Raw genomic sequence first — 56,288 nt, 5'->3', positions numbered from 1 at the left:
CTGACGCAGCAGTTGTCCGGCCAGCCCCAGGGCAGCGTGCGCATCGGCCTGAGCTTCCGCGATCGCGATGGTCATTACTGCCGCACCTTCGCATTGACGCGCGCCAGCGCCGGCCTGGCCTGCCAGCGCGATGGCGCATGGCGGGTGGAATTGCTGGTGCCCGCCGGCGAAAACAACGACGGCAGCGGCATGCGCATGGCGGCCAGCCCGATGCCGGCCGCGGTGCTGCAGGCGGTGGATGCGCGCATCGCCGGCGAAGCGCTGGATGCCGACGGCGAACAGCAAGCACGCGCGCAGGGCTGGCGCTAGCAACAGCCCGACGCCGTGCCTGCTCGGCGGGACAACGCGCCTTGGCACCTCTGGATCATGCCGGGACGCGTCCCGCAGGAGCGGCTTCAGCCGCGACGCGCGTTTCCGATAAGTCCGTCGCGGCTGAAGCCGCTCCTACGGCGCACATCGCATCCCGCTCGATTGCCGCGGACGCAATGTCTCCGAGGTGCCCTCAGGGCAGCGCCGCCGGCGTCTTCGCGCCGGCCGCAGCGTCGAGGCCATCGATGCCGGCCAGCATCTTCTTCAGCAGCGTCTCCAACTGCTGCTGCTCGCCCGCATCCAGTGCCGCGGTTTCCGTATCGAGGAACATGCACACGTCCGGCAGCAGCCGCTCGATCAGGGCGATGCCGGCCGGCTGCAGGGTCAGCGTGACCTTGCGCCGGTCTTCCGGACTGGCCGTGCGCGACAGCAGCCCCTTGCTGCACAGGCTGTCGGTGAGGCGGGTGATGTTGGCCGGCTTCTCGCTGGCGGCCTCGGCCACCTCGGTGGGGGTGATGCACTGCTCGGGCGTGCCGTACAGCATCATCAGGATCTCGTACTCCGGCGGGCTGATACCGTACGCCTTGAGCATGCCGCTGGCGTTGGCATGCACGCGCTTGTACAGATGCTTGACCAGGCGGACCAGGACGGCGGGTTCGCGCGGGAACGCGGGATAGCGCGCGCAGGTGTGCGCGACACGCCGCTCGGTCTGATCGAAACTGCCCATGAGGAAATCGCGTGCAAGTGGGGTAGCCGCCAATGCTACCCATTGCGCATCGCCCCGACGAGGGCATGCGTTGCGTTACCGCACGCTGTCGACACGATGCACCGCACGCCGTTGCCGACGCGCGCGAGCGTGCCGGCGATCGATCAGGTGGCGAACAGCGGCGCGTACTCCGGCGCCACCAGTTCGCGCAGCACGCTGGCCGGCACGTCCACGGTCTGCGTGCCATCGGCATACGGCCCCACCTGGTACGGCGGGAACACGAAGCGCAGCGCGGTGATCTTGCCCGCCGCATCGACCAGCGGCTGGAACTGGCTGAAGTTGCTGGGCTGCGGCTCGGTACCTTCGGCGATCATCTTGCTGGCGCTGCGCACCTGCTCGTCCTGGTCCTCCGGCGGCACCTGCTCGGCATCGACCCGCGTCTGCACCGCCTGGCGCAGTTGCGCGGCGACATAGCCGGCCACCGGCTTCCAGTGCGACGCATCCGGGATCAGCGTCTCAGCGGTGAGCATGCGCTGCTGCTGCGGCAGCCACACCCAGCGCGCCACCAGCGGTTCGCCGTGCGCCCCGCCGGTGTAGCGGCTGCCGTCGGCGCTCAGCGCGACCAGATCCGGGCGCTCCAGCAGCATCTCGAACTGCAGCGACAGTTCGTAGGGCGCGCGTGGACGATCGTTGCCGAGCCCGTCGACCGCTTCCATCAGTTCGCTGCGCGCGCTCTGCGCGTAGCGGTTGGCCGCGTCGGCCAGGCCCGGGTAGCGGTTGATCGACGGCGGGAAGGTGATCCCGACCACATAGCTTGGGCTGTGTTCGACGATGTCCTTCAATTCCGGCGGCGCGGTCTGCGCCTGCTCCGGCGCCGCCGGCGCGGCAGCCTCGGGCTGCGCCGGTGCTGCCGCGGGCGCCGGTGCGGCAGCCGGTTCCTCGCGCTTGCAGCCGGCCACTGCCAGCGCCGCCGCGACCGCCAGTGCCGTCCATGCCATCCGCCCGTTGCCCATCGTCTCTGCCCTGCTCACGTCGACTGCCCCTGTTCCTGCAATGCCTATGGAAGTGGCGCGCATTATCGCGCCGTTGCGATGCCGCCGGCTCAACCGAGCAGCGCGGCGTACTGCGGATGCCGCTGGATGAACACCGCCGCGTACGAACACGCCGGCACCACCTTCCAGCCTTGCGCCTGCGCGTGGTCCAGCGCGGCGGTCACCAGTTGCGCCGCCAGGCCGCGCCCGCCGATCGGGCCAGGCACCCCCGTATGGGTGATGACCATGCGCTCCTGTTCCAGCACGTAGTCGAGCTCGGCGCGGTGGCCGTCGACTTCCAAGGTGAAGCGCCGCTGTTGCGGGTCGTGCGCGATCGGGACGTTGGCTGCGGACATGAGGAACTTGGCGTGGCGCGGTGCACGCAGTGTCCGCTGCCGCTTGCCGCGGCCATGTGAAGCACCTGCCCCAACGCGTCACGCCGCCGACGCGGCGCGTCAGCCATCCGCCGCTCAAGTCGTGCCGCTCAAGTCGCGCCGCGCGCCGCCGATAACCCCGAGACAGGCCGAAAACCTGGCATGGGAGTTGCACCTCCCATCACGCAGCAATCCAACAGCGAGCCACGCGCATGAGCGAGAACGAGAGCAAATACGACCCGGGCGACCACAACGCCTCCCTGCTGGAAGGGCTGTTCCAACTGTCGGTCAGCGGCGATCACCAGGGCGGCGAGTTCCAGCAGCTCGACGACGAGGTCTACCAGCGCCTCAAGCACACCTACGAGAATGCCGCCATCGGCAGTGCGAAGGTGCAGTTGCGCGGGCAGCAGACCCGCTGAACCCAAAGGGCGGCCCAACGGACCGCCACCTGCCAAAGCGCGATGCGTGCCCACGACCGCATCGACGCCACGGCGCCCAGCCCGCGCAGCGAACCAGGCACGCACCGATCCGGCGCCGCACTCCCGTGCAGGCGCCGCGGCGCCACGAATCAGCCGCGGCCGAAGCGCGGGTTGGCCAGCTCGTCGAGGAAGTGCTGCAGCACCGACGGCTCCATGATCAGCAGGAACATCACGCCGAACGCCGCGCCGGCCAGGTGAGCGCTGTGGTTGACGTTGTCGCCACCGCGGCGGTCCATCCAGATGCTGTAGCCGACATAGAACACGGCGTACAGGATGGCCGGGATCGGAATCGGGATGAAGAAGAAGAAGATCCCGGTCCACGGCGCCATCAGGATGAAGGCGAACAGCACCGCCGACACCGCACCGGAGGCGCCCAGGCTCATGTAGTTGGGATTCTTCTGGTTCTTCAGGTAGCTGGGCAGGATCGAGACCACCAGCGCCGACAGGTAGAACAGCGGATACACCAGCATGTTGCCGGTGTGCCGCTCCATCAGCACCTCGATCGGGCCGCCGAAGAAGTACAGCGTGACCATGTTGAACAACAGGTGCGGGAAATCGGCGTGGATGAAGCCGTAGGTCACCAGCCGGTCGTACTGCTTGTGGCGGTCGATCGCCGGTGGCCACAGGATCAGCCGGTCGAGCAGCCGGCGGTTGTTGAACGCCGCCCACGACACCAGCACGGTGAGGACGATCAGGATCAGGTTGACGGGGGTGGCGGAGGGCATGCGGGGTCTCAGGCGGGGCGGTAGTGGTCGACCATGCGGTAGCGGCGCGCGTACAGCCCGAACAGCAGTGCGGCGATGCAGGCGAAGGCGGCGAAGAAGAACATCAGGAAGGCGGTTTCGCTGAGCCCGGTGCTGCCGATGTGCGCAGTGACGCGATCATTGCGCACCGCGGCGTTGGACAGCAGCACCCACAGGTTGCCGACGGTGGTGGTGAGGTTCCAGAAACTCATCACCACGCCCTTCATCGACTGCGGCGCCTGGCTGTAGGCGAACTCCAGGCCGGTCGCCGAGACCAGCACTTCGCCGAAGGTCAGCAGCGCGTACGGCAGGATCTGCCAGGCGATGGACAGCGCGTCGCCGCCGTCCATCATCACCTGCAGCGTCCCGACCACGATCCAGGCCAGGCCGCTGAAGGCGATGCCGGCGGTCATCCGCCGCAATGCGGTCGGCTCGTAGCCGCGGCGGCGCAGCAGCGGGTACAGCACCAGGTTGTTGAACGGGATCAGCAGCATCACCAGCGCCGGGTTCAGCGCCTGCATCTGCGAGGCGCTGAACCAGTCCGGCATCTGCATCTGCTGGCCCTGCAGCACCCAGGTCGAGGCCTTCTGGTCGAACAGCGAGAAGAACGGGGTGACCAGCGCGAACACCACCAGCACCCGCAGCACCGCGCGCACGCCGTCCACCGCCGCATCCGGATGCACCGCGCGGGCGCGGTCCAGTTGCCACCAAGTGCCGCCGCCGATGCCGGCCAGCAGCAGCACCAGCGCCAGGCACAGGCAGATCACCAGGCCCAGCGCCGGCACCAGCGCGAAGGTGGCCAGCGCCAGCAGCACCGCCACGCCGGCCAGGGCCAGCCCGGGGCGGCCCTGCCCCGGCGCCTGCCGCAGCAATGCGGTGCGCACCACCTGGGCGAAGCCGTGCGGATCCTTGGGCGGCAGCGGCACGCGCACGTAACGGTGGCGGCCGGCCCAGAACACCAGGGTGGCCACCAGCATCAGGATGCCGGGGATGCCGAACGCCCACGCCGGGCCCAGGTTCTTCAGCGCCAGCGGGATCAGCAGCGAGGCGAACAGCGAGCCGAAGTTGATGATCCAGTAGAAGGCGTCGAACACCACCTTGGCCAGGTGCTTGTTGCCCTGGTCGAACTGGTCGCCCATGAACGAGGCCACCAGCGGCTTGATCCCGCCCGCGCCCAGCGCGATCAGGCCCAGGCCGAGGAAGAAACCGGTGCGATGGCCTTCGAACAGCGCCAGGCACAGGTGCCCGGCGCAATAGACCAGGCTGAACCAGAGGATGGTGCTGTACTTGCCGAAGAAGCGGTCGGCCAGCCAGCCGCCGAGCAGCGGGAAGAAATACACGCCGATCATGAAGCTGTGCATGATGTGCTTGGCCTCGGCCTCGCGGCCGGGCGCGGTCACTTCCTGCAGCAGCAGCGAGGTGATCAGGAACTGCACCAGGATGTTGCGCATCCCGTAGAAGCTGAAGCGCTCGCAGGCCTCGTTGCCGATGATGTACGGAATCTGCCGCGGCATCCGCGCGGCTGTGCGCCGTTGCGCCGCGCTCATGCGGCGTGTCTCGTGGTGGCTTGGCTGCTCACGGGCCCTCGTCCAGGCAAAATTTTCAGAAGGTTACCCGATCGTTCCGGCGAATCGAACCGCTAGGGCACGCCCTAGGTGCTTTCGCAATCGGCGCGCTGCCCGCATCATGGTGGCCTGTCCCGAGACGGTGCCGAGATGATCCGACCCTGGCTGGCCACCCTGCTGTTGCCGATGCTGCTGTGCAGCATGTCGTCGCTGGCCAGCGAGACGGGCCTGTCCACCGAAGCCGAGCGCAGCGGGTTTGCACGCACCGGCCGCTACGCCGAAACCATCGCCCTGTGCGATGCGTTCGCGCAGCGCTATCCGCAGGCGGTGCGCTGCTTCGACTTCGGCACCACGCCGGAAGGCCGGCCGATGAAGGCGCTGGCGGTGTCCACCTCGGGCGCGCTGGATCCGGCGGCCGCGCAGGCGCGCAAGCTGCCGGTGGTGCTGATCCAGGGTGGCATCCACGCCGGCGAGATCGACGGCAAGGACGCCGGTTTCCTGGCGCTGCGCCAGTTGCTCGACGGCCAGGCCGCGCGCGGCGCGCTGGACAGGCAGGTGTGGCTGTTCGTGCCGGTGTTCAACGTCGATGGGCACGAGCGCTTCGGCGCCTGGAACCGGCCCAACCAGCGCGGCCCGGAGCAGATGGGCTGGCGCACCACCGCGCAGAACCTCAACCTCAACCGCGACTACGTCAAGGCCGACGCGCCGGAGATGCAGGCGATGCTGCGCCTGGTCGAGCAGTGGGATCCGCTGCTGTACGTGGACCTGCACGTCACCGATGGCGCGCAGTTCGAGCACGACGTGTCGATCCAGGTGGAACCGCTGCACGCCGGCGACACCGCGCTGCGCGGCGACGGCCTGCGCCTGCGCGACGCCGTGCTGGCCGACCTGAAGCGGCAGGGCTCGCTGCCGCTGCCCTACTACCCCTCGTTCGTGGTCAACGACGACCCGGCCTCCGGCTTCGAGGACGGCGTGCCGACGCCGCGCTTCTCGCACGGCTATTTCCAGCTGCGCAACCGCTTCGGCATGCTGGTGGAAACGCACTCGTGGAAGCGCTACCCAGAGCGCGTGCGCATCACCCGCAACACCATCGTCTCGGTGCTGCAGCAGGTAGCGCGCCATGGTGCGCAGTGGCGCGCCGACGCGCTGGCCGCCGACGCCCGCGCGCAAGCGCTGGGCGGCAAGACCGTGGCGCTGGACTACCGCACCACCGACGCCTCGCACCTGGTGGATTTCCGCGGCTATGCCTACACCCGCACGCCCTCGCCGGTGTCCGGCGCGCTGATGACCCGCTACGACGAGCGCACCCCGCAACTCTGGCGGGTGCCGCTGCGCGACCAGGTCGTGCCCAGCGTGGAAGTCGCCGCGCCGCGCGCCGGCTACCTGGTGCCGGCGGCGCAGGCCGCCCTGGTCGGTGCCAAGCTGCGCCAGCACGGCATCGTCTTCCGCATTCTGGACCACGACGCCACCCTGCCGGTGCAAACCTTCCGCGCCGACACCGCCAGCTTCGCCGCCCGCTCGTCCGAAGGCCACCAGCGGCTCAGCGTCACCGGCGCCTGGAAGGCGGAGACCCGCGCGGTCGGCGCCGGCGCGCTGTTCGTGCCCATCGCCCAGCCCAAGGCACGCCTGCTGATGACGCTGCTGGAACCGCAGGCGCCGGACTCGCTGCTGCAATGGGGCGAGTTCAACAGCGCGTTCGAGCGCGCCGAGTACATGGAAGACTACGTCGCCGAGGACGTGGCGCGGCAGATGCTGGCCAGCGACCCGGCGCTCAAGGCCGAGTTCGAGGACAAGCTCGAACACGACGCGGACTTCGCCAAGGATCCGCAGGCGCGGCTGGAGTTCTTCTACCGCCGCCACAGTTCCTGGGACGAGCGCTACCGCCTGTACCCGGTCATGCGCAGCGACGAAGCCCCGTCCTGACGCGCGGCTCCGCCCTCCCCCCGACTCCCCCCGATGCGCCTTCCCTTTATCTGCTGAAGAGGCTGTACGCCCCGATATGAAAACGTTTACAGGATCCCTTTGCCTGACCCTGACCCTGGCGCTGGCCGCGCCCGCCACCGCCGCACCGCCGGCGACGGCCGGGAGCGCAGCCTCCGTGCCGAATGCCAGCGCCGCCGCGCAGCGCCCGTGGAACGACCGCAGCCTGTCGCCGGACCGGCGCGCCGCGCTGCTGGTACAGGCGATGACCCCGGACGAGAAGTTCCAGATGCTGCACAGCTACTTCGGCCTGGGCAAGGACGGCGGCCCGCGGCCGGCTGGCGCGCTCGGCTCGGCCGGCTACGTGCCGGCGATCGAACGCCTGGGCATCCCGTCGCAGCAACTGGCCGATGCCGGCCTCGGCGTGACCAACCCCGGCAACATCCGCCCCGGCGACCACGCCACCGCGATGCCCTCCGGCCCGGCCACCGCCGCCACCTGGAACCGCGCACTGGCCTTCGCCGGCGGCGCGACCATGGGCCGCGAGTCCTGGCAGCAGGGCTTCAACGTGCTGCTGGCCGGCAGCGTCAACCTGCAGCGCGACCCGCGCAACGGCCGCAACTTCGAGTACGCCGGCGAGGATCCGCTGCTGGCCGGCACGATGGTCGGCGAATCGATCCGCGGCGTGCAGAGCCAGCACGTGGTCTCGACCATGAAGCACTTCGCGATGAACGACCTGGAGACCGGGCGCAACACCCACAGCGCCGACATCGGCGAGCAGGCCATGCACGAGTCGGACCTGCTGGCCTTCGAGCTGGCGCTGAAGATCGGCCAGCCCGGCTCGGTGATGTGCTCCTACAACCGCATCAACGGCGTGTACGGCTGCGAGAACGACTACCTGCTCAACCAGGTGCTGAAGCAGGAATGGAAATTCCCCGGCTACGTGATGTCCGACTGGGGCGGCGTGCACAGCGGCTCCAAGGCCGCGCTGGCCGGCCTGGACCAGCAGTCGGCCGGCGAAGTGTTCGACAAGGCGGTGTACTTCGACCAGCCGCTGCGCATGGCGGTGGCCGCCGGCACCGTGCCGCAGGCGCGCCTGGACGACATGGTCAAGCGCATCCTGCGCGCGTTCTTCGCCACCGGCAGCTTCGACAACCCGCCGCAGCACCAGCCGATCGACGACGCGGCCGGCGGCCTGGCCGCGCAGCGCGTGGTCGAGGAAGGCACGGTGCTGTTGCGCAACGAGGGCAAGCTGCTGCCGCTGTCGCGCACCGTGCGCCGCATCGCGGTGATCGGCGGCCATGCCGACAAGGGCGTGATCGGCGGCGGCGGTTCGTCGATGGTCGGCATCACCGTCAACGGCGGCAACGCCGTGCCCGGCATTGCCCCGACCACCTGGCCCGGCCCGGTGATGTTCCATCCGTCCTCGCCGCTGCAGGCGCTGCGCAAGGCCCTGCCCGACGCGCAGATCGACTACGCCAGCGGCGACGACCCGGCGGCGGCGGCCAAGCTCGCGCGCGAGGCCGACGTGGCCATCGTGTTCGCCACGCAGTGGTCGGCCGAGTCGGTGGACCTGCCGGACATCGCCTTGCCCGACAGGCAGGACGCGCTGATCGCCGGCGTGGCCAAGGCCAATCCGAAGACGGTGGTGGTGCTGGAGACCAACGGTCCGGTCGCGATGCCGTGGCTGCAGCAGGTGCCGGCGGTGCTGGAAGCCTGGTACCCGGGCATCCGCGGTGGCGAAGGCCTGGCGCGGCTGCTGCTGGGCGAGGTCAATCCGTCCGGCCGCCTGCCGGTGACCTGGCTGCGCGACGTGTCGCAACTGCCGCGGCCGTCGATTCCCGGCCTGGGCTTCAAGCCGGCGCAACCGGCCGGCAGCAACGTCGACTACAGCATCGAAGGCGCCAACGTCGGCTATCGCTGGTTCGCCGCGCGCGGCCTGGAGCCGGTGTATCCGTTCGGCTACGGCCTGTCCTACACCACGTTCGCCTACAGCAACTTCAAGGTGCAGGCCGATGGTCACCGTGTCGTCGCCAGCTTCGACGTGCGCAACACCGGCGACCGCGAAGGCGCCGACGTGCCGCAGCTGTACCTGCGCCTGCCGCAGGGCCACCACACCCCGATCCGCCTGGTCGGCTGGGACAAGGTGATGCTCAAGCCGGGCGAGAGCCGCCACGTCAGCATCGTCGCCGAGCCCAAGACCCTGGCCGATTACGATCCGAAGAAGCGCCACTGGCACATCGCCGCCGGCGACTACGAGCTGCTGCTGGGCCGTTCGGCGACGCAGGTGGAGGCGCGCGCGCCGCTGCACCTGAAGGACGGCGTGCTGCAGCCCTGAGCGAGGGCCGCGGCGTGCGCGCCGCGGCCCGGCCCCGCCTCCGCGCCCGTATGCGTTGGAGGCGGGGCGATGGTCGCCGTTGTCACTTGCGTAACATCGATTGTGTGGCGGACGCCGCAGCGCCGCCGACTGTATACGCCCCTCTGAGGCCCCGCGCCGTAGCATCGTCCGCATGAACCTGCGCGTCTTCCGATGGCATCGCACCGGCTGGCTGTTGCTGGCCGTCGTGACGTTGGCGCACGCGCAGGCGATGACCGACGCAGTGCCGACGATCGCAGCGCCCGCGGACAGCCCGCTCACCGTGGTCACCCTCACGCTGGCCGGCGATCCGCACGCGTCGCAGGACGGCGACGACTGGAGCGCGCGCCGCGAGCATATCGTCGTGGCCCTGCAACGCCTGCATCCCGACGCCATCGCGCTGCAGGAGGTGCTGCAGACGCCGGAGATCCCGAACCAGGCGCAATGGCTGGCCGCGCGCCTGGGCTACCACTGCCATTTCATCAGCCCCGATCCGCCGAGCCGGCCGCAACGCCGCGGCAACGCGCTGCTGACCCGCCTGCCGGTGCTGGAGGAAGCCGAGACCCTGCTGCATCCGCTGGAGGACTACAGCGTGGCCGGCCTGGTGCGGGTGGATCTGCACGGGCAGCCGGTGAACCTGTACTTCACCCGCCTGCACGCCGCGCGCGACGGTGGCGCCAGCCGCCGCGAACAGGCCGAGGACCTGATGGCGTGGATCGATGCCACCGCCGAGGGCGCGCCGTCGCTGCTGGCGGGGGGCTTCTTCGCCGCGGCGCGCGCACCCGAGCTGGCGCCGCTGGCGGTCCGCTTCGAGGACGGCAGCGTGCGCGGCGACGCGGCGCGCAACCGCATCGACGTGCGTGCACCCAGCACTGCGGCGGCCGCCGACCACGTGTTCTTCGAACGCGGCCACTTCCGCCCGCTGCGCGGCGCACGCCTGTTCGCGCCGGCACCGGACCGACCGGCGGCCGGCACGCGCGGCCTGCTGATGGCACTGCAGCCGCTCGACCCGCTGCCGACATCGCTGCCACCGGTGCCGTAGCGGGCCGCAGGCTCGGCGCGTTTGCGCGCGGTGCGATCGCTGCCGTGCGATGCAGCGCATGGGGATGGCATCGGCATGCTAGCGGCCGGGAACTATCGGCAAGCTCCAGTCGCCTACGCTCGTCGCGCACCCCGTCCTCTGCAGGAGTGGTTTCGGCCGCGACGGCCTTCCACGGAACGCCTGGTCGCGGCTGCAGCCGCTCTTGCGCGTGGCACCCCCAGGTCATGAGGTGCCCTGGCGACGCAGCGGCGCAATCGGCGCCCCACCGGGCGCAGACCGCCATCGCCGCCAGGCAAGTTGCGCACGCGCGATCGCAACGTGCCGCCTTTCCCTCCTCGCCTCACCTCGCAGCCACGCCGCGCCTGCACCTCCAGCGCTTCGGTGCGGCACGCGCACAAAAAGGCCGGGCGAACCCGGCCTTTTGCTGTGGCAGCGCTGGCGCGCGCGCGATCAGCCGATCGCGGCGTGGTAGCGGCGCTCCACTTCCTTCCAGTCGACCACGTTGAAGAACGCGCCGATGTAGTCCGGACGGCGGTTCTGGTACTTCAGGTAGTAGGCGTGTTCCCACACGTCCAGACCCAGGATCGGGGTGTTGCCCTCGAACAGCGGGCTGTCCTGGTTGGCGGTGCTCTCGACCACCAGCTTCTTGTCCGGGGTGACGCTCAGCCAGGCCCAGCCGCTGCCGAAACGGGTCAGCGCAGCCTTGGTGAAGGCGTCCTTGAACTTGTCGAAGCCGCCCAGTTCGGCGTCGATCGCCTTGCCGACGTCGCCACCGGGGGTGCCGCCGGCATTGGGCGCCATCACCGTCCAGAACAGCGAGTGGTTGGCATGGCCACCACCGTTGTTGCGCACCGGACCCTGCAGGTTCTCCGGCAGCGACTTCAGCTTGGACACCAGCGCCTCGATCGGCAGGTCGGCGTACTCGGTGCCTTCCAGCGCGGCGTTGACGTTGTTGATGTAGGTCTGGTGATGCTTGGTGTGATGGATCTCCATCGTCTGCGCATCGATGTGCGGTTCCAGCGCGTCGTAGGCGTAGGGCAACTTGGGGAGGGTGTAGGCCATGCGGTTCTCCTGGACTTTCGCCGTCGAAAGGACGAGCGTTGCGTGAGCAATGGTAGGGACGGTCGGCGACCTTACCAAGGGCGCGGCTGGGGAAACATCGTCCCATCCCGCGGCGGCGGTGCCGGCCGGCCTGCGAATAGGCGCCTACCATGCCCCACGCCCCGGTTAGTCGCGTGTGAATCGCCTGGGTCACCGGCGTGACCGGCGGCGTTTAGAGCGGGAACAGGCAGGCCGGCCCATACTGTGCGCGAGGGCGCCTCGCTGCGCGCCGCCGCCGTTCCTGCAGGAGAGCCCATGCGCAAGCCCGTGCTATTGATCGCCGCCATCGTGTTGCTGGTGGGCGGGCTGTGGGGCATCCGCGGGCTGCAGCATCCGCCGCACCAGCAGTTCGCGCCCTCGCTCGACGCGGCCGCACAGGCGCCTTACACAGCGCCCGGCAAGGCAACGCCCGCCGCCGACGCGGCAACGCCGGACCTTCCCGCGTTCCTGCCGCCCGAAGCGCGCGCCACGGTGGCGCTGATCCTGCGCGGCGGCCCGTTCCCGCACCGCCAGGACGGCAGCGTGTTCGGCAACCGCGAGAACCGGCTGCCGGCACAGCCGCGCGGCTACTACCGCGAATACACCGTCGATACCCCAGGCCTGTCGCATCGCGGCGCGCGCCGCATCATCACCGGCGGCACCCCGCCGCAGGTCTGGTACTACAGCGACGACCACTACGCCAGCTTCCGCAGCTTCCAGGTCGGCAGCGCGAGGCCGACGCCATGAGCGGCTTCCCGTTCGCGCTGAATCTGGCCGAGCCGGCCGCCTCCGGCGTCTACCGCGTCGCCAACCGCGACCTGGACAGTGTCGCCGCCCTGGCCCGCGACGCCGGCCTGCGGCTGTGCCGGATCGACCTGCACGGCTGCACCGGCAAGGCCATGCTGCTGATGCGCCTGGCCGCGCAACTGGACTTCCCGCCCGGCTTCGGCCGCAACTGGGACGCGCTCACCGACGGCCTGCGCGACCTGTCCTGGCTGCCCTCGCCGCGCGGCTACGCGCTGCTGCTGGAGGACGCCGGGCAGTTGCAGATGGTGGCGCAGCCGGCCTTCGACGTGCTGCTGGAAATCCTCGACGACGTCGCCCGCGAGTGGGCGCAGGAGGGCCTCAGCTTCGTCGCGTTCGTGGGCGGCAGCGAGGAAGCGGAAGCGCCTGCCGAGCAGGATTGACCTGACCGCGCTGCGTCGAACCGCTCGCACAACAGCGCCGCCGCACGCGCCCCTGTGGGAGGGGCTTCAGCCCCGACGCGATACCCGCCAACGTCCACGCATCAGGTCTTTGATCTCGGCAAAGCGGCCGCCGTGGTCGTTGCCGCTGCAGGCCCAGGGTGTTTGTCCGAGCCCCGGCTCTTCAGCCGTCCAGCTCGCTCCACCGCGCATACGCCGCATCCAGGTCCGCCTGCGCCTGGCTCAGCGCCTGCGTGTGCGCGTTCACCGCGGCCGCGTCGCGCTGATAGAAGGCCGCGTCGGTCATCGCCTCGGTCAGCGCCGCGACCTGCTGTTCCAGCGTTTCGATCCGCGCCGGTAACTGTTCCAGTTCGCGCGCGTCCTTGTAGCTGAGCTTGCGCTTGGCCGGCGCCGGCGCGGAGGCCGCTGCAGTCGCCGTCACCGGCGTGGTCGCCGCGGCGGTGGCCGAGGCCTTGGCCACCGCCATCGCGCTGGCCGGCGCCACCGGACGCTGCCGCACCCAGTCGCTGTAGCCGCCGACGTATTCGCCGATGCGGCCGTCGCCTTCCATGACCATGGTCGAGGTCACCACGTTGTCGATGAAGTCGCGGTCGTGGCTGACCAGCAACAAGGTGCCGCTGTAGTCGCCGAGCAATTCTTCCAGCAGCTCCAGGGTTTCCACGTCCAGGTCGTTGGTCGGTTCGTCCATCACCAGCAGGTTGGACGGCTGCGCGAACAGCCGCGCCAGCAGCAGGCGGTTGCGCTCGCCGCCGGACAGGCGGGTGATCGGCGCGCGGGCGCGCTCCGGGGTGAACAGGAAATCCTGCAGGTAGGCATGCACGTGCTTGCGCTTGCCGTTGACCTCGATGAAGTCGCGGCCCTCGGCCACGTTCTCGATCGCGCTCCAGTCCTCGCGCAGGGTGGCGCGGTACTGGTCGAAATACGCCACCTGCAGATTGGTGCCGGCGCGCACTTCGCCGTGGTCCGGGGTCAGTTCGCCCAGCAGCAGCTTCAGCAGCGTGGTCTTGCCGCTGCCGTTGGGGCCGATCAGGCCGATCCGGTCGCCGCGCAGGATGGTGGTGGAGAAATCGCGCACCATGCTGCGCGTGCCGAAGGCGAAGCTCAGGTCCTTGGCCTCGATCACCTTCTTGCCGGAGGACTCGCCTTGCGCGGCCTCCATGCGCACGTTGCCGCCGAGTTCGCGGCGCTGGGTGCGCTCGCGGCGCATCGCTTCCAGCCGCCGCACCCGGCCCTCGTCGCGGGTGCGCCGGGCCTTGATACCCTGGCGGATCCACACTTCTTCCTGCGCCAGCAGCTTGTCGAAGCGCGCGTTCTCCTGCGCCTGCGCATTGAGCCGCTCCTCGCGGCGGCGCTCGTAGTTGGCCCAGTCGCCCGGCCAACTGCTGACCTGGCCGCGGTCGATCTCGACGATGCGCGTGGCCAGGGCACGCAGGAAACGCCGGTCGTGGGTCACGAACACTACGCTGCCGTTCCAGCCCTTGAGGAAGCCTTCCAGCCAGTCGATGGCCTCGATGTCGAGGTGGTTGGTCGGTTCGTCCAGCAACAACAGGTCCGGCGCCGAGACCAGCGCGCGCGCCAGCAACACGCGGCGCTTCATGCCGCCGGACAGCCGCGCGAACTCGGCGTCGCCGTCCAGCTCCAGGCGGGTCAGGGTCTCGTTGACCCGCTGGTCCAGCGCCCAGCCATTGGCGCCATCGATCTTGGACTGCACCGCGCCCAGCGCATCGCCGTCGAACTCGGCGGCATGGCTGAGCCGATGGAACTCGGCCAGCCAATGGCCGAGCTCGCCCAGGCCGTCGGCGACCACGTCGAACACGCTGCCGGCGGCGCCGTGCGGCACCTCCTGTTCCAGCCGGGCGATGCGCACGCCCTGCTGCACGCGGACCTCGCCGTCGTCGGGCTTGAGCTCGCCGGCGATCAGTTTCATCAGGGTGGATTTGCCGGCGCCGTTGCGGCCGATCAGGGCGATCCGCTCGCCCGGCTCGATCGACAGGTCGGTCTTTTCCAGCAACAAGGGTCCGCCGACGCTGTAGTCGAGGTTCTGCAGAGTGATAAGAGGCATCGCGCTATTGTACGTGGATGCGCCCTGCGCCGACGCCGACTGCCGCGCCCACCCCACACCTGGATCTTGCCGTTTGTTCGCGATGCCCTCATGCCCTGGCCGCCGCGCTGCGGCCGCCTGCCCACGCCCGACGCTGCGATGACGGCACTCGTCATCCTGCCGGGCCTGGACGGCACCAGCGAACTGCTCGGCGAATTCGTCGCCGAAGCCCGGCGGCGCTTCGCGCAGGTGACGGTGGTGACCTATCCGCGCGACCGACTGGCCTCGTACGCGGAACTGGAGCACCTGGCACGGCAATCGCTGCCGCAGCAGCGCTTCGTCCTGCTCGGCGAATCGTTCTCCGGCCCCGTCGCCGTGTCGCTCGCGGCGCAACGCCCCGCTGGGCTGGCTGGCCTGGTCCTGTCCACCACCTTTGCCCGTCACCCGGTCCCGGCACTGGCACCGTTCGCGACGCTGACGCGCTTCGCACCGGCACATCGCCTGCCCACCGCCGCATTGCGCTGGTCGCTGCTCGGCCGCTGGTCCACGCCGGTGCTGGAGACGCAACTGGCACGCACGCTGCGCGGCATCGCCCCTGCGGTGCTGCGCGACCGCGCGGCCAGCGCCCTGCGCGTGGATGTCAGCCCCCGTCTGGCCGACATCGCCGTGCCGACGCTGTACCTGCGCGCCAGCCACGACCGGCTGATGCATCGCACGGCCGGTGCCACGATCCTCGCCGGCATTGCGGGCGCCCGCTGCATCGAGTTGCCCGGCCCGCACCTGCTGCTGCAGACCGACCCTGCTGCGAGCGCGCACGCCATTGCCGATTGGCTGACCACGGTGGGCTGAGCGGACACCCGCCTGTCGAACCGATGCAGAGGCCGTTTCCCTGGGTTTGCAACTCGACCTACCCTCCGAGTTTCGGAGGTAAACCCGTCGCGGCTGACGCCGTCCCTACGACGCCAACGGGCATCGCGAGACGCCCAGCGCTCGCCGGACCACCCAATCCCGAATCCCCAATCCCGAATCCCGGCCTCTCACCGGCTAAAATGCCGCATGACCGATTTCGCCACCCTTTCCCTCTCCCCGGCGCTCGCGCCCGGCATCGACGCGCTCGGCTACACCCGCATGACCCCGGTGCAGGCGCAAAGCCTGCCGCCGATCCTGGCCGGCCAGGACGTCATCGTGCAGGCGCCCACCGGCAGCGGCAAGACCGCGGCGTTCGGCCTGGGCCTGCTGCACAAGCTGGATCCGGCGCTGAGCCGCGCGCAGGCGCTGGTGCTGTGCCCGACCCGCGAACTGGCCGACCAGGTCGGCAAGCAGTTGCGCAAGCTGGCCACCGGCATTCCCAACATGAAACTGGTGGTGCTGACCGGCGGCATGCCGCTGGCGCCGCAACTGGCCTCGCTGGAGGCACACGACCCGCAGGTGGTGGTCGGCACGCCCGGCCGCATCCAGGAACTGGCGCGCAAGCGCGCGCTGCACCTTGGCGGCGTGCGCACGCTGGTGCTGGACGAGGCCGACCGCATGCTCGACATGGGCTTCGAGGAGCCGATCCGCGAGATCGCCAGCCGCTGCGACAAGCATCGGCAGAGCCTGCTGTTCTCGGCCACCTTCCCCGAGGAAATCCGCGCATTGGCGCGCGACCTGCTCAAGGAACCGGCGGAGATCACCGTCGAGGGCGCCGACAGCGCGCCGGAGATCGACCAGCAGTTCTTCGAGGTCGACCCCACGTATCGGCAGAAGGCGGTGGCCGGCCTGCTGCTGCGCTTCACCCCCGAGTCCAGCGTGGTGTTCTGCAATACGCGCAAGGAGGTCGACGAGGTCGCCGGGTCGTTGCAGCAGTTCGGCTTCTCCGCGCTGGCGCTGCATGGCGACATGGAACAGCGCGACCGCGACGAGGTGCTGGTGCGCTTCGTCAACCGCAGTTGCAACGTGCTGGTCGCCAGCGACGTGGCCGCGCGCGGGCTGGACGTGGAAGACCTGGCGGCGGTGATCAACTACGAACTGCCGACCGACACCGAGACCTACCGCCACCGCATCGGCCGCACCGCGCGCGCCGGCAAGCATGGCCTGGCCCTGAGCCTGGTGGCGCCGCGCGAGACCGCGCGCGCGCAGGCGCTGGAAACCGAACAGGGCCAGCCGCTGCGCTGGTCGCGCGCACCACTGGCCACCGCGCGGCCGGCGCAGTTGCCGCAGGCGGCGATGGTCACCCTGCGCATCGACGGCGGCAAGACCGACAAGCTGCGTCCCGGCGACATCCTCGGCGCGCTGACCGGCGATGCCGGGCTGTCCGGCGCGGCGATCGGCAAGATCGCCATCTACCCCACCCGCTCCTACGTCGCCATCGCCCGCGTCCACGCCGGCAAGGCGCTGGCGCAGCTGCAGGCCGGCAAGATCAAGGGCCGCCGCTTCCGGGTCGCCAAGCTGTGAGTGCGGCGCAGCAGGTCCTGGCGTCGCTGCAGCCGGACGAGGACGGCAACCTGTGGAGCGAGGCGGTGCCGGTCCCGTGGATGCGCGGCAGCTGCTGCTTCGTGCTGGTGGGCTGCGAGGCTGGCGACGTTCCGGTCGACGCAGCGCCCGCCATCGAGACCTTCCTGCAACTCGATGCCGCGGTCTTCGCCGCGGCAGCGCCGCACGTGTTCGCCTACTACCGGCACACGCAGGCGCTGTGCGCCAAATACGGATGGCCTTCGCCGGACATCGCCGGCCCCGCCGAGGTGTGGGCGCATGTGCAGTTCGGCAGCGAGGCGTATCTACGCCGCTACCGCGATGGCCGCCTGCGCATCAGCCTGGAATGCAACTGCGACTGGGAAACGGAACACGGACTGCAACTGGTGTTCGCCGACGATGGACGGATCTGCAAGGTCGGTCCGTTCGATGGCCAGCTGAGCCACGCCGCCGCGCATGCCGACCCGGCGCTGGAGGCCGTGGTCTACCCGCATTGAACCGCCCGTCGCGAGCGCGACCGATCCCGGCCGCGCCCACCCATGCGCGGCGTCGGCGTCAGTAACGCAGCGGCGCGGTGAGCGGAATCTCCGCCGGCCAGCGCGCCCGCGCACCGAGTCCGGCCAGTTCCACCAGCACCGTCGCCGCGACCACCTCGGCGCCCATCCGCTGCGCCAGCGCCAGCGCCGCCAGCAGGGTGCCGCCGGTGGCCAGCACGTCGTCGACCAGCAGCACGCGCATGCCCGGCTGCAGCGCATCGGCATGGATCTCGATGCGGTCGCGTCCGTACTCCAGTCCGTAATCCTGGGCCAGGGTCTGCGCAGGCAGCTTGCCGGGCTTGCGCACCGGCACGAACCCGGTCCGCAGTTCGTGCGCCAGCGGCGCGCCGAGGATGAAGCCGCGCGCCTCGATGCCCAGCACCGCGTCCAGCGGGGTGCCGCGCCAGGGCTGGGCCAGCGCATCCACGGCAGAGGCGAAATCCGGCCCGTCGGCCAGCAGCGGGGTGATGTCCTTGAACACGATGCCCGGCTTCGGGAAATCGGCGATGTCGCGGATGCGGCCGGACCAGTGGGCCGGTGCGTCGCTGGGCGCGCCGCAACAGGAGGAATCGTTCATCGCTCGGTCGTATGGCGTGGGGAACCGCAAAGTCTAGTCGCAAGGCGGCACCGCGTCGCGGGGCCGCCTCGTCGGTCTACGGCTTACGCCGCCGCAGCGCTCGCGTCCTGCCGCGCCGGACCGTGAAACAGACGGCGCACCAATACGAAGAACAGCGGCACCAGCAGCACCGCCAGCGCGGTGCCGGTGACCATGCCGCCGATCACGCACACGCCGATCTCGCGGCGGCTGGACGCACCGGCGCCGGTCGACAGCGCCAGCGGCAGCACGCCGGCCACGAACGCCAGCGAGGTCATCACGATCGGCCGCAGGCGCAGCCGCGCACCTTCCAGCGTCGCCTCCAGCAAGGGCATGCCCGCGCGCTGCCGCGCCTCGGCGAACTCGACGATCAGGATCGCGTTCTTCGCCGACAGGCCGATCGTGGTCAGCAGGCCGACCTGGAAATAGATGTCGTTGACGAACCCGGCCAGCGTGGTCGCCAGCACCGTGCCGACCACGCCCAGCGGGATCACCAGCAGCACCGCCACCGGGATCGACCAGCTCTCGTACAGCGCCGCCAGGCACAGGAAAATGAACAGGATCGAGGCGGTGTACAGCCACAGCGTCTGGTTGCTGGACAACTGCTCCTGGTAGGACAGCCCACTCCACTGCAGGTCGAAGCCCTCCTGCTTGGCCACGATCGCCTGCATCCGCTGCATCGCCTCGCCGGAACTGCTGCCGGCCGCCGCGCCGCCCTGGATCTGCGATGCCGGCAGGCCGTTGAAACGCTGCTGCAGCTGCGGGCCGCGGGTCCAGTGGGTGCTGGCGAAACTGGCGAACGGCGCCATCTGCCCGCCGCTGCCGCGCACGTACCACTGCGCGATGTCCTCCGGCAGCGCGCGGTACGGCGCATCGCCCTGCACGTACACGCGCTTGACCCGGCCGCGGTCGATGAAGTCGTTGACGTAGCTGCCGCCCCAGGCGGTGGCGAGGGTCGCGTTGATGTCGCTCTGCGCCAGCCCCAGCGCGCTGGCCTGGGCGTGGTCGATGTCCACCTGCAACTGCGCCTTGTCGCCCAGGCCGTTGAGCCGCACCGCAGTGAGTTGCGGATCGTCGCCGGCCTCCTTGAGCACCTGCTGCTGCGCCTTCAGCAGCGCCGCGCGGCCGGCGCCGTCGCTGTCGCGAATCCACAGCTCGAAGCCGCTGGACTGGCCCAGGCCGCGCACCGCCGGCGGCGACAGCACGCTGATCTTGGCGTCGCTGACCCCGCGGAAATGCGCGTTGGCGCGGTCGATGATGGCCTGTGCGGTGTTGTCGCGGTTGCGCTCGCCCCACGGCGTGAGCGCCACGAAGGCCTGGCCGGCGTTCTGCCCGGTGCCGGCGTTGTTGCGGCCCACCACCATGAAGATCGCGGTGAGATTGGCCTTCTCGTGGGTCATGAAGTAGTCGCTGATGCGCTCGCCAAGGGCCTGGGTCTTGGCCAGCGGCGTGCCTTCCGGCGTGGTGAACTGGATCTGCACCTGGCCCTGGTCCTCCACCGGCAGGAAGCCGGTGGGCATGCGCATGTACAGCACCACCATCGCCAGCGCCACCAGCGCATACAGCGCCAGCCAGCGCCGCGGCCGCTGCAGCACGCCGCCGAGGCGACGCTGGTAGGCCTGCTGGCCGCGCTCGACGCTGCGGTTGAACCACTGGAAGAAGCGGCCGAGCTTGCGTTCCTGTTCCACCGGCTTGAGCAGGGTCGCGCACAGCGCCGGGGTCAGGGTCAGCGCGACCAGCGCCGACAGCGCCATCGCCGAGGCGATGGTGATCGAGAACTGCCGGTAGATGATGCCGGTGGAGCCGCCGAAGAACGCCATCGGCAGGAACACCGCGCCCAGCACCACGGTGATGCCGATCAGCGCGCCGGTGATCTCGCCCATCGAGCGCTCGGTGGCCTCGCGCGGCGGCAGGTGTTCCTCGTGCATGATCCGCTCGACGTTCTCCACCACCACGATGGCGTCGTCGACCAGCAGGCCGATCGCCAGCACCATCGCGAACAGGGTCAGCGTGTTGATGGTGAAACCGGCCGCGGCGAGGATGCCGAAGGTGCCCAGCAGCACCACCGGCACGGTGATCGCAGGGATCAGCGTGGCGCGCCAGTTCTGCAGGAACAGGAACATCACCACCACCACCAGGACGATCGCCTCGGCCAGGGTGTGCACCACGTTCTCGATCGAGATCCGCACGAACGGCGTGCTGTCGCGCGGATAGGCCACGTCCAGGCCCGGCGGGAAGGTCGGCTTGAGCCGTTCGATGGTGGCGTGGATCGCATCGGAGGTGGCGATCGCATTGGCGCCGGCCGACAGCGTCACCGAGAAGCCCGACGCCGGGTGGCCGTTGAGGGTGGCGTTGTTCTGGTAGTTCTCCGCGCCGATCTCCACCCGCGCCACGTCGCCCAGGCGCACGCTGGAACCGTCCGCGCGCGTGGCCAGGATGATCTGCCGGAACTGCTCTGGCGTCTGCAGGCGCGACTGCGCGGTGACCGTGGCGTTCAGTTCCTGCTCGGCGCCGGTGGGCAGCGCGCCGAGCTCGCCGGCGGTGACCTGGGTGTTCTGCGCCAGGATCGCGCTGCGCACGTCGCCCGGCATCAGTTGGTAGGCATTGAGCTTGTGCGGGTCCAGCCACACCCGCATCGCGTACTGCGCGCCGAACACGTTGATCTCGCCGACGCCGTTGATGCGGCTGATCGGATCCTGCAGGGTGCTGACCAGGTAGTCGGAGATGTCGACGTTGTCCATGCGGTCGGTGCGGTCGTAGATCGCCACCGCCATCAGGCTGTCGCCCTGCGACTTGGCCACGGTCACGCCCTGCTGCTGCACTTCCTGCGGCAGGCGATTGAGCGCCTGGTTGACCGCGTTCTGCACCTGCACCTGGGCGATGTCCGGATTGGCCGCCTGGTCGAAGGTGATGCTGATCCGCGCCTGCCCGGACGAGGAACTGGTCGAGGAGAAGTACAGCAGGTGGTCGATGCCCTTGATCTGCTGTTCGATCACCTGGGTGACGCTGTCCTCCACGGTCTGCGCCGAGGCGCCGTTGTAGGTGGCGGTGACGTTGACCGACGGCGGCGCGATGTCCGGGTACTGCTCGATCGGCAGGGTGAACACGGCGATGGCGCCGGCGGCCATGATGCAGATCGCCAGGACCCAGGCGAAGATCGGGCGGTGGATGAAGAAACGCGGCAGCATGCCGGCTCAGCCCTGGCCGGCGGCAGGCGCGGCGGCGGTGGCGGCGGTCTTCACCGTCACCTTGGCGCCGTCGCTGAGGCCTTGCCGGCCCGCCACCACCACCCGCTCGCCGGGCTTGAGGCCATCGCCGACCAGCCAGCGGTCGCCGACCGCGCGCAGCGTGGTGAACTCGCGCTGGCGCACCACGTTGTCGGCGCCCACCACCCAGGCCACCGCTTCGCCGCGCGGGGTGCGGTCCACCGCCGACTGCGGCACCAGCAGGGCCTGCTGGCGCACGCCCTGCCCGACCAGCGCGCGCACGTACATGCCGGGCAGCAGTTGCGCATCGGGATTGGGGAAGCGCGCGCGCAGGGTCACCGCACCGGTGGTCTCCTCCACGTCGATGTCGGCGAACTCCAGGGTGCCCGGCAGCGGGTACTCGGTGCCGTCGGACAGGGTCAGCCGCACCTGTGTGCTGGCCGGCTGTACGCCACCGGTGGCGATCGCCCGGCGCAGCGCCAGGAACTGATTGCCCGACTGGGTGATGTCCACGTTCATCGGATCCAGTTGCTGGATCTTGGCGATGGCGTCGGTCTGGTTGGCGGTGACCAGCGCACCCGGGGTCACCCGCGCGCGGCCGATGCGGCCGCCGATCGGCGCCAGCACCGTGGCGAAGCGCAGTTGCGTGCGCGCGGTATCCAGCGCCGCGCGCTGCGCGTCGCGGCTGGCCAGCGCCTGCTTGTAGGCGGCCTGCGCATCGTCCACGTCCTGCTGCGCGGCCAGTTGGGTCTTGCCCAGGGTGCGGTAACGCTCGGCGCGCAGCGTGGCGGCGGCGAGCGTGGCCTCGGCGGTGGCCAGGTTGGCCTGCGCCTGGTTGGCCGCGGCCTGGTACAGGGTCGGCTCGATCTGGAACAACGGCTGCCCGGCCCGCACCACGGCACCCTCCTCGAACAGCCGCTGGCGCAGGATGCCGCTGACCTGAGGCCGCACCTCCGATTCCTCCGACGCGACGGTGCGCCCGGCCAGCTCCACGCTCAACGGCACGCTCTGCGGCTGCAGGGTCACCACCTCCACCGTCTTCGCTGCCGGCGCCGGCGCCTTGCCTCCGCCCTTGCAGCCGGCGAACGCGAGCACGACGACGGACAGCAGCAACGGCAGCGCGCGGCGGCGCTGGACGAGAGGCGCGGGCATGCGCTTGATCCTGGGGACGACGAGGAGGATCATTTAATTTACTCAAAGACAAAAAAACATTCATGAAGGGAAGCACAACCCTTCGCCAGCCGGGTGCGCAAGCAACGACTGCGACACCCGAGGTGGCGGCTGCGGCCGCGCCCGCTCGGCCGCGCGGCCGGCCGGCGCTGGCGCGCCCGCGCCTGCTGGCGGCAGCGCGCACGCTGCTGCTGGAGCATGGGCTGGAGGTGTCGCTGGAACAGATCGCCAGCCAGGCCGGGCTGACCCGGCAGAGCCTGTACAACCACTTTTCCAGCAAGGCCGAACTGCTGATGCAGGTGTTCGAGGCCCTGGGCGAGGAATTGCAGACCCGCCTGGAGAACATCGGCAGCGCCACCGCGCAGGACCTGCCGGCGACCCTGCGGCAGATCGCGGTGACCGTGCCGGCGCACCTGTACGCGCCCGACGCCCTGCGCCTGCATCGCCTGCTGGTGCAGGCCAGCGCGCAGATGCCGGACCTGCTGCAATCGCTGCACCAGCGCCGCGCCGGCCGCCTGCGCGAGCGCCTGAGCGCCCTGCTGCAGACCCTGCACGCGCGTGGCGACGTCCAGGTCGATGCGCCCTTCCTCGCCGCCACCGCCTTCATCGGCGCCACCTTCGGCTACGCCTATCCCAGCGCGATGCTCAACGGGCAGGCGCCGGACGCGGCCGCCCAGCAGGCGCTGGCGGAGGAAGTGGTGGCGACCTTCCTGGCCGCCTGGCGCTATCGCGGCGCGACCGCGTCCTGAGCGCACGCGCCGGCCCCGCTCAGGAACTGCACGACAGCATCGAACAGCCGGCCCGGGCCCGCGCCCAGTCCGGACGCTTCGCCGCGAAGGCCTCGCGTCCCGGCTGCTCGTCGTAGGGACGCCGCATCACCTCCAGCAGTTCGTCGATGCCGCCGGTATCGCCCTGCTCGGCACGGTCGATCGCCTGCTGCGCCAGGTAGTTGCGCAGCACGTAGCGCGGGTTGGCCGCGCGCATCTGCTCCGCGCGTGCGGCGGCGGGCAGCGGATCCTGCTGCAGGCGCTGCGCATAGCGGGCCAGCCAGGCCTCGAACGCCGGCGCCTGCGCCGCCAGCTTGTCCGGGTCGTAGAACGCCTCGGCCAGTGCCGCCAGGGCCTGCGCCGGCGTCCACGGCTGCAGCGGCAATGCGCTCAAGCCGCGGAACCACAGGGTCATGTCGACCTCGCCCTGCTGCAGCAGATCCAGCACGTCGCGCATCAGCGTGACATCGTCGCCGCTGCAGGTCTCAAGGCCGAGCTTGGCCGCGATGTTGTCGCGCTCGGCCTGCGCATAGTCGGAACGGAACCGTTCGAGGCCGTCGTGCAGCGGCGCCACGTCGTCGAACAGCGGGGCCAGCGCCTGCGCCAACCGTCCCAGGTTCCAGTACGCGACCTGCGGCTGGGTGCCGAACCGGTAGCGGCGCCCCTGCGCATCGGTGGTGTTGGGCGTCCATTCCGGGTCGTAGTCGTCGACCCAGCCATAGGGGCCATAGTCGATGGTCAGCCCCAGAATCGACATGTTGTCGGTGTTCATCACCCCGTGCACGAAGCCGACCCGCATCCAGTGCGCCACCATGCGTGCGGTGCGCGCACAGATCTCGGCGAACCAGGCCGCGTCGCGCGCGCCGCCGGTCCCCGGCAATTCCGGGAAATCGCGCGCGATCACCAGATCGGCCAGGCGCCGCAGCAACGCGATGTCGCCGCGCGCGGCCGGCAGCTCGAAACTGCCGAAGCGCACGAACGAGGGCGCCACCCGGCACACCACCGCGCCCGGTTCGGCGCGCGGGTGACCGTCGTAGAACATGTCGCGCACCACCGTCTCGCCGGTGCCGACCAGGCTCAGCGCGCGCGTGGTCGGCACGCCCAGGTGATGCATGGCCTCGCTGCACAGGAACTCGCGGATCGAGGAGCGCAGCACCGCGCGGCCGTCGGCGCCGCGCGAATACGGCGTGGGCCCGGCACCCTTGAGTTGCAGCTCCCAGCGCCGCCCATCCACACCCAGGGCCTCGCCCAGCGAGATCGCGCGGCCGTCGCCGAGTTGCCCGGCCCAATGCCCGAACTGGTGGCCGCCGTAGTTCGCCGCGTAGGGCTGCATGCCCGCATAGAGCGCATTGCCGGCGAACACCGCGGCGAACTGCGGCGCCCGCACCTCCTGCTCGGACAGCCCGAGCAAGGCCGCCACCTCCGGCGAGTACGCCAGCAGCCGCGGCGCCGCCACCGGCGTCGGCTCGACCGGCGACCACAGCGCCCCAAGCACCTCGCGGCGCCGCGGCCCGGTTTCCGGGTCGCCAGGCAACTCGGCGACGAAACGATTGTCGAAACGCAAGGAGGACATGGGAGACAGCGTAGAAGTCGCAGGCTTCATTGGAAAGTCCGCAAGGTGAGCATCCAGTGCACGCTTCGTGGCGCGCAGGCATGCCAGGCCCCTCTCCCCCCGGGAGAGGGGTTGGGGTGAGGGTCCGACCACCGCGAAATCAAGGCGCAAGCGCAAAGCCGCGCTTTTGCGAATCCCCACTCCCCAATCCCCGCCCCACCTCCACTCGCCGCCGACACCCCCATCCGGCATGCTCCGCGCTCCTCTCCGGGATCGCCCATGTCCGACCGTCCATCTCGCCCCCGCTGGCCCCGCAACGCCCTGATCGCCCTGTCCTCGCTGCTGGTCTCGGCCTGCAGCAGCCTGTTCTTCGGCGGCCTCAACGCCGGCTCCTCGCGGCATGGCCTCAGCGAGCAGCGCGGCATCGTCTACGACGCCGCGCACGGCCTGGCGCTGGACGTGTACCGCCCGGCCGGGGTGCAGCACGCGCCGGTGGTAGTGTTCTTCCACGGCGGCACCTGGAAGACCGGCACCCGCCAGAACTACCGCTGGGCCGGCGAGGCGCTGGCGCGGCACGGCGTGGTCGCGATCGTGCCGGACTACCGCAAGTATCCGCAGGTGACCCTGGACGGCTTCATGCGCGACGCCGCCGCCGCGGTGGCCTGGAGCCAGCGCCATGCCGCCGAGTACGGCGGCGATCCGCAGCGACTGGTGCTGATGGGCCACTCCGCCGGCGCGCACATCGCCGCACTGCTGGCCACCGACGGCCACTGGCTGCAGGCGCAGGGCCTGTCGCCGCGGCAGCTGTGCGGCCTGGTCGGGCTGGCCGGTCCCTACGATTTCCTTCCACTGACCGACCCGGACCTGATCGGCATGTTCGGCCAGGACCCGGCGCAGCAGCGGCGCTCGCAGCCGGTGAACTTCGTCGACGGCGACGAGCCGCCGGCGCTGCTGCTGCACGGCGATGCCGACACCGTGGTGGAGCCGCACAACAGCCAATCGCTGCAGGCCGCGCTGCAGCGTGCCGGAGTGCCGGCGGAACTGAAGACCTATCCGGGCGTCGGCCACATGCGCCTGGTGCTGGCGCTGCGCAAGGACGACCCGGCGCTCCCGGTCATGGCCGACAGCATCGCCTTCGTACGCACCTGCCCGGCCCGCCCCGGCGTCCGCTGACCGCGCGGGAGGCGCGGCCGGCGGGCGCGCGACAGGCTCAGTCGTTCGCGCCACCGAGCAGCTCGAACGGACCGCCCTGCTGCAGCGCACGCTGGTAGGCGGGGCGCTGCTCGATCCGCTGCACGAACCCGGCCAGGTTCGGATGCGCCTGCAGGCCGATGCGCGCCGCCGCGGCCTGCACCGGGAAGCTCATCTGCACGTCCGCGGCAGTGAAGCGGTCGCCGGCGAACCAGCCGGTGGCCGCCAGCTCGCGCTCCATCCAGTCCAGGTGCAGGCGCACCTGCGGCCCGACGAAGCTGCGCATCGCCTTGTCGACGATGCCCTTGGCGATCGGCCGGGCGAAGAACGGCATCTTTGCCGAGCGGATCCGCCCGAACACCAGGCTCATCAGCAGCGGCGGCATCGCCGAGCCTTCGGCGTAGTGCATCCAGTAGCGGTAGCGCAGGCGCTCGGGCGAATCCAGCGGCTGCGGCGCCGGCGACAGCGTGCAGCCGGTGTCGTAGCGGTCCACCAGATAGTCGAGGATCGCCCCGGACTCGGCCAGCACGTGGCCGTCGTCCACCAGCACCGGCGACTTGCCCAGCGGATGGATCGCGCGCAGTTCCGGCGGCGCCAGCATGGTCTTGGGGTCGCGCTGGTACTTGATCACCTGGTACGGCAGCGCCAGTTCCTCCAGCAACCACAGCACGCGCTGCGACCGGGACTGGTTGAGGTGATGCACGGTGATCATGGCAGCGACTCCAGCGACGTGGGGGCCGCCATCGTAGCCGGATGCGGGTGTGAACCGGCGTGTGCATGGACATCGCCGCAGCGCTCTGCGCTACGCCGCGAATGGCCACAGCTGGCGCGAACGCGCGCCCGACGCCACCATCGCCCAAAACAAAAACGCCGGAAGCTTGCGCTTCCGGCGTTCGGCACCTTGCGGTGGCGGGCGTCCTTAGACGGCCTGCACCTGGTCAGCCTGCATACCCTTCTGGCCCTGCACGGCGACGAAGGTCACCTTCTGGCCTTCCTGCAGCGACTTGAAGCCGGTGCCCTGGATCGCGCGGAAGTGCACGAACAGGTCCGGGCCGCTTTCCGGGGTGATGAAGCCGAAGCCCTTGGCATCGTTGAACCACTTCACGGTACCGCTCTGACGCTCAGACATTTGCTAACTCCTGAAACATTGAATTGAAGAAATCGCGGCCATCGGATATCGAGGCCGAGACTGAGTTGCAGGCGTTAGTAAAGCGAGCGGAACGATGAAGTGGATCGTGAGATCTACTGCACCAAGCCACGATTCACGGTGACTCTAGCAAACACAGTGGGGCCACCATACGCGGGTCGCGATCAAAAAGCGACATCTTTGTGTAGACAAACCGGGATCCACCACAAGGAAGCTGAACCTCACCCTAAAGTTAGCGCCGGCGCGGCCGATCCTGCTGCCGATCCGCGAAAACTGCGCAAATCTGCCGCCTGCCGGGCAACGGCGACTGAGGCGATGAACGCCGCTGACACCGCCGCATCCCCCAGCGCCCCTCTCGCCTCTGCTGTGCCCACCCGGCATCGATCCTCGGGCCCCACCCGCGGCACGGATGGGCGGCGGCCCCGCACACCGTATCCTATTGCGCCCTCGATCCCGGTAGCCGCATGGCCCTCACCGCCACCCTCCGCAAGGCGGAGCTGCAGATTTCCGACATGGACCGCGGCTACTACGCCGCCCACTCCCTGACCCTGGCGCAACATCCGTCCGAGACCGACCAGCGGCTGATGGCGCGCCTGCTGACCTTCGCCCTGTACGCCGAGGAGCGCCTGCTGTTCGGCAAGGGCCTGAGCAGCGACGACGAGCCCGACCTGTGGCGGATGGACTACACCGGTGCGATCGAGCAATGGATCGAGGTCGGCCAGCCCGACGAATCGCGGGTGCGCAAGGCCTGCGGGCGGGCGCGTTCGGTGGTGGTGGCCAACTACGGCGGCCGCGCCGCGGACATCTGGTGGGACAAGAACGCCTCGGCGCTGGGCAAGCTCAAGCAGGTGCAGGTGATCGACCTGCCGGCCGATGCCGTCGCCGCGGCGGCCGAGCTGATCCAGCGCAGCATGCGTTTCGACGTGGTGATCCAGGACGGCGAGGTGCAGTGGCTGGGCGACAGCGGCAGCTTCGCCTTCACCCCCACGGTGCGCAAAGCCGCGGCATGAGCGCCGGGACCGCCCCCCTCCGCACCGACGTCGTGGTGATCGGCGCCGGCGCCGCCGGGCTGATGTGCGCGATCGCCGCCGGCCAGCGTGGGCGCCGGGTGCGGGTGATCGACCACGCCAACAAGGTCGGCAAGAAGATCCTGATGTCCGGCGGCGGCCGCTGCAACTTCACCAATACCGGTACCGGCCCGGGCAACTTCCTGTCGGCCAACCCGCACTTCTGCAAGTCGGCGCTGGCCCGCTACCGCCCCACCGACTTCATCGACCTGGTCGAGCGCCACGGCATCGCCTATCACGAGAAGGAACTGGGGCAGTTGTTCTGCGACATCTCCTCCAAGCAGATCGTGCGCATGCTGATGGACGAGTGCGCCGCAGCCGGCGTCACCGTGCGCACCGACTGCAGCGTGCGCGCGGTGGAACGCGGCAGCGAGGGCTTCCGCCTGGACACCGACGACGGCCCGGTGCACGCGGATTCGCTGGTGGTGGCGACCGGCGGCCTGTCCATCCCCAGCCTCGGCGCCAGCGGCTTCGGCTACGAGCTGGCGCGGCAGTTCGGCCACGCCGTGCTGCCGACCCGCGCCGGCCTGGTGCCGCTGACCCTGAGCGGCAAGCACCAGGAACGCCTGCACGACCTGTCCGGCCTGGCCTTGCCGGTGGAGGCCCGTTGCAACGGCGCAAGCTTCCGTAACTTCATGCTGATCACCCACCGCGGCGTCAGCGGCCCGGCGATCCTGCAGATCTCTTCCTATTGGCAGCCGGGCGACGACCTGCGCCTGGACCTGCTGCCGGGGCAGGACGCGGCGACCTGGCTGCGCGAACAGAAGCGCCTGCGCGGCGCCGCCGAACTGCGCACGGTGCTGGGCGAGGCGCTGCCGCGCCGCTTCGCGCAACGCCTGTGCGAGGTGTGGCTGCCGGACAAGCCGGTGCGCCAGCTGGACGAGCCGCAGCTGCGCGCCACCGCCGAGCTGCTGGGCGCCTGGCCGCTGGTGGCCAGCGGCACCGAGGGCTACCGCACCGCCGAAGTCACCCTGGGCGGCGTGGACACCGACCAGGTGTCGTCCTCGACCATGGAATCGCGACGCGTACCCGGCCTGTACTTCGTCGGCGAAGTGCTCGACGTCACCGGCTGGCTGGGCGGCTACAACTTCCAGTGGGCCTGGGCCTCGGGCCATGCGGCTGGTTTGGCGGCCTAGCGGCCGGGAATGGGGAATCGGGAATGGGGACTCGAAACACCGCTCGTTGCGCGCGCGTCCCGGTCCGCCCGCGAACGTTAAGACACGATAGTCCGCTCTTGCGACTCCCCATTCCCGATTCCCCATTCCCGAACAACATGGACGCGACAGCGGGCATCGTGTATTAAACCCCGTCCCCGGGAGGCTTCATGCACACAGGCAAAGACATCACCCTCCGCCTGATGATCGTCGACGACAGCGGCGAAGACGCCGAGGCGATCGTCAGCAGCCTGCGCAACAGCGGCATCGCGGTGCGCCCGTCGCGGCCGCAGCACGCCGAGGAGTTGTCGGCGATGCTGGCCGCGCAGCCGATCGACCTGGTGCTCAGCGCACAGGCCCAGTCGATCCCCCTGCCGCAGGTGCTGCAGCGGGTCGCGGCCAGTGGCAAGGACATCCCGGTCATCGTGCTGGCCGAGCGCATCGACGAGAACGAATGGCTGGAGGCGGTGGCCGGCGGCGCGCGCGCGATCGCGCTGCGGCAGCGTCCCGAGCATTTGCTGGCGGTGGTCCGCACCACCTGGGCCGATCTGCAGGCGCGGCGCGGGCTGCGCCGGATCGAGGCGCAGATGCGCGAGACCGAGCGCCGCTGCGACGCGCTGATCGCCTCCTCGCGCGACCCGATCGCCTACATCCACGAAGGCATGCACATCCGCGCCAACGATGCCTACCTGGAGATGTTCGGGTTCGCGTCGTTCGACGACGTCGAAGGCGTGTCGCTGCTGGACATGGTCGCCCCGCAGCACGTGGAAGGCTTCAAGCAGTTGCTGAAGTCGCTGAGCAAGGGCGAGCCGCCGCCGGCGCAGTACCAGGTGGACGCGCGCACCCTGGAAGGCGACAGCTTTCCGGCGACCATGGAATTCGCCACCGCCAGCTACGAGGGCGAGGCCTGCGTGCAGGTGGTGTTCCGCCGCCGCGAAGAGTTCGACCCGGAACTGGCGCGCGAGGTCGAGGACCTGCGCCAGCGCGACCAGGTCACCGGCCTGCTCAATCGCCCCACCTTCATGCTGGCGCTGGAAACCGCCGTGGCCCAGGTCGGCCGCGGCGAAGGCCAGTACGGCTTCCTGCTGGTCGAACCGGATCATTACGCGCGGCTGCTGGCCGACATCGGCCTGGACTCGGCCGACGCGCTGGTCGCAGCATTGGCCCAGCACCTGGCCGCCGCCATCGACGGCGACGTACAGGCGGCGCGCTTCGGCGAGCACAACTTCGCCCTGCTGCTGGAAGGCGACTACGCGCGCACCGCGGCGCTGGCCGAGCGCCTGCTGCAGGCCTACGCCAGCCAGGTGTTCAGCGTCGGCGAGCGCTCGGCCACGGTCACCGTCAGCATCGGCGGCGTGCAGATCGGCGAGAAGATCGCCAGCGTCGGCCAGGTCCTGGCCCGCGCCAGCGAGAACGTGCAGGCGACCGTGGAACTGGGCGGCAACGCCTGCAAGATCTTCGACCCGGGCGCGGCCGATCGCCTTGAAGAGGAGCGCGTACAGCGCTGGGTCCAGCACCTGCGCGAGGCCCTGGCCGGCGACGGCTTCCTACTGCACTACCAGCCGGTGCTGAACCTGCAGGGCGACCAGCACGAGCTGTACGAGGCTTACCTGCGCCTGGAGCGCAACGACGAACTGATCGGCCCGTCGACCTTCCTCGGCATCGCCGCCGAGCATGGCCTGACCGCCGAGATCGACCGCTGGGTGGTCTCTCGTGCGATCGCCGTGATCGGCGAGCGCCAGCGCGCCGGCCACGCCACCAGCCTGTTGGTCAAGGTCAGCCCGGAGGCCTTCGCCGACACGCAGATGGTCGACCTGATCCGGCGCGAACTGGCGACGCACGGCGTGCCCGGCGACCGCCTGTGGCTGCAGACGCCGGAAGCCAAGGTGTTCACGCATCTGCGCAACGCCCAGCAATTCCTGGCCGACGCCACCGCGCTGGACTGCAAGGTCGGGCTGGAACAGTTCGGCTCCGGCCTGGATTCGTTCCAGTTGCTGGCGCACTTCCAGCCCTCGTTCCTGAAGCTGGACCGCGGCTTCACCCAGGACCTGACCCAGACCCGCGAACACCAGGACAAGATCCGCGAGATCACCGCACGCGCCCAATCGGCCGGCATCCGCACCATCGCCGAGTTCGTCTCCGACGCTACCTCGATGAGCCTGCTGTTCAGTGCCGGCGTCGATTACGTGCAGGGCGAGTTCGTCGGCCTGGCAGCGCCGGGGATGAACTTCGATTTTGCCTGAGAGGCCGGGATTGGGGATTCGGGATTGGGGATTGGCAAAAGCCGCTACCGGCGCAGGCATTTGCCTGCGCCGGTAGCGGTCGACCTCAGCTCACTGTCGCGTTGACGTGCGAGGCGCGCAGGGTGGCGATGCGCTCGGACAGTGGCGGGTGGCTCATGAACAGCTTGCGCAGGCCCTGGCCCAGGCCGCCGGCGATGCCGAACGCCTGCACCTGCGACGGCAGCGTGCTCTGGCCGTGGTTGAGTTCCAGGCGCTGCAGCGCGGCGATCATCTTGGCGCGGCCGGCCAGGCTGGCGCCGCCGGCGTCGGCGCGGAACTCTCGGTAGCGCGAGAACCACATTGCGATCATCGTCGCGAACAGGCCGAACACCAGCTCCAACACCATCACGATCGCGTAGTAGGCCAGGCCGCGACGGCCGTCGCGGTTGCCCGACAGGTAGCTGTCGACCACGCCGCCGACCACGCGCGCCAGCACGATCACGAAGGTGTTGAGTACGCCCTGCAGCAGCGCCATGGTCACCATGTCGCCGTTGGCGATGTGGCTGATCTCATGGCCCAGCACCGCCTCGGCCTCGTCCTCGGTCATGTTCTGCAGCAGGCCGGTGGAGACCGCGACCAGCGCGTTGTTGCGGTTGGCGCCGGTGGCGAAGGCGTTGATTTCCGGACCGTCGTACACGGCGACCTCGGGCATGCCGATGCCGGCGGCCTGCGCCTGGCGCTGCACGGTCTGCAGCAGCCAGCGCTCGGTGTGGTTGCGCGGCTCGGTGATGACATGCGCGCCGGTGGCGCGCTTGGCCATGAACTTGGACAGCAGCAGCGACACCAGCGAGCCGCCGAAGCCGAAGATCGCGGCCATCACCAGCAGGCCGCCCATCTGGTTGGGGTTGACCCCGAACACGGACATGACAATGCCGGCCAGGACCAGCACCGCCAGGTTGGTGATGAGGAACAGGACGATGCGATTGAACATGTGAGCGTGGGCTCCGCACTGATTAAATGGTAGGGATTGGATCGAATCTGCGGTGTTGGCCGCTTGAATTCAAGCGCGTACCTGACCGAGGATTCAGCTTGTCCATGTCCCCGCCTCCCTACCGCGGCCGTTTCGCGCCCTCGCCTACCGGCCCGCTGCACCTGGGTTCGCTACTCGCCGCCTTCGGTAGCTGGCTGCTGGCGCGTCGCGCCGGCGGGCAATGGCTGCTGCGCATCGAGGACGTGGACAGCCCGCGCAGCGTGCCCGGTGCCGCCGAGCGGCAACTGGCCAGCCTGCGCGCCTGCGGCCTGGAGGCCGACGGCCCGGTGCTGCGGCAGAGCGAGCGCGACCCGGTCTACCGCGAGGCGGCGCAGCGACTGCTGCAGGCCGGCCTGGCCTTTCCCTGCAGTTGCAGCCGCAGCGACCTGGCGGCGCAAGGCGGCGTGCACCATGCCTGCGTGGCGACCCAGGTCCGCGCGCACCCGGCGCTGCGCCTGCGCGTGCCGCCCGGCGCGGCCAGCGTGGTCGCCTTCGACGACGGCGTCCGCGGCCGACTGCGCCAGGACGTCTACACCGAAGTCGGCGATGTGGTGCTGCTGCGCGCCGACGGCTGCTGGGCCTACCAACTGGCGGTGGTGGTCGACGATGCCGCGCAAGGCATCACCGACGTGGTGCGCGGCGCCGACCTGCTCGATTCCACGCCGCGGCAGATCCTGCTGCAGCGCGCGCTGGGCCTGCCGACCCCGCGCTACCTGCACCTGCCGCTGCTGCTCGGTGCCGACGGCCGCAAGCTGTCCAAATCGCATGCCGCGCTGCCGCTGGACGACGCCGACCCGCTGCCGGCGCTGCGCCTGGCCTGGGCGACGTTGGGCCAGCCGCCGGCCGCGCTGGCAGGCGCCGGATCGGTACGGACACTGCTGGACTGCGCGCTGCGCAGCTTCGACCCGGCACGGCTGCCGGCGCAGGACCGACGCGTGGACGCCGCAGCACCGGCCGCGCCCGCTATCCCCAGCGACATCAAGGCTGACTAGAATCGCACCCTGGGCCGCGCCGCGGCCGCCCTTCTTCTTTCCCTATCCGGAGCGACATCCATGACATCACGCGTTGCGCTGGTCACCGGCGGCACCGGCGGCATCGGAACCGCGATCTGCGAGCGGCTGGCCGCGCAGGGCCACCGCGTGGCCAGCAACTACCGCGACGAGGCCAAGGCCCTGGCCTGGCAACAACGCATGCGCGAGCGCGGCCATGACGTCGCCATCGTCCCCGGCGACGTCGCCTCGCCCGAGCACGCGCAGACCCTGGTCCGCGAGGTCGAACGCCAGCTCGGCCCGGTCGAGATCCTGATCAACAACGCCGGCATCACCCGCGACACCACCTTCCACAAGATGACCGCCGAGCAATGGCACGAGGTCATCAACACCAACCTCAACTCGGTGTTCAACGTCACTCGCCCGGTGATCGAGGGCATGCGCCAGAAGCGCTGGGGGCGGGTCATCCAGATCAGCTCGATCAACGGCCTCAAGGGCCAGTACGGCCAAGCCAACTACGCCGCGGCCAAGGCCGGCATGCATGGCTTCACCATTTCCCTGGCGCGCGAGAACGCCAGCTACGGCATCACCGTCAACACGGTCTCGCCCGGCTACGTCGCCACCGACATGGTGATGGCGGTGCCGGAGGAAGTGCGCGCCAAGATCGCCGCCGACATTCCCACCGGGCGTCTCGGCAAGCCGGAGGAGATCGCCTACGCCGTGGCGTTCCTGGTGGCCGAGGAAGCGGCGTGGATCACCGGTTCGAACCTGGACATCAACGGCGGCCACCACATGGGGTGGTGAGCGGCTGAATCGCTCAGGCGGCGGCTTTCGCGCGAGGTAACGCTATCCTGCATTGGCCGCCACGGCGGCCTGTGGGCCTTTGCCGCGCTGCGAATGCTGCGCAGCATGATTTTTTTGCTGCACCCGCGTGTTCAGGTACTTTCGGCGGTTGCAAGCCCTGCTGCGCTGCGCCATGCTGCGCGCCTACCGTCACAGAGCGATCGCTTCATGGCTGAGATTCGCATCATCAAGAAGTATCCCAATCGCCGCCTCTACGACACCGAGATCTCCAGTTACATCACCATCGAAGACGTCCGCCAGTTGATCATCGACGGCGAGGAATTCGAAGTCCGCGACGCCAAGACCGGCGAAGACCTCAGCCGCGCGGTCCTGCTGCAGATCATCGCCGACCAGGAACAGGACGGCGAACCGATGCTGTCCACGCAGTTGCTCAGCCAGATCATCCGCTTCTACGGCGACTCGCTGCAGGGCTTCATGGGCAACTACCTGGAGCGCAGCATGCAGGTGTTCCTCGACCAGCAGCAGCAGTTCCGCCAGCAGATGGGCAACCTGCTGGGACAGACCCCGTGGACCATGATGAACCAGCTCACCGAGCGCAACCTGGAACTGTGGCAGGAGTTCCAGCGCAACCTCGGCGCCGGCTTCGGCCGCCCGGCCGCCGGCACCGGCAAGCCCGGCGAACCGCCGGCGGGTGCCGCGCCGAAGTCGCGTCCGCGCTGAGGATTGCGACCGGGTGGGTTCGGCGGGGCGCTGCGCGCCCTACCCTCACCCCAACCCCTCTCCCGATGGGAGAGGGGCTCCGGCTTCTCCCTTCTCCCGTCGGGAGAAGGTGCCCCGCAGGGGCGGATGAGGGTATGGGCGAAGCCTCGCAGGCGTGTGTCAGCGCGATTTTGCCGGCTTGCAACTCCCGCAGATCCGCTCGACCTTGTAGCCGCGCGCGCGCAGGCCGTCGACTACGCCGTCCGGCCCGAGCAGGTGCAGCGCGCCGACCACCACCAGGGTGTCGCCGCCGCCGTCCTTCAGGCGCTGCTCCAGGCGCGGCAGCCAGGCCTGGTTGCGTTCCACGTCGATGCGCTGGTACAGCCGCGGGTAGTCGCGCTTCATCTGCGCGCCGATCTCCTGCCATAGCTGGCGCTCGTCGCCGCGACGCCAGGCATCATGCAGGCGCAGGGTCTGCGCCGCGCCCTGCTCGGCGTCGTCCAGCGCCTCGGTCAGCATCTGCTTCTGCTCCACCGCGTCCATGCCGTCGAGCAGGTCGATCTGCGCCTGTGCGGTCTCCAGGCCCTCGGCGACCTTGCCGTCCTGCAGGGCCAAGGTCATGAAGTGGCGATCCAGGCCGGCATCGGCCTGCAGACCCTGCGCCTGCATGTCGGCGATGCTGATGCTGAGCCCGACGAACCACGGCTCGAAGCCGCTCATCTGCGCCAGCGGCAGGCCGTGGCCGGCGGAATAGCGGCGCAGCCGCTCCCAGGTGGCCGGGTCCAGGTCGTCCTGCAGGCGCTTGCCGTCGTGGCGCTGCGCCGCCTGCAGCATCTGCGCACCCAGTTGCGGTGCGTCAACGTCCTTCGGCGCCAGTTCGAACAGCAGCCGCGGCGACGCCGCATAGGCCGCATCGACCTCGCGGGCCAATGGATAGTCGTCGGCCTTGAGCATGTGGAACGAGCCCAGCAGGTACAACGTGCCGCGCGGGCCGCTGACCTTCCACAACAACGGCGTGGGCGGCGCCACGGCAGGCGCTGCGGCAGCAGGGGCGACCGGTGTCGCGGCCACCGGCGGCGGCGTGCGGGCCAGTGCCGGCAGGACAAGGCACAGCGACAGGCCCAGCAGCAGGCGGCGCAACAGGCGCGGGAACGGGGTCATCGGCATCCTTGGGTCAATGGGCAGCGGCGTAGGTCTTCTCGCCGGCATCCACCACCAGGTCGAGGCGGTTCTCCGGCGGCGGCAGCGGACAGGTGGCGAACGGGGTGAACGCGCACGGCGGGTCGTAGGCGCGGTTGAAATCCAGCACCACGCTGCCGTCGGCTGCGGGTGGGTCCACGTCGAGGAAGCGGCCGGCCGGATAGCTGCCGCGGCCGCTGGTGCGGTCGGCGAACACCACGAACAGCGGCTGGCCGGGCTCGCCAATCGCCTGCAGGCGGTAGCGCTTGCCGCCGCGCTCGAACTCCAGCGCGCCGGGATTGGGCGATGGTGTGGTGACGCCGATGATGTCGACGATGGGCAGGGTCGTGCCCGGCGGATTGGGCACGAAACGCCCGCGCACGCGCCAGGATTCGGCCAGCGGCCAGTACGGCATGCCAGCGAAACCGAGCCGGGTCGGCGCATCGGCGTGCTTGACCCGCAGCGCGTAGCGGCCACCGCGTTCGATCAGGCTGAGCTTGCCCTTGCCGTCGTCGAAGTCGATCACCGTCGGCTGCGGGTCGTGATCGCTGTACAGGCGGATGCGCCCCTGCACCGGCGCACCGGCGACGCTCAGTCCGGCGCCACGCTCGGGCGTCAGGTACACCTCGCGCTGCACCTGCGACACCAGCGCCATCCGCGCCGGCCCGACCGCCAGGCGGATGCCGCTGTCCGGGCCGCTGCCGACGTAGTGCTCCTTCAGCTCCAGCCAGTGCAGGCCGACCAGGCTGGTCCAGCCATCCGGCGCCTGCAGTTCGCGCTGGCGCTGCGCGCGCCAGGCCTGTTCGTCGGCCACGAAGCGTGCGTCCATCGCCTTCGGCGCGGCCGGCGCCGGCGCCTGCTTGCCGCATCCGCCCAAGGCGACGAGCGCCCCCAGCAGCGCCGTCATCCACACTCGCTTGTCCATCACCGCCCCCGCAGGAACCAACGATCGATCTCGCCCAGGGTGAACCGCGCCCAGGTCGGACGCCCATGATTGCATTGTCCGGAGCGCTCGGTGGCCTCCATGTCGCGCAGCAAGGCGTTCATTTCCGGCACGGTGAGGCGACGATTGGCGCGCACCGCGCCGTGGCAGGCCATGGTCGACAGCAGCGCGTCGCGCGCGCCGGCGATGCGGCCGCTGTGGCCGTGTTCGCGCAGATCGGTGAGCACGTCGCGCAGCAAGGCCTCCGGCTCGGCCTGCGCCAGCAGCGCCGGAATGCTGCGCACGTGCAGCGACTGCGGCCCGCTGCGGGTGATCTCGAACCCGAGCGCAGCCAGCGTCTCCGCCTCGCGCTCGGCAGTATCGGCATCGCGTTCGCCGACCGCCAGGGTGATCGGCACCAGCAGCGGCTGCGCATGCAGGCCGATGCCGTCGTGCGCGGTCTTCAGGCGCTCGTAGCCGATGCGTTCGTGCGCGGCGTGCATGTCGACCACGATCAGGCCATCAGCGTTCTCGGCGAGGATGTAGATGCCGTGCAACTGCGCGATGGCATAGCCGAGCGGCGGCACGCCGCTGTCGGCGGCGGTCGGCGGCAGGCCGCCGGCCGGGTCCTGGGTCTGCCGCGGCAGACTGGCGGCACTGCCCGCCTCCGCGGCAGGCGCGTACAGCGCCGCATAGGCGGCCGGCGCCTCTTCCACGCGCAGGCCCAGCGGCGATTGCGCCGGGCGCCACTGCGCGCCGTAACCGTAGCCCTGTCCGCCACCAGCACCCGTGCCGCCACCGTTCGGCGCGCCTGCGCCCGCCCAGGCCGCAGCACCCGGGGCTGGCGTCGGCAGCGCCGCGTCGGCGCCGATCGCGCCGGGCAGGCTGCCGGCACGGGTCTGCGCCAGCGCGTCCTGCAGCGTGCGATAGACGAAGTCGTGGATCAGCCGCGCGTCGCGGAAGCGCACCTCGTGCTTGGCCGGATGCACGTTGACGTCGACCCGCGCCGGTTCCAGTTCGAGGAACAGCACATAGGCCGGCTGCCGCCCATGGAACAGCACGTCGCCGTAGGCCATCTTCACCGCATGGGCGACGCTGCGGTCGCGCACCGAGCGGCCGTTGACGTAGAGGTACTGCTGGTCGGCACTGGCGCGCGAATAATGCGGCTGCGCGATCCAGCCGTGCAGGCGCAGGCCGGCACCGCTGTGGTCCACGCGCAGCGCCTGCCGTGCGAAGTCTTCGCCCAGGGTCTCGCCCAGGCGCGCATCCGAGTACAGGTCGCCCGGCTTGTAGCGCCGCGACGGCTTGCCGTTGTGCGAGACGCGCAGCTCCACGTCCGGACGCGCCAGCGCCAGCGAACGCAGCCACTCCTCGATGTGGCCCAGTTCGGTGCGCTCGGCGCGCAGGAACTTGCGCCGTGCCGGCACGTTGTAGAACAGCTCGCGGACCTCGACCAGGGTGCCCGGCGGCAGCGCGCGCGGCTGCACCTCGCCGACCTTGCCGCCTTCGACCTGCAGGGCCGCGCCGTGTTCGTCGCCAGCACGGCGCGAGGCCAGGGTGAAGCGGCTGACCGAGGCGATCGACGGCAATGCTTCGCCGCGGAACCCCAGCGTGCCCACCGATTCCAGGTCGTCCAGCGAGGCGATCTTGCTGGTCGCATGCCGCGAGATGGCCAGCGGCAATTCCTCGGGGGCGATGCCGCCGCCGTCGTCGCGGATGCGGATCAGGCGCACACCGCCTTCCTCCAGATCGATGTCGACGCGGTGCGCGCCGGCGTCCAGTGCGTTCTCCACCAGTTCCTTGACCACCGAAGCCGGCCGCTCGACCACTTCGCCGGCAGCGATCTGGTTGATCAGGATCTCGGGCAGCTGGCGGATGCTCATGCCGTCTTCGCTCCATGCACGCGCAGGCGCGCACCGGGCTTGGCGACGGGAGGGAAACGACAGCAGGCAAAGAACATCGGCACGGCTCGCGGCGCGGACGCCGTCATCGAGGATCAGCCGTTAATGATAGCGCCTCAGCGGCTGCCGCCGGCCACAGTGCTGGCCGCTTCGGCCTCGGCCTGCGCACGCGCGGCGAACAGCGTGCCCGGCGGCGGCTGCCGGGTGAAGAAGGTGCTGACGCCGTCGAGCACGGCGCCGGCGATGCGACGCTGGTACGCAGGATCGGTCAGCCGGCGCTCTTCGTCCGGGTTGGAGATGAAGGCGGTCTCGACCAGCATCGCCGGCATGTCCGACGTGCGCAGCACCGCGAAGTTGGCGCGCTCGATCTCGGGCTTGTGGTTGTTGCCGATCCGCTTCAACCCGCCCAGCACATGCCCGGCCGCGTCTTCGGAGGCCTTCATGTGCCCGCTCTGGGCCAGGTCAAGCAAGACATTGGCCAGGGTGCTGTCGGTCTTCTGCAGGCGCACGCCGCCGATCAAGTCGGCGGCGTTTTCCTTGTCCGCGAGCCAGCGCGCGCGCTGCGAGGACGCGCCCTTGGTCGACAGCACGTAGACCGAGGAGCCGGTGGCGCTGCGGTTCTCGGCCGCGTCGGCGTGGATCGAGATGAAGATGTCGGCCTTCGCCGCACGCGCCTTCTGCGCACGCATCGGCAGGGGAATGAACACGTCCGTGGTGCGGGTCATGTACGCCTTCATGCCCGGCGTGGCGTTGATCTGACGGGCAAGCTCGCGACCGATCGCCAGGGTGACGTCCTTCTCGTGCTTGCCGCTCGGGCCGCTGGCGCCCGGATCCTGGCCGCCGTGGCCGGGATCGATGGCCACGATCAGCGGGCGCATGCCCGGCGCCATCTTCACTCGCGCCGCGGCGCTCGGCATCACCGGGCGCGCTTCGGCGGCCGCGGCCACCGCCGCATCGTCGTCCGTGTCGTCACGCTCGGAGGGCGCGTTCGCTGGCGGCACCACGGCCGTGGGTGCAGGCGTCGGCGCGCCGCCAGGCGCAGGATGGCTGGGCGCCGCCGCAGCAACACTCGGCGCAGATGCAACGGCGCTCGGCGCGGGCGTGGGCGCGGCGGGCGGCGGCACCGGGGCCGGCGCCGGCTGGCTGGCACGCTGCACCACCGACGAGGTCAGCGCCGCGGTCGCACGTGCGGCTTCGGCGCGCGCATCCACTGCCGGCCTGGGCGTTGCGACGGGCGCAGCCTGCGGCGCTGGGGTCGCGGGTGCCGGCACATCGGCCGCCACCGCCTTGCCTGCTGGCGCTTCACCCGGCCATTCGATCACCAGCACCGAACTGCCACCGATGGTCTGCATCTGCGGCTTGAACGCCACCACCTGGCTGCTCAGGTCGAAGACGATGCGCAAGGTGCCCGGTACCGGATGCCCGGTGCGCACCGCGCTCACCACGCCGCCGCCGGCCGGCAGCTTCAGGCCCTTGGCAGTGGAGGAATCGGGAAGATCGACGACCAGGCGGTTGGGGTTGGCCAACGACAGGGTGCTGAAGCCACCACTGCCCTGCAGACGGATCTCGGCGCGGGTGCCGGTAGCGCCGTTGTCGAGCGAGACCGACTGGACCTGTCCGGCAAACGCCGTCTGCGCCGCCAGGCACCAGCCTGCGGCAGCGGCGAAACTGGCGAAAAAACGGATCCCCGGGCGCATAACGCGATTCAAACATCGCCGGGAGTCAAAGGCAAGCGGTTTTCCCTTAATAATCCATAACCTGCCTTCACTTTCTAGCGTCAGCCGGCAAAAAGTCCCTGCAAGTCGGCCTGTCCACCCACCCGGGCCAGCCAGGCGGTGCCCGCCTCGGTGCGCGCCTGCAGGGCGACGCTGCGCCCGTCGCCATGCACTGCCAGGCGTACGTCCAGATCGGCCGGGGCCAGCACGTCGCCGCCGCGTTCGGGCCATTCCACCAGCCACAGCGTGGCCCCGCCCTCGTCCAACCCCAGGAAATCCAGCTCGCCGGCCGCGCCGATGCGGTACAGATCCAGATGCCAGGCTTCGCCATCGGCCAGCGGGTAGCGCTCCACCAAGGTATAGGTGGGGCTGCGGATCGCGCCCTGCACGCCGAGCGCGCGCAGCAGCGCCCGCGCCAGGGTCGATTTGCCGGCGCCCAGATCCCCGTGCAGATGCACCGAGGCCTGCGTCGGGCGGGTCGCGGCCAGCGCGCGACCGAGACGTTCGGTGGCGTCGCTGTCGGGCAGGAACAAGGTGAGGCTCATGATTCGGATTCCGGATTGGACAGGCGCCGCAACGCCGGCAACAGATCGGTCGGCAGCAGCCCGCGCTGGCCCCCGGCAGCCGCGCGATCGCCGGCGCCGGCATGCAGCAGTGCGCCGACGCTGGCCGCCTCGAACGCCGACAGGCCCTGCGCGCGCAGCGCCGCGACCACACCGGTCAACAGATCGCCCATGCCGCCGACCGCCATGCCCGGATTGCCGGCGGCGATCACCCGCGGCGCCTGCCCAGGCGCGGCGACCAGGCTGCCGGCACCCTTCAGCACCACCGCCGCCTGATAGCGCTCGGCCAAGGCCGCGGCGGCCGCAAAACGATCCCGCTGCACCTCGGCCGTTGAGATGCCGAGCAGGCGCCCGGCCTCGCCCGGATGCGGGGTCAGTACCGCCTGCGGGACGGGCCGCGGCGCCTGCGCAAGCAGGTTCAATGCATCGGCGTCCAGGATCAGCGCGCGGTCCGAATCGGCCAGGACCGCCTGCCACAGCGCCTGCGCCCAATCGTCCTGGCCAAGCCCGGGGCCGAGCGCGACCACGCTGGCCTTGTGCAGCAACGGCGCCACTGTCCCTGCATCGTCGATCGCATGTGCCATCGCCTCCGGACAGCGCGCCAGCAGCGGCGCCACGTGCGCGCCACGGGTGGCGACGCTGACCAGGCCGGCGCCGCTGCGCAGGGCCGATTCGGCGCTGAGCATCACCGCCCCACCACTGCCGAGGTTGCCGCCGACGCACAGCACATGGCCGGAATCGCCCTTGTGGCTGTCCTGCCGGCGCGGTGCCAGACGGCTGCGCAAGGCGCCGACGGTCCAGGCCTGTGCGCAAGGCGCGCAACCGGCGAACGCGGCCGGCGGCACCTCCAGCGTCGCCAGTGCGCGCTCGCCGACATGGTTCAAGGCCGCACCGGTATGCAGGCCGGCATGGGCGACGATGAACTGCAACGTCAGCGACGCCGGCAACACCGCACCGGGCACGCTGCCGGTTTCGGCGTCCACGCCGCTGGGCACATCCAGCGCCAGTACCGGCGCGCCAAGTCCGCCCAGCGCGCCGAGCAGCGCCGTCAGTTCGGCGTCCGGCGCACGATTGAGGCCGATGCCGAGCAAGGCATCGACCACCACGTCGGCCGGCGCCAGTGCCGCGTCGAACTCCTCGATGCGGCCGCCGACGCCGATGTAGTCGGTGCAGGCGCGCTGCGCCAGCGGCGACTGCGGACCGCGCCCGGGCAACTGCAGCACGCGTACCTGGCGTCCGGCGCGATGCGCCAGCCGCGCCAGCACGTAGCCATCGCCACCGTTGTTGCCGCTGCCGCAGGCCACCAGGATGCGCTGCGCCTGCGGCCAGCGCTGCAGCAGCGTCTGCCACGCGGCCTGGCCGGCGCGTTGCATCAGCGTGTAGCCGTCGCCGCCCAGCAGCGCGGTGGCCTGCGCATCGATGCGGCGCGCGTCCGCGGTGGCATAGAGATCGAAGCAGTCGTACATGCCCGGGATTCTATACTTGCGCGATGTCCGCCCGTCTCGACATCGCCGATCCCCACGCCGCGGCCGCACGCATCCGCGCGCTGGCGCGCACGTTCGGCTTCCAGCGCTGCGGCATCGCCGGCATCGAACTGCAGCAGGACGAGGCGCATCTGCGCGACTGGCTGCAACAGGGCCTGTACGGCACGATGCACTGGATGGCCCAGCACGGCGACAAGCGCTCGCGCCCGGCGGAGCTGATCCCCGGCACGCTGCGGGTGATCTCGGTGGGCCTGGACTACGGCCGCAACGACGACGATTCGGCCTGGGACACGCTGCACGACGGCGAGCGCGCCTACGTCGCACGCTATGCGCTGGGACGCGATTACCACAAGCTGATGCGCAACCGCCTGCAGAAGCTGGCCGAGCGCATCCAGGACGAGATCGGCCCGTTCGGCCACCGCGTGTTCGTCGATTCGGCGCCGGTGCTCGAACGCGCCCTGGCGCGCGACGCCGGCCTGGGCTGGATCGGCAAGCACACCTGCCTGATCGACCGCAACGGCGGTTCCTGGTTCTTCCTCGGCGAGATCTACGTCGACCTGCCGCTGCCGATCGACCCGCCGGCCAGCGCCCACTGCGGTACCTGCACGCGCTGCATCGACGTCTGCCCGACCCAGGCGATCGTCGCGCCGTACCGGCTCGATGCGCGCCGCTGCATCGCCTACCTCACCATCGAGCACGACGGCGCGATTCCCGAGGAATTGCGCCCGGCGATCGGCAACCGCGTCTTCGGCTGCGACGACTGCCAGCTGATCTGCCCCTGGAACAAGTTCGCCAAGCGCAGCGACGAGCCGGACTTCCGCGCCCGCAACGACCTGGACAAGGCGACGCTGGCGCAGTTGTTCGCCTGGGAGGAAGACGAGTTCCTGCGCCGCACCGAAGGCAGCGCGATCCGCCGCAGCGGCCACGAACGCTGGCTGCGCAATATCGCCGTAGCGCTGGGCAACGCGCCGACCACACCGCAGGTGCTGGCCGCGCTCGGTACGCGCGCGCAGCATCCCTCGCCGCTGGTGCGCGAGCACGTGCAGTGGGCACTGGCCCGGCACGCAGCCACGCCGACGCAGCCGGACGCAACTGCCGACGTGCGAGGATAGGCGCCCGTACGCCCTGCACTGCCCGCATGTCCGATCGCGCCGACCAGATCCTCAGCCCCAGCCAGCTCAACACGCTGGCCCGCGACCTGCTGGAGAGCGCCTTCCCGCTGGCCTGGGTGGAAGGCGAACTGGGCAATGTCACCCGGCCCTCGTCCGGCCACCTGTACTTCACCCTGAAGGACGCGCGCGCGCAGGTGCGCTGCGCGATGTTCAAGCCCAAGAGCCAATGGCTGCGGTTCGTGCCGCGCGAAGGCCTGCGGGTGCTGGCGCGCGGGCGCCTGACCCTGTACGAAGCGCGCGGCGACTACCAACTGGTGCTGGACCATCTGGAGGAAGCCGGTGAAGGCGCGCTGCGCCGCGCGTTCGAGGAGCTCAAGGCCCGGCTCGCCGCCGAGGGCCTGTTCGACAGCGAGCGCAAGCGCGCCCTGCCCGGCTTCGTGCGGCGCCTGGCGGTCATCACCTCGCCCAGCGGCGCGGCCGTGCGCGACGTGCTGAGCGTGCTCGGGCGGCGCATGCCGCTGCTGCAGGTGGACATCCTGCCGAGCCTGGTCCAGGGCGACAGCGCCGCGGCGCAGATCGCCACGTTGCTGCGCCAGGCCGACGCCAGCGGCCGCTACGACGCGATCCTGCTGACCCGCGGCGGCGGCTCGCTGGAGGACCTGTGGGCGTTCAACGACGAACACCTGGCGCGCACGATCGCTGCCGCGATCACTCCGGTGGTGTCGGCGGTCGGCCACGAGACCGACGTGACCCTGGCCGATTTCGCCGCCGACCTGCGCGCGCCCACCCCGTCGGTCGCCGCCGAATTGCTGGTGCCCGACCAGCGCGATCTCGGCGCGCGCCTGCGTGCCCAGCACGCCGCGCTGCTGCGCTGGCAGCAGCACCGGCTGCGGCAAGCGCAGCAACGCGCCGACCGCGCCTTGCTGCGCCTGCAGGCGCAGAGTCCATACATGCGCCTGCAACTGCTGCAGCGCCGCCAGCACGAGATCGGACGGCGCCTCGCTGCGGTGTGGCGGCAGCAACAGGAACGCCGCCATGCGCAGTTGCGCCATGCCGCGGCGGTGCTGCGCGCCGCACAGCCGCAACGGCGGCTGGCGATGCTGCGGGTGCGGCTGCTGGCGCTGGGGCGGCGTCCGCAGGCGGCGATGACGCGGCAACTGCAGGCCGATGCGCAGCGCCTGCGCGCGCTGGCGCGCGCCCTGGAGACGGTCAGCCCGCTGGCCACCGTCGCGCGCGGCTACAGCATCCTGACCCGCGCCGACGACGGTAGCGTGGTGCGCTCGGCCGCCCAGGTGGCGCCCGGCGATCGGCTGCGCGCGCGCCTGGCGGACGGCGAACTGCAACTGCGTGCCGAGCGCGAAGAATGATGCCGCTGCCCGCCTCGTCCCCGCGCGCATGACCGACAGCCTCCACGAAGACCGGATCAAGGCGATCCTGCACGGCATGCGCCGCGCCGAACGGCGTCGGGCCGAGCAACGCGCCGGCAACAGCGACCTGTTGTCGCTGATCGACGGCGCCGCCTATGGCGCGCCGGAGGATGCGCAGCGGGCGCTCGCCTGGCTGGCCCTCGAAGGCACCCTGGAGCATCTGAACCACGCCGACCTGCACAATGTCGGCGATACCATCTGCGTAGCCTGGAACGGCTGCGGCAGCGATCTGGCGACGCTGTCGCAGTGGTTGCGGGAGATACGCCTGGCCGACGGCCGCGGCGCCCTGCAGGCGCTGCGCGACGGCGACAGCGCGACACTGCTGGCCACCGCATTGGCGGCGTTTCTCGGCTGAGGCCGATCGACCCAGGCGTCCGTCGCCCCTGCCCCAGAACGTACTGGCCCCAGTTGCGCGATGCGCCACCGATCAGCGCCGCTCACTCCAACGGCGCGACCACCAGCAGCGGGTCGAGGTCGTAGCCCATCGCCACCGCCTTGGCCTTTATCGCCTCGAACACGCTGCGCTGCATGCGCGGCGAGCGCGACAGCACCCACAGGTACTTGCGTCCCGGCTCGCCGATCAGCGCCCACTGATAATCCGGATCGAGCGCGATCACCCAGTAGTCGGCCCACACCATCGGCAGCCAGGACAGCCAGTCCGGCGCGAAGCGCACCTGCAGCCGCCCGGGATGGCCCTCCACCCGACGTGCCACGCCCTCGGCTGCGAGGGTGGAGCCGTCGGCGGTGCGGCACGCGTTGCGCACGCCGACCTGGCCGTCGTCGCGCAGTACATAGGCCGCGGTGACGTCGCCGACGCATTTCTTCTGGAAGGAGACCGGCAGGTGCGCGATCTCGTGCCACTGCCCGGCATAGCGGCCGAGATCGAACGCGGCGACCGAACTGACCGGCTGCGCGGCACGCAGCGGCGGTGCGAGGCACAACAGGCACGCCAGCAACAGCAGCGCGATCGGCGAAAGACGCATGCGCAGGTTCCGATGGACGGGAAACAGCAGCTTATGCAGGAGCTGCGCAGCGAAGTAAAGCGCGGCGCGGAACGCCGGCGGCGAAGGCGTGAACGGTCAGTGGCTCAGATCGGCCATGCCGCGCTGGTCAGGCTGGCCGGCACATTGCACCGGCTCGCGCAGCACCACGCGCTCGACCACGCCGTCGTGCCGCTGCACATAGGTGTTGACCATGACGCACTCGGAGCCGACCTGCTCGATGTAAGGCGCATCGGCGCCGGGACCGCCCTGCTCGCCCGCATGCTCCCCCTGCTCGGCGGGGGCCGCCATGGCCGCGCCAGCCAGGACCCACAGCAGCGCCACGCCGCTCCATCTCCGTCCGAATCCGCTGGTCATTGGCAGGTCCCCCCCCCGATCGCCCGTGCCTATGATTACGACAGGCAGCGTCATTGATTGAGCGGAAGATCCCGAAAAACCGTGAGCTGGGTATGTTTGTCTACAAGCGTGGACACGCCTTCTTCACGCGGAATCGGTCCTTTACGCCCTCGGGCAGGCATCACGAATGCGGAAATCTGCATAGCGCGGAGGTCGGTACCTGCCCCAGACGAGGCGCTGCAGACACCATGCGCCGGCCCGCCACGCGGCATGCTCCAGAACCGGCGCAAGCCCGAAAAAAGAAAGGCCCTACATCGCTGTAGAGCCTTGATATGAATGGTGGCCGAGGACGGAATCGAACCGCCGACACGGGGATTTTCAATCCCCTGCTCTACCAACTGAGCTACTCGGCCACTGCGCAACGCGGCAGGACCGGTGCGAGGACGCGCATCATAGCGAGGCGATCGGAATTGGGCAAGCGCAATGTTGCAGAATTTTCCTACCCATCGTCGCGGCCCCCACCGACGGCGCCCGAATCCTGCACCGGCGATGCTGGGCGCGTCCTCGGCATCCGGCTGGCGCACGGCAGGGACGCACGGTGATGGCCGCCGGCCGGATCGCCGAGGACCGCTCAGGGGGCAGGTGCCCTGCGGCACTCCGGGCCTGCCATCGCTGCGCCACCATCGCATACCGGGGCGTGGTGTAGTCTTCGCCGGTCTTCCCCTCCATGGATTGCGCTCATGCGTCACCCGCTCCGCCTCGGCTTGCTTGTGTTGTGCACCGCGTTGCTCGGCGCCTGCAGCGACGGCATGGTGCGGCGGGTGTCCGACCCAGCCGCCAGCGTGCAGCAACTGACGGTCAACATGGACGGCAGTTGGAAGGTGGACCTGCGCCTGCAGAACTACAGCAGCATCCCGATGCGCTACGACAGCCTGCGCCTGGACCTGGGGGTGGGCGGCGAAGCGGCCGGCACCCTGCAGGCGGCTCCCGGCATCTCGATCGGCCCGGAGACGGCGGATGTGGTGAGCGTCGCGCTTCGCCCCAGTTCCAGCGCGCGCATGGCCATCGCCGATTCCCTGGCCGGCCGCCGCAGCCTGGAGTACACCCTCAAGGGCAGCATCGCCGCCACGCCCGAGGACAAGAAGCAGCGCAGCTTCGACATCGACGCCCGCAACATGCTCTCGCCGGCGCCCGGCCTGGACGGCGTGCTGCGTTGACCACACGGTGGCGCTGAAGCGCCACCCGGCCCCACCTGTCTCGAACGCGCCGCCCCCGGCTTCGGGGGGCACAGCGCGCCTGCGCGTCGACCTGGGCTTCACCTTATCCAGGCGCGTCCTCGACCTTTTCTTTGGCACGCTGGCGCACGGCCACGTCGGTGCCCGCCCGTGCGTGCGCGTTTCCCATCCCTGTCTTGCACCGCCCTCGTTCAGCCGGGATTACCGCAAAATTAATACATAAATGTATTATCTACATATGTATAAGATCCCGAGCCGGCCATGAGTCGCTTTGCCGCCACCGAGCAGCGCCTGGACGTGACTGCCCGCAAGCATCCGCCCTTCCCGCGTGAAGCAGCGCTGCTGCTGCGGCTGATCAAGCTGCTGCACAAGCTGAGCCTGGACCAGAGCAACGAGGTGTTGCGGCCCTACGGCCTGAGCTATGCCGAATACAACGTGCTGATGATGATCGACGCCAGCCCGGACGGGACCTTGAACCCGTCCCAGCTCGGCGACGCGGCCGGCGAGAAGTCGGCCAACATCACCCGCCTCACCACGCAACTGGTCGACAAGGGCCTGATCCAGCGCACGCCCAGTGCCGAGGACCGGCGCATGCTGCTGCTGCGCCTGACCGACGCCGGCGAGCGCCTGATCGACGCGTTGATCCCGGCCCTGTGCGCCCAGCTCGACGCCTATGTGCAGCACCTGGATCCGGCGGCGATGGCGCAGTTGCAGACGCTGCTGAAGGCCTTGTTGCGCGGCGTCGAGGACGCGGCATGAGCATGCCGCGGCCCAACGCGACCGCCGCTGCCGACGCCGCACCCGGCCTGCGCACGCTGCTGGCCGACGCCCTGCGCGGCGAAGGCGAGGCCTGGCTGTTCGTGCTGCGCACCCTGCTGTCGATCTATCTGGCCGGCTGGATCGCGCTGCGCCTGGACCTGGCCTCGCCGATGACCGCGATGATCACGGTGGTGGTGGTGATGCACCGGCAGACCGGCATGGTCTTCGCCAAGGGCTTCTACCGGATACTGGGCACGCTGATCGGCAGCGTCGCCGCGCTGACGATGGTGGCGCTGTTCCCGCAGGAGCCGGTGCTGTTCGTGCTGGTGCTGTCGCTGTGGATCGGCGCCTGCACCGGCGGCGCGCTGCTGTACCGCAACTTCAAGGCCTACGCCTTCGTGCTGTCCGGCTACACCGTGGCGCTGATCGCGCTGCCGGCGGTGAACCAGCCGCAGAACGTGTTCAACCTGGTGGTGGCGCGGGTGACCGAGGTGGTGCTGGGCCTGCTGGTGACCGGCATCGTCAGCGACGTGGTGTTCCCCAGCCGGCTGCGCCAGACCCTGCGCGACACCGTGCGCCGCGCCTCCGACGGCTTTCTGGACTTCGTCCGCGACGCCACCGGCGGCCAGTTGCCGCGCGAGGCGATGGAGCAGGCGCACCTGCGCTTCGTACGCGACGCGGTGACCATCGAGGACCTGCGCAGCTCGGTGGTGTTCGAGGATCCGGAGGCGCGGGCCCGCAGCGGCCGCCTACGCCTGCTCAACCAGCGCTTCATGGCGGTGTCGACCAGCTTCCAGGCGTTGCACCACTACATCAACCGGCTGCTGCGCAGCGGCGATGGCAACGTGGCCGAGGCCCTGATCGGCCTGTACCGGCCGCTCAAGGCCGCGCTCAGCGATCGCGGCGGACGCGAGGGCGCCGCCGCGACCGCGCGCAAGCTGGCCGCGTGCCGCGATGCGCTGGCGACGCGGGCGGCCGCGGCGCGTGCACCGATGCCCGCGGCGCAGCACGAAGGTTTCGACACCGGCGTGTCGCTGCTGCAACGGTTCTTCGCCGACCTGCACGACTACGTGGCCACCGAGGCGACCCTGGTCGCGCCGCAGCAGTGGCGCACGCCGCAGGACGGCAGTGGCGACACCGCGGTGTTCGTGCGCGGCAACGACTACGCCGCGGCGGCGCTGACCGCGCTGCGCAGCGCGCTGCTGGTGGCGACGATGTGCTGGCTGTGGATCCAGGCCGGCTGGATCAGCGGCGCCACGGCGGTGTTCCAGGCGGTGGCGCTGAGCGCGATCCTGTCGTCCAGCGCCAATGCACCGGCCGCCGCGCGCTCGCTGCTCAATGGCTTCGTGTTCGGCATCGCGCTGGGCGTGGTCTGCCAGTTGCTGGTGCTGCCGCAGATGGACGGCTACGGCCTGTTCGTCGCCGGCACCTTGCCGTTCCTGCTGGTGACCCTGTACCTGGCCTCGAAACCGGCGCTGTACGGCTTCGCCACCGGCGCCAACCTGGCCTTCGTCTCGATCCTGGCGGTCCAGCCCACGCCTACCTTCAACGCCGCAGCCACCTTCAACAGCGTGGTGCCGCTGCTGCTGGGAACGCTGGCGGTGAGCGCGACGTTCGTGTTCGTGCCGCCGGTGATCGGCACCCGCTGGCAGCGCCGGCGCCTGCTGGAGCGGCTGCGGCGGCAGACCACGCTGGCCGCGCGTGCGCCGCTGCCGGGGCTGGCGCTGCGCCTGGAGAGCGTCAACCGCGACCTGTTCCAGCAGATCGTGGCGCACACCCCGCCGGGCAGCGACGAACTGCGCGACCTGCTCGGCTGGGCGCTGTCGGTGCACGAGACCGGGCGCACCCTGGTCGAGCTGCGCCGCGACGCCGCCGAAGGCACGCTGTCGCCGGCACTGGCCACCGCGGTGGACGCCGCCGTGCAGGCGCTGGCCGACCTGTACCTCGACCCCGGCCCGCAGCGGCACCGCCAGGCCCTGCAGCGGGTGGAGGCCGCGCTGGTCGCCAGCCAGGTGGAGGGCGCGGTGCCGCTGCGCTGGAAGCCCACCCGCGAGCACCTGTTGCTGCTGCGCGGCTCGCTGCTCGACGCCGATTCCGTTCTCGCCGCGCTGGCCGATACGCCTGCGCCGACCACCACCACGCCAGGAGCCGACGATGCTGCTGCCCGCTGAACTCTCGATCGCCGGGGTGTACGTGCCCGGCCTGCTGGTGCTGGGCCTGGCCCTGCTGCTGGTGGCCTGGGCGCTGGACGCGGTCGCCGGCCGCGCCGGCCTGTACCGCTATGCCTGGCACCCCTCCCTGTTCCGTCTGGCCATCTACGTCGGCGCGTTCGCCGCGCTCGGCCTGCTCCTTTTGCCCTGAGTCCCGCCATGAAGACCCCTGCCCTGATCCGATTCGCCCTGACCGCCATCGTGGTGCTGGTCGCCGCCCTGCTGGCGCATGCGCTGTGGCGCCATTACATGCTCTCGCCCTGGACCCGCGACGGCCGCGTGCGCGCGGAAGTCGTGCGCATCGCACCCGACGTCTCCGGCCTGGTCGATGGCGTGGCGGTACGCGACAACCAGCACGTCAAGCGCGGCGACCTGTTGTTCAGTGTGGACCGCAAGCGCTATGAGCTGGCCCTGGAAAAGGCCCGCGCCAACCTCGCGGTGGCGCAGGCGCAGGCGCGTGCGGCCGGCGCCAGCCTGTCGGCGGCGGCGGCCACCCAGGCGGCCAGCGAAGCCGAGTTCCAGATGCGCCGCGCCCAGGCCGAACGGCGCGCGCGCGCCGCTGCGGTGATCTCCGCCGAGGCGCGTTCGGATGCCGAAGCCACCGCGCGTTCGGCCCAGGCCGACGTGCACCGCAGCGCGGCGCTGCGCGGCCAGGCCACCGCGGCGCAGGCGCAGGCCGTGGCATCGGTGGAACAGGCGCAGGCCGCGCTCGACCTGGCCGAACTGGATCTGCAGCGCACCCAGGTCCGCGCCACCGCCGACGGCTACATCACCAACCTGGAGGTGCGCGTGGGCGACTACGCGCAGGCCGGTGGTGCGCGCCTGGCGCTGGTGCGCGACGATGCGATGTGGGTGTACGGCTATTTCGAGGAAACCAAGCTGCCGCGGGTGCACGTCGGCGATCGTGCCGACATCCGCCTGATGAGCGGCGGGCTGATGCTGCACGGCCAGGTCGAGGGCATCGCCCGCGGCATCGGAGACAGCGACAATCCGACCGGCACCTCGCTGCTGGCCGACGTCAGCCCCACCTTCAACTGGATCCGCCTGGCGCAGCGCGTGCCGGTGCGCATCCGCATCGACCCGGCCAGCGTGCCGCAGGGCACCCTGCTCGCTGCGGGCATGACCGCGACCGTCAGCGTGCATCCGCGGCAGGAGTGATGCGGTGTCCGCAGGAGCGGCTTCAGCTGCGACGGGCTTGCTCGGCAACGCCCATCGCGGCTGAAGCCGCTCCTACCGCCGCAACGATGGATCCCGCGAAGCGGTGGCGACGACGCGGTACCAGGATGCAGACACCGAGGATCCGCAGCAACGGCATCAAGGCACGGCGCAGGCGTCGCACCTGCGCGCCTGCCGTCGTTGCAGCGACCGGCCCTCAGTCCTTGGCCTGCCGATTGACGCCGAGGAAGCGCCCGGCGATCACCGCATAGCCGCTGCGCGACACCGTGCTGCCCGGATCGAAGTAGGCATGCAGGGTCGGCTGCAGGTCCTGCGGCCCCTGGGTCACCGCGAAGCGCGCGTTGAGGATGCCGGCATCCAGCGCCAGCTGCACGTAGCCGCGCAGGTTGCTCGGGATCGCCGCCACGTCCTCGATCGGCAGGCGCTGGTTGTTGTAGCTCACCGACAGCGTGCCGTCGAAGGCCAGCGCCTGCGTCTGCAGGCCCAGCGCCTGCACCAGCGAATACGCCAGTTGCAGCTTGCTGACCGCGTCGTTGGGGCGGAACTCGCCCGCGACCAGCCCCAGCACCGCCGCCTGGTTCTGCTGCAGGTCGCGCAGCGCCCCGCCCTTGCCCACCGCCGCCTCGGCGAACGGATAGGCCGGGTCGTTGCGGCCGAGCCCGCTGAAGCTGGGCGCGGCCGGCAGCGCCTGGCGCACGCCGGCGCCCATCACCAGATAGCGCGCCAACTCCGCGCGCTTGAGCGGATTCTGCGGACGGAACAGGCCGTCGGCGTAGCCGTCCATCAAGCGGTTGGCGACCGCGTACTCCACCGCGCCGCGATCGCGGTCGCCGCTGGCCACGTCGTTGAGGCCGGTGTAGCCGCCGCTGAGCAGGAAATCCAGGGTGCCGCGCACCGTGCCCGGCGCCGCCAGGCCATTGCTGCCCTTCGGAGCAACCGGGACACCACTGATCGAGCCGATGCCGCGCACGCTGATGGTCCAGGTGCCCGGCTTGCCCGGCGCGCCGACGCTGACGGTACTGCCCAGCAACGGCAGCGCCACCGGCGAGCCGTAACTGACGCCGTCCGGATCGGTCAGCACCAATGCCTGGGTGTTGGCATCGATGGTGGCCTTGGCGCTGACCCAGGCGACGTCCTTGCCGACGGTGAACGCCTGGGTCTGCGGCGTGCCCACCGGCGAGAACGCCACCTCGAACGGCTGGCTGCCGCCGGGCAGCACCAGCGCGTTGCTGTAGAACGGATGCAGGGAATTGACCGTCTTGCCGAAGCCGCTGCGCTGCTTGCTCGCTTCCAGCAGCGCGGCATAGGCATTCACGTAACCGGCGCCGGCCTCCCAGTAGGTGCGCCCGGGGATGTTGGTGGCGGTGCGTTCGAGCAGATCCTTGACCTGGTCCGGGGTCAGGTCCGGGTTGGCCTCCAGCAGCAGCGCGACGATGCCGGCCACGTGCGGGGTGGCCATCGAGGTGCCGCTCATGGTGGTGTAGAACGGCAGTTGCGCCGGCGCGATCAGCTTGCTGTCCTTGTCCGCGGCCAGCGGCGGCAACGCGCCGGTGGAATCGCGGGTGGACACGATATCCACGCCGGGCGCGGTGATCGTCGGCTCGTTGAGATAGGTCCAGGTCTTGCCGTCGGCCATGGTGAAGCTGCCGCTCTCGCCGCGCTTGCCGCGCGAGGAGAAGTCGGCCAGCGTGCCGTCCTTTTCGCCCGCGGCCACCGAGATCACCCACGGCGCCTGCGCGTACGGATTATGCGTGTCCTCGTTGGGGCCGTCGTTGCCGGCGGCGAACACGCTGACGATGCCGCGCTTGTACAACTCGTAGGTGGCGACGTTGACCGGATTCTGCGGATCGAACTTGCCCGACGAGCCCCAGGAATTGCTGGTGACGCGGATCGGATCCTTGAAGCTGAACTGGTGCGTGGCGGCGTAGTCCAGGCCGCCGACCGCGTCCAGGATCAGTAGCACCGCGCCGGATCCGTAGCCGACCAGGCTGGCGCCGGTCGCCACGCCGCGGTAATCGCCGTTGGACTGCGCACCGGTGCCGCCGACGGTGCCGGCGCAATGGGTGCCATGGCCGGAGCCGAGGTCGGTGTTGGGCACGCCCTCCGCATAGGTGATCGGCAGCATCGCATCCACATTGGCCAGGTTGGTGGTGCCCAGCACGTTCTGCACGACGCGGGTGCCATAGGCGAGATCGCGATGGGTGGCATCGATGCCGGAGTCGTTGATCATCACCCCGACGCCGCGGCCGCTGTACGGTAGCGCGCGGCCGAAATCGCCGGGATTGCCCTGCGCGCGGTCCACACCGGTCAGTTCGCGCGCTTCCTTGTTGAAATAGCGCAGCGGCGCGTTGTAGTAGATCGAGGCGACGTCGTCGCGCTGCGCCAGCGCGCGGATCTCGGCCGGCGTGGCCAGCGCGCCGGCGATCGGCAGCGTGCGCATGGTGATCCCGCGGGTGATGCCTAGCGCATGCAGCGCGGTGAGCTGCGAGGCCGACACCGGCCCGGTCTGATCGTAGGTGATCACGATCTGCAGTTCGTCTGCCGCAGGCGCCGCGGCGAGCTTGGCCTCCAGCAACTGGTCGAGATGCGCGGCGGCCACGGCGTCACCGCCGGCAAACGTGCCCCCGGCAAGGACGGCGCAGATACCGATGGCAAGAACGGGACGGCGAATGGACATTGCGGACGCTCCGGATCGTCGAAGCCCGTAACGGGCGGTCGCCGCAGCGTGCCGGGCGCGCCGATGCGCGGCCAATCCGGTATCGCACCCAGGCCGGCCGGGTGGAAACACTCAGCCGCGGCGCATGCAACCACCACGGGTTGGAGGGTGCGCTCCCCTGTCGCCGCGCGCGGCGGTCGGCACCGGGGGCATGCCGCTCGATCCAGCGAACACCGCGGCTGGAACGGCAACAAACTGCATTGCAGGCAGAAGGCGCCGACATGCGGCAAAGACAGGGTGCGGCAGCGGCGTGCCGGGTCCGGCGCATCCGGCGCGCGGTGCGGCCGAACGGGATGCGGGACGTGCGGGGCCCGTTCCGATTCCCGGACGCCATTCCGGGGAGCGGTGGAACCCCGCACGTCCAGCACGGGGGATCGCGGTGGCTGCCGACCACGCCGCCGAACGGCGACGGCGTGATCGAAGGCAACCGCGAAAACGTCAACGACATCAGTCGATCGGACGGCGCTTCATTTCGTCGAAGAACGGCGGCGTCCGGACTGCATCGCAAGCACCGACACGGCGGTCGACTGCGCTTGCGGCGGAGCGGGCGGACGCTGGCGTCCGCCCGCTCCGGTCACTTCTTGCTGGCCTCGCGCAGCGCCGAGTAGGCGTTGAGGTAGCCGGCGCCGACTTCCCAGGAGGCGCGCCCCGCCATCGGCGTGGCCGTGCGCTCGATCAGGTCCTTGACCTGGTCCGGGGTCAGGTTCGGATTGGCCTCCAGCACCAGCGCCACCACGCCGGCCACATGCGGCGTGGCCATCGAGGTGCCGCTCATGGTGGTGTAGAACGGCAGCTGCGCCGGCGCGATCAGCTTCTCGTCCGTCTGCGCCGCCAGCGGCGGCAACAGGCCGGTGGAGGCGCGGGTGGAGATGATGTCCACGCCCGGCGCGGTGATGCTGGGCTCGTTGATGTGGGTCCAGCTCTTGCCGTCGGCGGTGGTGAAGGTATCGCGCTCGCCGGCCTTGCCGCGCGAGGAGAAGTCGGCCAGCGTGCCGTCGACGTTGCCGGCGGCGACCGAGATCACCCACGGCGCCTGTGCGTACGGGTTGTGGGTGTCTTCCTTGGGACCGTCGTTGCCGGCGGCGAACACGCTGACGATGCCGCGCTTGTACAGCTCGTAG

The 56,288-nt window shown here is 70.3% G+C and carries 50 protein-coding genes and 1 tRNA gene (2 of these 51 running past the window's edge); 26 read left to right on the top strand and 25 right to left on the bottom strand.

The window, feature by feature from the left end:
- Positions 1-309 carry the final stretch of a hypothetical protein gene (locus J7357_RS02530; protein ID WP_244667188.1) on the top strand. 474 nt of this gene lie to the left of the window's left edge, so 309 of the gene's 783 nt are visible here — the last part of the coding sequence; its start codon lies off the left edge, out of view; the stop codon is at positions 307-309.
- 193 nt (positions 310-502) lie between these two features.
- Here J7357_RS02530 and J7357_RS02525 read toward each other — a convergent pair whose 3' ends face one another.
- The 3 genes from J7357_RS02525 to J7357_RS02515 form a co-directional block, all read right to left on the bottom strand.
- Entirely contained in the window at positions 503-1,036 is a 534-nt protein-coding gene (locus J7357_RS02525) for a MarR family transcriptional regulator (protein WP_209244656.1), read from the bottom strand.
- 143 nt (positions 1,037-1,179) lie between these two features.
- On the bottom strand, positions 1,180-2,013 hold the full coding sequence (locus tag J7357_RS02520) for a DUF3298 and DUF4163 domain-containing protein (RefSeq protein ID WP_209244892.1): 834 nt from the start codon (positions 2,011-2,013) through the stop codon (positions 1,180-1,182).
- 104 nt (positions 2,014-2,117) lie between these two features.
- Positions 2,118-2,402: a GNAT family N-acetyltransferase gene (locus J7357_RS02515; protein ID WP_209244654.1), complete on the bottom strand. Its 285-nt coding sequence runs from the start codon at positions 2,400-2,402 to the stop codon at positions 2,118-2,120.
- Between the two features lie 230 nt (positions 2,403-2,632).
- On the opposite strand from J7357_RS02515, the gene J7357_RS02510 reads away from it, so the two are divergent.
- Positions 2,633-2,839, top strand: a complete 207-nt coding sequence (locus J7357_RS02510) for a hypothetical protein (protein WP_010343837.1) — start codon at positions 2,633-2,635, stop codon at positions 2,837-2,839.
- A 149-nt stretch (positions 2,840-2,988) separates the two neighbouring features.
- Here the strand turns inward: J7357_RS02510 and J7357_RS02505 are convergent, their stop codons facing one another.
- Positions 2,989-3,624 carry a rhomboid family intramembrane serine protease gene (locus J7357_RS02505; RefSeq protein WP_209244652.1) on the bottom strand — a complete coding sequence of 212 codons (636 nt, stop codon included), beginning with the start codon at positions 3,622-3,624 and terminating at the stop codon, positions 2,989-2,991.
- Between the two features lie 8 nt (positions 3,625-3,632).
- Positions 3,633-5,189 carry an oligopeptide:H+ symporter gene (locus J7357_RS02500; RefSeq protein WP_209244650.1) on the bottom strand — a complete coding sequence of 519 codons (1,557 nt, stop codon included), beginning with the start codon at positions 5,187-5,189 and terminating at the stop codon, positions 3,633-3,635.
- Positions 5,190-5,393: 204 nt separating this feature from the next.
- Between J7357_RS02500 and J7357_RS02495 the strand changes: the two genes are divergently transcribed.
- The 3 genes from J7357_RS02495 to J7357_RS02485 all read left to right on the top strand — a co-directional run bounded on the left by J7357_RS02495 (position 5,394) and on the right by J7357_RS02485 (position 10,525).
- On the top strand, positions 5,394-7,130 hold the full coding sequence (locus tag J7357_RS02495; protein WP_244667231.1) for a M14 family metallopeptidase: 1,737 nt from the start codon (positions 5,394-5,396) through the stop codon (positions 7,128-7,130).
- Between the two features lie 76 nt (positions 7,131-7,206).
- Positions 7,207-9,465, top strand: coding sequence for a glycoside hydrolase family 3 C-terminal domain-containing protein (locus tag J7357_RS02490; RefSeq protein WP_209244640.1), 2,259 nt, complete (start codon positions 7,207-7,209; stop codon positions 9,463-9,465).
- A 172-nt stretch (positions 9,466-9,637) separates the two neighbouring features.
- A complete protein-coding gene (locus J7357_RS02485) occupies positions 9,638-10,525 on the top strand; it encodes an endonuclease/exonuclease/phosphatase family protein (protein WP_209244638.1) in 888 nt (295 codons plus the stop codon).
- Positions 10,526-10,975: 450 nt separating this feature from the next.
- Here J7357_RS02485 and J7357_RS02480 read toward each other — a convergent pair whose 3' ends face one another.
- Complete coding sequence (locus tag J7357_RS02480) at positions 10,976-11,587, bottom strand: superoxide dismutase (RefSeq protein ID WP_019801885.1); 612 nt, start codon at positions 11,585-11,587, stop codon at positions 10,976-10,978.
- A 294-nt stretch (positions 11,588-11,881) separates the two neighbouring features.
- Here J7357_RS02480 and J7357_RS02475 point away from each other — a divergent pair, with 294 nt between their 5' ends.
- Together J7357_RS02475 and J7357_RS02470 are read left to right on the top strand one after the other, a co-directional pair.
- Positions 11,882-12,352: a ribonuclease domain-containing protein gene (locus J7357_RS02475; protein ID WP_209244637.1), complete on the top strand. Its 471-nt coding sequence runs from the start codon at positions 11,882-11,884 to the stop codon at positions 12,350-12,352.
- The gene (locus J7357_RS02470; protein ID WP_209244635.1) at positions 12,349-12,792 is read left to right on the top strand and encodes a barstar family protein; all 444 of its coding nucleotides are present in this window, start codon (positions 12,349-12,351) and stop codon (positions 12,790-12,792) included. Before J7357_RS02475 ends, J7357_RS02470 begins: the two co-directional genes overlap by 4 nt.
- Positions 12,793-12,973: 181 nt before the next feature.
- Here the strand turns inward: J7357_RS02470 and J7357_RS02465 are convergent, their stop codons facing one another.
- Complete coding sequence (locus J7357_RS02465; RefSeq protein ID WP_209244633.1) at positions 12,974-14,872, bottom strand: ATP-binding cassette domain-containing protein; 1,899 nt, start codon at positions 14,870-14,872, stop codon at positions 12,974-12,976.
- 138 nt (positions 14,873-15,010) lie between these two features.
- On the opposite strand from J7357_RS02465, the gene J7357_RS02460 reads away from it, so the two are divergent.
- The 3 genes from J7357_RS02460 to J7357_RS02450 all read left to right on the top strand — a co-directional run bounded on the left by J7357_RS02460 (position 15,011) and on the right by J7357_RS02450 (position 17,799).
- A complete protein-coding gene (locus tag J7357_RS02460; protein WP_209244631.1) occupies positions 15,011-15,700 on the top strand; it encodes an alpha/beta hydrolase in 690 nt (229 codons plus the stop codon).
- Between the two features lie 207 nt (positions 15,701-15,907).
- Entirely contained in the window at positions 15,908-17,284 is a 1,377-nt protein-coding gene (gene dbpA, locus J7357_RS02455) for an ATP-dependent RNA helicase DbpA (RefSeq protein ID WP_209244629.1), read from the top strand.
- The gene (locus tag J7357_RS02450) at positions 17,281-17,799 is read left to right on the top strand and encodes a hypothetical protein (protein ID WP_209244627.1); all 519 of its coding nucleotides are present in this window, start codon (positions 17,281-17,283) and stop codon (positions 17,797-17,799) included. Before dbpA ends, J7357_RS02450 begins: the two co-directional genes overlap by 4 nt.
- Before the next feature lie 58 nt (positions 17,800-17,857).
- Here J7357_RS02450 and J7357_RS02445 read toward each other — a convergent pair whose 3' ends face one another.
- From J7357_RS02445 to J7357_RS02435, 3 genes are all read right to left on the bottom strand, one after another.
- Positions 17,858-18,415 (bottom strand): adenine phosphoribosyltransferase, encoded by a 558-nt coding sequence (locus J7357_RS02445; RefSeq protein ID WP_209244625.1) that lies wholly within the window; start codon positions 18,413-18,415, stop codon positions 17,858-17,860.
- Between the two features lie 83 nt (positions 18,416-18,498).
- Entirely contained in the window at positions 18,499-21,621 is a 3,123-nt protein-coding gene (locus J7357_RS02440) for an efflux RND transporter permease subunit (RefSeq protein ID WP_209244623.1), read from the bottom strand.
- Between the two features lie 6 nt (positions 21,622-21,627).
- Positions 21,628-22,791, bottom strand: coding sequence for an efflux RND transporter periplasmic adaptor subunit (locus tag J7357_RS02435; protein WP_209244621.1), 1,164 nt, complete (start codon positions 22,789-22,791; stop codon positions 21,628-21,630).
- A 62-nt stretch (positions 22,792-22,853) separates the two neighbouring features.
- Between J7357_RS02435 and J7357_RS02430 the strand changes: the two genes are divergently transcribed.
- On the top strand, positions 22,854-23,558 hold the full coding sequence (locus J7357_RS02430; protein ID WP_244667187.1) for a TetR/AcrR family transcriptional regulator: 705 nt from the start codon (positions 22,854-22,856) through the stop codon (positions 23,556-23,558).
- Positions 23,559-23,577: 19 nt separating this feature from the next.
- On the opposite strand, the gene J7357_RS02425 is transcribed toward J7357_RS02430, so the two are convergent.
- Entirely contained in the window at positions 23,578-25,149 is a 1,572-nt protein-coding gene (locus J7357_RS02425) for a YdiU family protein (RefSeq protein WP_209244619.1), read from the bottom strand.
- 258 nt (positions 25,150-25,407) lie between these two features.
- Here J7357_RS02425 and J7357_RS02420 point away from each other — a divergent pair, with 258 nt between their 5' ends.
- Positions 25,408-26,301 carry an alpha/beta hydrolase gene (locus J7357_RS02420; protein WP_209244617.1) on the top strand — a complete coding sequence of 298 codons (894 nt, stop codon included), beginning with the start codon at positions 25,408-25,410 and terminating at the stop codon, positions 26,299-26,301.
- Between the two features lie 37 nt (positions 26,302-26,338).
- On the opposite strand, the gene J7357_RS02415 is transcribed toward J7357_RS02420, so the two are convergent.
- Positions 26,339-27,031 (bottom strand): glutathione S-transferase, encoded by a 693-nt coding sequence (locus J7357_RS02415; protein ID WP_010342983.1) that lies wholly within the window; start codon positions 27,029-27,031, stop codon positions 26,339-26,341.
- 207 nt (positions 27,032-27,238) lie between these two features.
- Positions 27,239-27,448, bottom strand: a complete 210-nt coding sequence (locus J7357_RS02410; protein WP_008576153.1) for a cold-shock protein — start codon at positions 27,446-27,448, stop codon at positions 27,239-27,241.
- 482 nt (positions 27,449-27,930) lie between these two features.
- On the opposite strand from J7357_RS02410, the gene J7357_RS02405 reads away from it, so the two are divergent.
- The 3 genes from J7357_RS02405 (at position 27,931) to J7357_RS02395 (ending at position 31,930) form a co-directional block, all read left to right on the top strand.
- Positions 27,931-28,476, top strand: a complete 546-nt coding sequence (locus J7357_RS02405) for a YaeQ family protein (protein WP_209244615.1) — start codon at positions 27,931-27,933, stop codon at positions 28,474-28,476.
- Positions 28,473-29,669: an NAD(P)/FAD-dependent oxidoreductase gene (locus J7357_RS02400; protein ID WP_209244613.1), complete on the top strand. Its 1,197-nt coding sequence runs from the start codon at positions 28,473-28,475 to the stop codon at positions 29,667-29,669. The genes J7357_RS02405 and J7357_RS02400 overlap by 4 nt, the downstream gene beginning before the upstream one ends.
- Positions 29,670-29,857: 188 nt before the next feature.
- On the top strand, positions 29,858-31,930 hold the full coding sequence (locus J7357_RS02395; protein WP_209244611.1) for an EAL domain-containing protein: 2,073 nt from the start codon (positions 29,858-29,860) through the stop codon (positions 31,928-31,930).
- 85 nt (positions 31,931-32,015) lie between these two features.
- Here the strand turns inward: J7357_RS02395 and htpX are convergent, their stop codons facing one another.
- Positions 32,016-32,900 (bottom strand): protease HtpX, encoded by an 885-nt coding sequence (gene htpX / locus J7357_RS02390; protein WP_209244609.1) that lies wholly within the window; start codon positions 32,898-32,900, stop codon positions 32,016-32,018.
- A 104-nt stretch (positions 32,901-33,004) separates the two neighbouring features.
- Here htpX and gluQRS point away from each other — a divergent pair, with 104 nt between their 5' ends.
- The 3 genes from gluQRS (at position 33,005) to phaR (ending at position 35,452) form a co-directional block, all read left to right on the top strand.
- Positions 33,005-33,931: a tRNA glutamyl-Q(34) synthetase GluQRS gene (gluQRS, locus tag J7357_RS02385; RefSeq protein ID WP_209244607.1), complete on the top strand. Its 927-nt coding sequence runs from the start codon at positions 33,005-33,007 to the stop codon at positions 33,929-33,931.
- Between the two features lie 60 nt (positions 33,932-33,991).
- Positions 33,992-34,732 (top strand): beta-ketoacyl-ACP reductase, encoded by a 741-nt coding sequence (locus J7357_RS02380; protein ID WP_209244605.1) that lies wholly within the window; start codon positions 33,992-33,994, stop codon positions 34,730-34,732.
- 207 nt (positions 34,733-34,939) lie between these two features.
- Positions 34,940-35,452, top strand: coding sequence for a polyhydroxyalkanoate synthesis repressor PhaR (gene phaR / locus J7357_RS02375; protein WP_010342976.1), 513 nt, complete (start codon positions 34,940-34,942; stop codon positions 35,450-35,452).
- Positions 35,453-35,611: 159 nt separating this feature from the next.
- Here phaR and J7357_RS02370 read toward each other — a convergent pair whose 3' ends face one another.
- The 6 genes from J7357_RS02370 to J7357_RS02345 all read right to left on the bottom strand — a co-directional run bounded on the left by J7357_RS02370 (position 35,612) and on the right by J7357_RS02345 (position 43,177).
- Positions 35,612-36,592, bottom strand: coding sequence for a TraB/GumN family protein (locus J7357_RS02370; RefSeq protein WP_209244603.1), 981 nt, complete (start codon positions 36,590-36,592; stop codon positions 35,612-35,614).
- A gap of 13 nt (positions 36,593-36,605) precedes the next feature.
- The gene (locus J7357_RS02365) at positions 36,606-37,535 is read right to left on the bottom strand and encodes a DUF1684 domain-containing protein (RefSeq protein ID WP_209244601.1); all 930 of its coding nucleotides are present in this window, start codon (positions 37,533-37,535) and stop codon (positions 36,606-36,608) included.
- Positions 37,535-39,415, bottom strand: coding sequence for a DNA mismatch repair endonuclease MutL (gene mutL, locus J7357_RS02360; RefSeq protein ID WP_209244593.1), 1,881 nt, complete (start codon positions 39,413-39,415; stop codon positions 37,535-37,537). Before mutL ends, J7357_RS02365 begins: the two co-directional genes overlap by 1 nt.
- A 134-nt stretch (positions 39,416-39,549) precedes the next feature.
- On the bottom strand, positions 39,550-41,130 hold the full coding sequence (locus tag J7357_RS02355; RefSeq protein WP_209244591.1) for an N-acetylmuramoyl-L-alanine amidase: 1,581 nt from the start codon (positions 41,128-41,130) through the stop codon (positions 39,550-39,552).
- 80 nt (positions 41,131-41,210) lie between these two features.
- Complete coding sequence (tsaE, locus tag J7357_RS02350) at positions 41,211-41,693, bottom strand: tRNA (adenosine(37)-N6)-threonylcarbamoyltransferase complex ATPase subunit type 1 TsaE (RefSeq protein WP_209244589.1); 483 nt, start codon at positions 41,691-41,693, stop codon at positions 41,211-41,213.
- Positions 41,690-43,177 (bottom strand): NAD(P)H-hydrate dehydratase, encoded by a 1,488-nt coding sequence (locus tag J7357_RS02345; RefSeq protein WP_209244582.1) that lies wholly within the window; start codon positions 43,175-43,177, stop codon positions 41,690-41,692. Before J7357_RS02345 ends, tsaE begins: the two co-directional genes overlap by 4 nt.
- A 23-nt stretch (positions 43,178-43,200) precedes the next feature.
- Between J7357_RS02345 and queG the strand changes: the two genes are divergently transcribed.
- From queG to J7357_RS02330, 3 genes are read left to right on the top strand one after another with little or no spacing between them, the layout of a single operon-like run.
- Complete coding sequence (gene queG, locus J7357_RS02340) at positions 43,201-44,307, top strand: tRNA epoxyqueuosine(34) reductase QueG (protein ID WP_209244580.1); 1,107 nt, start codon at positions 43,201-43,203, stop codon at positions 44,305-44,307.
- Between the two features lie 26 nt (positions 44,308-44,333).
- Positions 44,334-45,674, top strand: coding sequence for an exodeoxyribonuclease VII large subunit (gene xseA, locus J7357_RS02335; RefSeq protein ID WP_209244578.1), 1,341 nt, complete (start codon positions 44,334-44,336; stop codon positions 45,672-45,674).
- A gap of 28 nt (positions 45,675-45,702) precedes the next feature.
- Positions 45,703-46,089, top strand: a complete 387-nt coding sequence (locus J7357_RS02330; protein WP_209244576.1) for a hypothetical protein — start codon at positions 45,703-45,705, stop codon at positions 46,087-46,089.
- An 82-nt stretch (positions 46,090-46,171) separates the two neighbouring features.
- On the opposite strand, the gene J7357_RS02325 is transcribed toward J7357_RS02330, so the two are convergent.
- The 3 genes from J7357_RS02325 to J7357_RS02315 form a co-directional block, all read right to left on the bottom strand.
- A complete protein-coding gene (locus J7357_RS02325; protein ID WP_019799682.1) occupies positions 46,172-46,717 on the bottom strand; it encodes a lipocalin family protein in 546 nt (181 codons plus the stop codon).
- Positions 46,718-46,813: 96 nt separating this feature from the next.
- On the bottom strand, positions 46,814-47,026 hold the full coding sequence (locus J7357_RS02320; protein WP_244667186.1) for a hypothetical protein: 213 nt from the start codon (positions 47,024-47,026) through the stop codon (positions 46,814-46,816).
- 382 nt (positions 47,027-47,408) lie between these two features.
- Positions 47,409-47,484, bottom strand: a tRNA-Phe gene (locus J7357_RS02315).
- A 327-nt stretch (positions 47,485-47,811) separates the two neighbouring features.
- Here J7357_RS02315 and J7357_RS02310 point away from each other — a divergent pair.
- The 5 genes from J7357_RS02310 (at position 47,812) to J7357_RS02290 (ending at position 52,433) form a co-directional block, all read left to right on the top strand.
- A complete protein-coding gene (locus J7357_RS02310; RefSeq protein ID WP_209244574.1) occupies positions 47,812-48,288 on the top strand; it encodes an LEA type 2 family protein in 477 nt (158 codons plus the stop codon).
- Positions 48,289-48,567: 279 nt separating this feature from the next.
- A complete protein-coding gene (locus tag J7357_RS02305) occupies positions 48,568-49,065 on the top strand; it encodes a MarR family transcriptional regulator (protein ID WP_209244572.1) in 498 nt (165 codons plus the stop codon).
- Positions 49,062-51,236, top strand: a complete 2,175-nt coding sequence (locus J7357_RS02300; RefSeq protein ID WP_209244570.1) for an FUSC family protein — start codon at positions 49,062-49,064, stop codon at positions 51,234-51,236. The genes J7357_RS02305 and J7357_RS02300 overlap by 4 nt, the downstream gene beginning before the upstream one ends.
- On the top strand, positions 51,220-51,426 hold the full coding sequence (locus tag J7357_RS02295; RefSeq protein ID WP_017916033.1) for a DUF1656 domain-containing protein: 207 nt from the start codon (positions 51,220-51,222) through the stop codon (positions 51,424-51,426). Before J7357_RS02300 ends, J7357_RS02295 begins: the two co-directional genes overlap by 17 nt.
- Positions 51,427-51,434: 8 nt before the next feature.
- Complete coding sequence (locus tag J7357_RS02290; RefSeq protein WP_209244568.1) at positions 51,435-52,433, top strand: HlyD family secretion protein; 999 nt, start codon at positions 51,435-51,437, stop codon at positions 52,431-52,433.
- 214 nt (positions 52,434-52,647) lie between these two features.
- On the opposite strand, the gene J7357_RS02285 is transcribed toward J7357_RS02290, so the two are convergent.
- On the bottom strand, positions 52,648-55,050 hold the full coding sequence (locus J7357_RS02285) for a S8 family serine peptidase (RefSeq protein WP_343237382.1): 2,403 nt from the start codon (positions 55,048-55,050) through the stop codon (positions 52,648-52,650).
- A gap of 691 nt (positions 55,051-55,741) precedes the next feature.
- A protein-coding gene (locus J7357_RS02280) for a S8 family serine peptidase (protein WP_209244564.1) crosses the window boundary here: on the bottom strand, positions 55,742-56,288 show its 3' portion. It continues 857 nt past the right edge of the window; the window shows 547 of its 1,404 coding nt (coding positions 858-1,404); the start codon falls outside the window, past its right edge; its stop codon occupies positions 55,742-55,744.

This window comes from Xanthomonas sp. D-109, from assembly GCF_017746095.1.
Classification (GTDB): Bacteria; Pseudomonadota; Gammaproteobacteria; order Xanthomonadales; family Xanthomonadaceae; genus Xanthomonas_A; species Xanthomonas_A sacchari.
Note: the sequence above shows the minus strand (reverse complement) of the source record. Positions and strands in the feature narration are given on the sequence as shown.

Coding starts and splice junctions, on each gene's coding strand:
- J7357_RS02525 (WP_209244656.1), bottom strand. CDS start 1,036: ATGGGCAGTTTCGATCAGACCGAGCGGCGTGTCGCGCACACCTGCGCG.
- J7357_RS02520 (WP_209244892.1), bottom strand. CDS start 2,013: ATGGCATGGACGGCACTGGCGGTCGCGGCGGCGCTGGCAGTGGCCGGC.
- J7357_RS02515 (WP_209244654.1), bottom strand. CDS start 2,402: ATGTCCGCAGCCAACGTCCCGATCGCGCACGACCCGCAACAGCGGCGC.
- J7357_RS02510 (WP_010343837.1), top strand. CDS start 2,633: ATGAGCGAGAACGAGAGCAAATACGACCCGGGCGACCACAACGCCTCC.
- J7357_RS02505 (WP_209244652.1), bottom strand. CDS start 3,624: ATGCCCTCCGCCACCCCCGTCAACCTGATCCTGATCGTCCTCACCGTG.
- J7357_RS02500 (WP_209244650.1), bottom strand. CDS start 5,189: ATGAGCGCGGCGCAACGGCGCACAGCCGCGCGGATGCCGCGGCAGATT.
- J7357_RS02495 (WP_244667231.1), top strand. CDS start 5,394: ATGCTGCTGTGCAGCATGTCGTCGCTGGCCAGCGAGACGGGCCTGTCC.
- J7357_RS02490 (WP_209244640.1), top strand. CDS start 7,207: ATGAAAACGTTTACAGGATCCCTTTGCCTGACCCTGACCCTGGCGCTG.
- J7357_RS02485 (WP_209244638.1), top strand. CDS start 9,638: ATGAACCTGCGCGTCTTCCGATGGCATCGCACCGGCTGGCTGTTGCTG.
- J7357_RS02480 (WP_019801885.1), bottom strand. CDS start 11,587: ATGGCCTACACCCTCCCCAAGTTGCCCTACGCCTACGACGCGCTGGAA.
- J7357_RS02475 (WP_209244637.1), top strand. CDS start 11,882: ATGCGCAAGCCCGTGCTATTGATCGCCGCCATCGTGTTGCTGGTGGGC.
- J7357_RS02470 (WP_209244635.1), top strand. CDS start 12,349: ATGAGCGGCTTCCCGTTCGCGCTGAATCTGGCCGAGCCGGCCGCCTCC.
- J7357_RS02465 (WP_209244633.1), bottom strand. CDS start 14,872: ATGCCTCTTATCACTCTGCAGAACCTCGACTACAGCGTCGGCGGACCC.
- J7357_RS02460 (WP_209244631.1), top strand. CDS start 15,011: ATGACGGCACTCGTCATCCTGCCGGGCCTGGACGGCACCAGCGAACTG.
- dbpA (WP_209244629.1), top strand. CDS start 15,908: ATGACCGATTTCGCCACCCTTTCCCTCTCCCCGGCGCTCGCGCCCGGC.
- J7357_RS02445 (WP_209244625.1), bottom strand. CDS start 18,415: ATGAACGATTCCTCCTGTTGCGGCGCGCCCAGCGACGCACCGGCCCAC.
- J7357_RS02440 (WP_209244623.1), bottom strand. CDS start 21,621: ATGCTGCCGCGTTTCTTCATCCACCGCCCGATCTTCGCCTGGGTCCTG.
- J7357_RS02435 (WP_209244621.1), bottom strand. CDS start 22,791: ATGCCCGCGCCTCTCGTCCAGCGCCGCCGCGCGCTGCCGTTGCTGCTG.
- J7357_RS02430 (WP_244667187.1), top strand. CDS start 22,854: ATGAAGGGAAGCACAACCCTTCGCCAGCCGGGTGCGCAAGCAACGACT.
- J7357_RS02425 (WP_209244619.1), bottom strand. CDS start 25,149: ATGTCCTCCTTGCGTTTCGACAATCGTTTCGTCGCCGAGTTGCCTGGC.
- J7357_RS02420 (WP_209244617.1), top strand. CDS start 25,408: ATGTCCGACCGTCCATCTCGCCCCCGCTGGCCCCGCAACGCCCTGATC.
- J7357_RS02415 (WP_010342983.1), bottom strand. CDS start 27,031: ATGATCACCGTGCATCACCTCAACCAGTCCCGGTCGCAGCGCGTGCTG.
- J7357_RS02410 (WP_008576153.1), bottom strand. CDS start 27,448: ATGTCTGAGCGTCAGAGCGGTACCGTGAAGTGGTTCAACGATGCCAAG.
- J7357_RS02405 (WP_209244615.1), top strand. CDS start 27,931: ATGGCCCTCACCGCCACCCTCCGCAAGGCGGAGCTGCAGATTTCCGAC.
- J7357_RS02400 (WP_209244613.1), top strand. CDS start 28,473: ATGAGCGCCGGGACCGCCCCCCTCCGCACCGACGTCGTGGTGATCGGC.
- J7357_RS02395 (WP_209244611.1), top strand. CDS start 29,858: ATGCACACAGGCAAAGACATCACCCTCCGCCTGATGATCGTCGACGAC.
- htpX (WP_209244609.1), bottom strand. CDS start 32,900: ATGTTCAATCGCATCGTCCTGTTCCTCATCACCAACCTGGCGGTGCTG.
- gluQRS (WP_209244607.1), top strand. CDS start 33,005: ATGTCCCCGCCTCCCTACCGCGGCCGTTTCGCGCCCTCGCCTACCGGC.
- J7357_RS02380 (WP_209244605.1), top strand. CDS start 33,992: ATGACATCACGCGTTGCGCTGGTCACCGGCGGCACCGGCGGCATCGGA.
- phaR (WP_010342976.1), top strand. CDS start 34,940: ATGGCTGAGATTCGCATCATCAAGAAGTATCCCAATCGCCGCCTCTAC.
- J7357_RS02370 (WP_209244603.1), bottom strand. CDS start 36,592: ATGACCCCGTTCCCGCGCCTGTTGCGCCGCCTGCTGCTGGGCCTGTCG.
- J7357_RS02365 (WP_209244601.1), bottom strand. CDS start 37,535: ATGGACAAGCGAGTGTGGATGACGGCGCTGCTGGGGGCGCTCGTCGCC.
- mutL (WP_209244593.1), bottom strand. CDS start 39,415: ATGAGCATCCGCCAGCTGCCCGAGATCCTGATCAACCAGATCGCTGCC.
- J7357_RS02355 (WP_209244591.1), bottom strand. CDS start 41,130: ATGCGCCCGGGGATCCGTTTTTTCGCCAGTTTCGCCGCTGCCGCAGGC.
- tsaE (WP_209244589.1), bottom strand. CDS start 41,693: ATGAGCCTCACCTTGTTCCTGCCCGACAGCGACGCCACCGAACGTCTC.
- J7357_RS02345 (WP_209244582.1), bottom strand. CDS start 43,177: ATGTACGACTGCTTCGATCTCTATGCCACCGCGGACGCGCGCCGCATC.
- queG (WP_209244580.1), top strand. CDS start 43,201: ATGTCCGCCCGTCTCGACATCGCCGATCCCCACGCCGCGGCCGCACGC.
- xseA (WP_209244578.1), top strand. CDS start 44,334: ATGTCCGATCGCGCCGACCAGATCCTCAGCCCCAGCCAGCTCAACACG.
- J7357_RS02330 (WP_209244576.1), top strand. CDS start 45,703: ATGACCGACAGCCTCCACGAAGACCGGATCAAGGCGATCCTGCACGGC.
- J7357_RS02325 (WP_019799682.1), bottom strand. CDS start 46,717: ATGCGTCTTTCGCCGATCGCGCTGCTGTTGCTGGCGTGCCTGTTGTGC.
- J7357_RS02320 (WP_244667186.1), bottom strand. CDS start 47,026: ATGGCGGCCCCCGCCGAGCAGGGGGAGCATGCGGGCGAGCAGGGCGGT.
- J7357_RS02310 (WP_209244574.1), top strand. CDS start 47,812: ATGCGTCACCCGCTCCGCCTCGGCTTGCTTGTGTTGTGCACCGCGTTG.
- J7357_RS02305 (WP_209244572.1), top strand. CDS start 48,568: ATGAGTCGCTTTGCCGCCACCGAGCAGCGCCTGGACGTGACTGCCCGC.
- J7357_RS02300 (WP_209244570.1), top strand. CDS start 49,062: ATGAGCATGCCGCGGCCCAACGCGACCGCCGCTGCCGACGCCGCACCC.
- J7357_RS02295 (WP_017916033.1), top strand. CDS start 51,220: ATGCTGCTGCCCGCTGAACTCTCGATCGCCGGGGTGTACGTGCCCGGC.
- J7357_RS02290 (WP_209244568.1), top strand. CDS start 51,435: ATGAAGACCCCTGCCCTGATCCGATTCGCCCTGACCGCCATCGTGGTG.